Annotated in this window: 44 protein-coding genes (1 of these 44 only partly in view); 27 read left to right on the forward strand and 17 right to left on the reverse strand. The window is 68.9% G+C overall.

From position 1 onward, the window contains the following. Nucleotides 1-171: 171 nt before the first annotated feature. Nucleotides 172-1017: a ribosomal RNA small subunit methyltransferase A gene (locus IEY55_RS00630; RefSeq protein WP_229685814.1), complete on the reverse strand. Its 846-nt coding sequence runs from the start codon at nucleotides 1015-1017 to the stop codon at nucleotides 172-174. 381 nt (nucleotides 1018-1398) lie between these two features. Between IEY55_RS00630 and IEY55_RS00635 the strand changes: the two genes are divergently transcribed. Beyond that, on the forward strand, nucleotides 1399-2700 hold the full coding sequence (locus tag IEY55_RS00635; RefSeq protein WP_189052819.1) for a glycosyltransferase family 87 protein: 1302 nt from the start codon (nucleotides 1399-1401) through the stop codon (nucleotides 2698-2700). Nucleotides 2701-2891: 191 nt separating this feature from the next. Here IEY55_RS00635 and IEY55_RS00640 read toward each other — a convergent pair whose 3' ends face one another. Continuing rightward, nucleotides 2892-4127 carry a lipase family protein gene (locus IEY55_RS00640; RefSeq protein WP_229685816.1) on the reverse strand — a complete coding sequence of 412 codons (1236 nt, stop codon included), beginning with the start codon at nucleotides 4125-4127 and terminating at the stop codon, nucleotides 2892-2894. Between the two features lie 341 nt (nucleotides 4128-4468). Between IEY55_RS00640 and IEY55_RS00645 the strand changes: the two genes are divergently transcribed. From IEY55_RS00645 to IEY55_RS00665, 5 genes are all read left to right on the forward strand, one after another. Further along, nucleotides 4469-5287 carry an SAM-dependent methyltransferase gene (locus IEY55_RS00645; protein ID WP_189052820.1) on the forward strand — a complete coding sequence of 273 codons (819 nt, stop codon included), beginning with the start codon at nucleotides 4469-4471 and terminating at the stop codon, nucleotides 5285-5287. 218 nt (nucleotides 5288-5505) lie between these two features. Next, nucleotides 5506-7581 carry a putative bifunctional diguanylate cyclase/phosphodiesterase gene (locus IEY55_RS00650; protein WP_189052821.1) on the forward strand — a complete coding sequence of 692 codons (2076 nt, stop codon included), beginning with the start codon at nucleotides 5506-5508 and terminating at the stop codon, nucleotides 7579-7581. A 147-nt stretch (nucleotides 7582-7728) separates the two neighbouring features. Then, nucleotides 7729-8055 carry a hypothetical protein gene (locus IEY55_RS00655; RefSeq protein ID WP_189052822.1) on the forward strand — a complete coding sequence of 109 codons (327 nt, stop codon included), beginning with the start codon at nucleotides 7729-7731 and terminating at the stop codon, nucleotides 8053-8055. Between the two features lie 328 nt (nucleotides 8056-8383). Next, on the forward strand, nucleotides 8384-9601 hold the full coding sequence (locus tag IEY55_RS00660) for a hypothetical protein (RefSeq protein ID WP_189052823.1): 1218 nt from the start codon (nucleotides 8384-8386) through the stop codon (nucleotides 9599-9601). A 421-nt stretch (nucleotides 9602-10022) separates the two neighbouring features. Further along, nucleotides 10023-12347 carry a penicillin acylase family protein gene (locus IEY55_RS00665; RefSeq protein WP_229685817.1) on the forward strand — a complete coding sequence of 775 codons (2325 nt, stop codon included), beginning with the start codon at nucleotides 10023-10025 and terminating at the stop codon, nucleotides 12345-12347. Nucleotides 12348-12521: 174 nt separating this feature from the next. Here IEY55_RS00665 and IEY55_RS00670 read toward each other — a convergent pair whose 3' ends face one another. Both IEY55_RS00670 and IEY55_RS00675 read right to left on the reverse strand, forming a co-directional pair. Further along, nucleotides 12522-14015 carry a CoA-acylating methylmalonate-semialdehyde dehydrogenase gene (locus tag IEY55_RS00670; RefSeq protein ID WP_189052825.1) on the reverse strand — a complete coding sequence of 498 codons (1494 nt, stop codon included), beginning with the start codon at nucleotides 14013-14015 and terminating at the stop codon, nucleotides 12522-12524. Continuing rightward, nucleotides 14012-15313, reverse strand: coding sequence for an aspartate aminotransferase family protein (locus tag IEY55_RS00675; protein ID WP_189052826.1), 1302 nt, complete (start codon nucleotides 15311-15313; stop codon nucleotides 14012-14014). The genes IEY55_RS00670 and IEY55_RS00675 overlap by 4 nt, the downstream gene beginning before the upstream one ends. A gap of 125 nt (nucleotides 15314-15438) precedes the next feature. Here IEY55_RS00675 and IEY55_RS00680 point away from each other — a divergent pair, with 125 nt between their 5' ends. From IEY55_RS00680 to IEY55_RS00705, 6 genes are all read left to right on the forward strand, one after another. Beyond that, nucleotides 15439-17076 carry a PucR family transcriptional regulator gene (locus IEY55_RS00680; protein WP_189052827.1) on the forward strand — a complete coding sequence of 546 codons (1638 nt, stop codon included), beginning with the start codon at nucleotides 15439-15441 and terminating at the stop codon, nucleotides 17074-17076. A 277-nt stretch (nucleotides 17077-17353) separates the two neighbouring features. Then, a complete protein-coding gene (locus IEY55_RS00685; RefSeq protein ID WP_189052828.1) occupies nucleotides 17354-18316 on the forward strand; it encodes an ATP-binding cassette domain-containing protein in 963 nt (320 codons plus the stop codon). Beyond that, nucleotides 18313-19122 (forward strand): ABC transporter permease, encoded by an 810-nt coding sequence (locus tag IEY55_RS00690; protein ID WP_229685819.1) that lies wholly within the window; start codon nucleotides 18313-18315, stop codon nucleotides 19120-19122. Before IEY55_RS00685 ends, IEY55_RS00690 begins: the two co-directional genes overlap by 4 nt. Nucleotides 19123-19317: 195 nt before the next feature. Continuing rightward, a complete protein-coding gene (locus IEY55_RS00695; protein ID WP_189052829.1) occupies nucleotides 19318-20166 on the forward strand; it encodes a nitrilase-related carbon-nitrogen hydrolase in 849 nt (282 codons plus the stop codon). A gap of 17 nt (nucleotides 20167-20183) precedes the next feature. Next, a complete protein-coding gene (hydA, locus tag IEY55_RS00700) occupies nucleotides 20184-21587 on the forward strand; it encodes a dihydropyrimidinase (protein WP_189052830.1) in 1404 nt (467 codons plus the stop codon). A gap of 30 nt (nucleotides 21588-21617) precedes the next feature. Beyond that, entirely contained in the window at nucleotides 21618-22613 is a 996-nt protein-coding gene (locus IEY55_RS00705; RefSeq protein WP_189052831.1) for a TIGR03842 family LLM class F420-dependent oxidoreductase, read from the forward strand. Between the two features lie 81 nt (nucleotides 22614-22694). On the opposite strand, the gene IEY55_RS00710 is transcribed toward IEY55_RS00705, so the two are convergent. Continuing rightward, nucleotides 22695-22907, reverse strand: a complete 213-nt coding sequence (locus IEY55_RS00710; protein WP_189052832.1) for a DUF397 domain-containing protein — start codon at nucleotides 22905-22907, stop codon at nucleotides 22695-22697. Next, on the reverse strand, nucleotides 22858-23763 hold the full coding sequence (locus IEY55_RS00715) for a helix-turn-helix domain-containing protein (protein WP_189052833.1): 906 nt from the start codon (nucleotides 23761-23763) through the stop codon (nucleotides 22858-22860). Before IEY55_RS00715 ends, IEY55_RS00710 begins: the two co-directional genes overlap by 50 nt. 133 nt (nucleotides 23764-23896) lie before the next feature. Between IEY55_RS00715 and IEY55_RS00720 the strand changes: the two genes are divergently transcribed. The 3 genes from IEY55_RS00720 (at nucleotide 23897) to IEY55_RS00730 (ending at nucleotide 26923) form a co-directional block, all read left to right on the forward strand. Beyond that, complete coding sequence (locus tag IEY55_RS00720) at nucleotides 23897-24256, forward strand: hypothetical protein (protein ID WP_189052834.1); 360 nt, start codon at nucleotides 23897-23899, stop codon at nucleotides 24254-24256. A 19-nt stretch (nucleotides 24257-24275) separates the two neighbouring features. Continuing rightward, nucleotides 24276-24644 (forward strand): hypothetical protein, encoded by a 369-nt coding sequence (locus tag IEY55_RS00725; RefSeq protein ID WP_189052835.1) that lies wholly within the window; start codon nucleotides 24276-24278, stop codon nucleotides 24642-24644. Between the two features lie 167 nt (nucleotides 24645-24811). After that, nucleotides 24812-26923, forward strand: coding sequence for a HelD family protein (locus tag IEY55_RS00730; RefSeq protein WP_189052836.1), 2112 nt, complete (start codon nucleotides 24812-24814; stop codon nucleotides 26921-26923). A 160-nt stretch (nucleotides 26924-27083) separates the two neighbouring features. On the opposite strand, the gene IEY55_RS00735 is transcribed toward IEY55_RS00730, so the two are convergent. Together IEY55_RS00735 and IEY55_RS00740 are read right to left on the reverse strand one after the other, a co-directional pair. Next, entirely contained in the window at nucleotides 27084-28475 is a 1392-nt protein-coding gene (locus tag IEY55_RS00735) for an aldehyde dehydrogenase family protein (protein ID WP_189052837.1), read from the reverse strand. A gap of 1 nt (nucleotide 28476) precedes the next feature. Continuing rightward, nucleotides 28477-29571 (reverse strand): AMP-binding protein, encoded by a 1095-nt coding sequence (locus tag IEY55_RS00740; RefSeq protein WP_189052838.1) that lies wholly within the window; start codon nucleotides 29569-29571, stop codon nucleotides 28477-28479. Nucleotides 29572-30283: 712 nt separating this feature from the next. On the opposite strand from IEY55_RS00740, the gene IEY55_RS00745 reads away from it, so the two are divergent. Both IEY55_RS00745 and IEY55_RS00750 read left to right on the forward strand, forming a co-directional pair. Beyond that, complete coding sequence (locus tag IEY55_RS00745) at nucleotides 30284-30451, forward strand: hypothetical protein (RefSeq protein WP_189052839.1); 168 nt, start codon at nucleotides 30284-30286, stop codon at nucleotides 30449-30451. A 140-nt stretch (nucleotides 30452-30591) separates the two neighbouring features. After that, entirely contained in the window at nucleotides 30592-31395 is an 804-nt protein-coding gene (locus IEY55_RS00750) for a class I SAM-dependent DNA methyltransferase (RefSeq protein WP_189052840.1), read from the forward strand. Nucleotides 31396-31676: 281 nt separating this feature from the next. On the opposite strand, the gene IEY55_RS00755 is transcribed toward IEY55_RS00750, so the two are convergent. Both IEY55_RS00755 and IEY55_RS00760 read right to left on the reverse strand, forming a co-directional pair. Next, on the reverse strand, nucleotides 31677-33311 hold the full coding sequence (locus tag IEY55_RS00755) for an outer membrane protein assembly factor BamB family protein (RefSeq protein ID WP_189052841.1): 1635 nt from the start codon (nucleotides 33309-33311) through the stop codon (nucleotides 31677-31679). A gap of 573 nt (nucleotides 33312-33884) precedes the next feature. Continuing rightward, nucleotides 33885-34937, reverse strand: a complete 1053-nt coding sequence (locus IEY55_RS00760) for a PQQ-dependent sugar dehydrogenase (protein ID WP_189052842.1) — start codon at nucleotides 34935-34937, stop codon at nucleotides 33885-33887. 279 nt (nucleotides 34938-35216) lie between these two features. On the opposite strand from IEY55_RS00760, the gene pqqA reads away from it, so the two are divergent. From pqqA to pqqE, 4 genes are all read left to right on the forward strand, one after another. Then, the gene (pqqA, locus tag IEY55_RS00765) at nucleotides 35217-35303 is read left to right on the forward strand and encodes a pyrroloquinoline quinone precursor peptide PqqA (RefSeq protein WP_189053304.1); all 87 of its coding nucleotides are present in this window, start codon (nucleotides 35217-35219) and stop codon (nucleotides 35301-35303) included. Nucleotides 35304-35364: 61 nt separating this feature from the next. Next, nucleotides 35365-36078, forward strand: a complete 714-nt coding sequence (pqqC, locus tag IEY55_RS00770; protein ID WP_189052843.1) for a pyrroloquinoline-quinone synthase PqqC — start codon at nucleotides 35365-35367, stop codon at nucleotides 36076-36078. A gap of 3 nt (nucleotides 36079-36081) precedes the next feature. Further along, nucleotides 36082-36483, forward strand: coding sequence for a pyrroloquinoline quinone biosynthesis peptide chaperone PqqD (gene pqqD, locus IEY55_RS00775; RefSeq protein WP_373289941.1), 402 nt, complete (start codon nucleotides 36082-36084; stop codon nucleotides 36481-36483). Further along, a complete protein-coding gene (pqqE, locus tag IEY55_RS00780) occupies nucleotides 36476-37588 on the forward strand; it encodes a pyrroloquinoline quinone biosynthesis protein PqqE (RefSeq protein WP_189052844.1) in 1113 nt (370 codons plus the stop codon). The genes pqqD and pqqE overlap by 8 nt, the downstream gene beginning before the upstream one ends. A gap of 34 nt (nucleotides 37589-37622) precedes the next feature. On the opposite strand, the gene IEY55_RS00785 is transcribed toward pqqE, so the two are convergent. Further along, a complete protein-coding gene (locus tag IEY55_RS00785) occupies nucleotides 37623-39176 on the reverse strand; it encodes an alpha/beta hydrolase (protein WP_229685821.1) in 1554 nt (517 codons plus the stop codon). Between the two features lie 137 nt (nucleotides 39177-39313). On the opposite strand from IEY55_RS00785, the gene IEY55_RS00790 reads away from it, so the two are divergent. Next, nucleotides 39314-40225, forward strand: coding sequence for a glutaminase (locus tag IEY55_RS00790; protein ID WP_189052845.1), 912 nt, complete (start codon nucleotides 39314-39316; stop codon nucleotides 40223-40225). 27 nt (nucleotides 40226-40252) lie between these two features. Here the strand turns inward: IEY55_RS00790 and IEY55_RS00795 are convergent, their stop codons facing one another. Together IEY55_RS00795 and IEY55_RS00800 are read right to left on the reverse strand one after the other, a co-directional pair. After that, on the reverse strand, nucleotides 40253-41197 hold the full coding sequence (locus tag IEY55_RS00795; protein ID WP_189052846.1) for a LysR family transcriptional regulator: 945 nt from the start codon (nucleotides 41195-41197) through the stop codon (nucleotides 40253-40255). 903 nt (nucleotides 41198-42100) lie between these two features. Then, nucleotides 42101-43843, reverse strand: a complete 1743-nt coding sequence (locus IEY55_RS00800; RefSeq protein WP_189052847.1) for an Hsp70 family protein — start codon at nucleotides 43841-43843, stop codon at nucleotides 42101-42103. Between the two features lie 406 nt (nucleotides 43844-44249). On the opposite strand from IEY55_RS00800, the gene IEY55_RS00805 reads away from it, so the two are divergent. The 3 genes from IEY55_RS00805 to IEY55_RS00815 all read left to right on the forward strand — a co-directional run bounded on the left by IEY55_RS00805 (nucleotide 44250) and on the right by IEY55_RS00815 (nucleotide 48860). Next, nucleotides 44250-45413 (forward strand): IniB N-terminal domain-containing protein, encoded by a 1164-nt coding sequence (locus IEY55_RS00805; protein WP_189052848.1) that lies wholly within the window; start codon nucleotides 44250-44252, stop codon nucleotides 45411-45413. Between the two features lie 148 nt (nucleotides 45414-45561). Beyond that, nucleotides 45562-47361: a dynamin family protein gene (locus IEY55_RS00810; protein WP_189052849.1), complete on the forward strand. Its 1800-nt coding sequence runs from the start codon at nucleotides 45562-45564 to the stop codon at nucleotides 47359-47361. Further along, on the forward strand, nucleotides 47358-48860 hold the full coding sequence (locus IEY55_RS00815) for a dynamin family protein (protein ID WP_189052850.1): 1503 nt from the start codon (nucleotides 47358-47360) through the stop codon (nucleotides 48858-48860). The genes IEY55_RS00810 and IEY55_RS00815 overlap by 4 nt, the downstream gene beginning before the upstream one ends. Here the strand turns inward: IEY55_RS00815 and IEY55_RS00820 are convergent. Beyond that, nucleotides 48851-51361, reverse strand: coding sequence for a helix-turn-helix transcriptional regulator (locus tag IEY55_RS00820; protein ID WP_229685823.1), 2511 nt, complete (start codon nucleotides 51359-51361; stop codon nucleotides 48851-48853). The genes IEY55_RS00815 and IEY55_RS00820 overlap by 10 nt on opposite strands. Nucleotides 51362-51593: 232 nt before the next feature. Between IEY55_RS00820 and IEY55_RS00825 the strand changes: the two genes are divergently transcribed. Both IEY55_RS00825 and recD2 read left to right on the forward strand, forming a co-directional pair. Then, a complete protein-coding gene (locus tag IEY55_RS00825) occupies nucleotides 51594-52418 on the forward strand; it encodes a thioesterase II family protein (protein ID WP_189052851.1) in 825 nt (274 codons plus the stop codon). 44 nt (nucleotides 52419-52462) lie between these two features. After that, a complete protein-coding gene (gene recD2, locus IEY55_RS00830) occupies nucleotides 52463-54673 on the forward strand; it encodes an SF1B family DNA helicase RecD2 (RefSeq protein WP_189052852.1) in 2211 nt (736 codons plus the stop codon). Nucleotides 54674-54678: 5 nt separating this feature from the next. Here recD2 and IEY55_RS00835 read toward each other — a convergent pair whose 3' ends face one another. From IEY55_RS00835 to IEY55_RS00845, 3 genes are all read right to left on the reverse strand, one after another. After that, nucleotides 54679-55533 carry a metallophosphoesterase family protein gene (locus IEY55_RS00835; RefSeq protein WP_189052853.1) on the reverse strand — a complete coding sequence of 285 codons (855 nt, stop codon included), beginning with the start codon at nucleotides 55531-55533 and terminating at the stop codon, nucleotides 54679-54681. 282 nt (nucleotides 55534-55815) lie between these two features. Further along, nucleotides 55816-56004: a hypothetical protein gene (locus IEY55_RS00840; protein ID WP_189052854.1), complete on the reverse strand. Its 189-nt coding sequence runs from the start codon at nucleotides 56002-56004 to the stop codon at nucleotides 55816-55818. A gap of 118 nt (nucleotides 56005-56122) precedes the next feature. Then, a protein-coding gene (locus IEY55_RS00845; RefSeq protein ID WP_189052855.1) for a putative bifunctional diguanylate cyclase/phosphodiesterase crosses the window boundary here: on the reverse strand, nucleotides 56123-57671 show its 3' portion. 608 nt of this gene lie beyond the right edge of the window; the window shows 1549 of its 2157 coding nt (coding positions 609-2157); its start codon lies beyond the right edge, outside the window; it ends in the stop codon at nucleotides 56123-56125.

The raw sequence follows: 57671 nt of genomic DNA on the forward strand, positions 1-57671 counted from the left end.
TCGGGCCACACACCCCCGCCATTTCTCATCACCCCTGGGGGTGAGGTGCGCCCGGTCCTCGTCGAGCGGGGAGACCGTTGTCTCCGGGACGCGGGCCAGGACGTCATAAGTGTGGACGACCTCAGTGTCGGCGACCCGGATCCAGTTCGGCCCGGCGGTGGTGCCAGGCTGTTAGCGCTCCTTACCGGGTCGGATGAGCTGGCTGGGAAGCGACGGTGCGTCGACCCACTCGCCGAGTGACCGGGCGAGATCGGCCCACTCCGTGACGGTGACGGCAAGAGCGGGCCGAGTCGCCTCGATCCCCACCTCGGAAAGCGCGCGGCCTGCCTGCCTCCTCACCAGGAGTCCGGTGACGACGGATCGAACTGGCAGGGATGGCGTCGAGTACGCCGTCTCCAGAAGCGACCACAGAGCCCGCTGTGTGGATCCACGGCGCATTCCGGTACGGGGCCGCACCAGGAGGTGGGCGGAGTCAACCGACGGAGCGGGCTGGAAGCAGTCCGCTCGAATTCTGCGAAGCAGGCGTAGCTCGAAACGCGCCGCCCACCACGCGGTCTGGAGGTCGCGGGGAGCCGCCTGCGTGAGGCGCTTGGCGAAGCCCCGTTCCACCACGAGATCGGCCGCGCGTAGCGGGGTCCGAGCTGGCTGGAGCAGCCGGCGAAGTATCGCTGTACTCAGCGAGTACGGCAGGGACGCCACAACCGCGTAGGGCCGCCAGGGAAGAGGGCAACGCCGGAGATCTCCGGTGACGATGCGGACATTGTCCCGCCCGGCGAGCCTGCGTTCGAGCTGACGCACGAACTTCGGGCTGCGTTCGATCGCGGCCACGTGCGCGCCGGTGGCTGCGAGAGGCGCGGTGAGGGTCCCCGGCCCGGCGCCGAGGTCCAGAACGAGGTCACCGGGACCGACGCCGGCCGAACGGACCAGCGACCGGACTACCGACGCGGCGCGAAGGATGTGAACTCCGGAAGGGCTTTTCGAGGTACGCGAACAGCGCGTTGCGGTGATCGTGGGCACGAGCCAGCTCCATGGGCGTTGTGCGGATGAGTGCACAGGCGCTCGCGGTCATGTCGCACGGCAAATCCCGGTACGGGGCCGGGATAAGGGGACACGACCGGGGCGGCAGCGGGCTGCCCACGAGGGCGCCAGACGCTGCCGCGCTCAGCGCCTCAGCCGCATGAGAGAGGTTCTACCCATCCATGTGCTCAACCATATGCCGCCCACTGGAGCGCGGCCAACGGGTTTTCGGCTTCTATCGGAGGTACGCACTTCGTCGCCTGGTCTAGTACTCAGGTATTACGTCGAGAACAAACCTGGGTACGACGATGGACGGCGAAGACCGCTACTAGCCTCGCCGAGGTTGCGGGGAGTGTTCGTGAGCAGGGGGAGCCCACGCGAATGACGAGCGGGACGATCGTCGGTAACAGGTCGGACGAGGGGGAGGACACACCGGAACCGGAGAGACGCCGGCTGGTAGTACCGGCAGCGGCTGTCATTGTTGCCGGGATAGCCGCGGTCGCGGGCGTTCTCTGGTCCGTTTTCGACCTACCGCTCGGCGTCGATCTGGCCGTTTATCGGTCGGGCGCCCTCGCCGTACTACACGGTGAAGCTCTTTATGAACCTTTGCGTGCGTTGCCCAACTCGGCGCAGGGCCTTCCCTTCACGTATCCACCAGTTGCGGCCCTTCTGTTCCTGCCGCTGGTCCTCGTCCCGTGGCAGGTCGCCACGGGCCTACTGGGCGCGGCGTCGATCCTCGCGCTCGGGCTCGCCATCCGACTCGCCCTCGACCACGAGGAACGCCAGCTCGGTGGCAGGGCGGTAACCGCCCTCGTCCTCGCGGCGCTGGTGCTCGCCCCGGTGCGGGACACCCTCGGACTCGGCCAGATCAACCTGGTGTTGATGGGCCTGGTGATGGTCGACGTGTTGACGTTGCGCGGATCCCGTTGGTCCGGAGTGCTGACCGGCGTGGCCGCCGCCATCAAGCTCACCCCGTTGATCTTTGTGCCGCACCTGTTCCTGGTGGGGCGCCGTGCCGACGCCGCCCGTGCGATCGCGACGTTCCTTGGGCTCAACGTGGCTGCGACACTTCTGCTCCCCGGGGACACCTGGAAGTTCTGGGCGAGCGCGATGCTCGGCGGAAACAAGGCGACCGCCAACGGATGGCCCGGGAACCAGTCGGTCAACGGCCTGGTGCACCGTCTCGTGGGCGACGGGCCCCGGGTTCTGGCTGCGGTCGCCGTGGTGAGCATCGGGTGCCTCATCGTTGCGGCCATGCTGGTGCGCCGTCCACACCGGGAAGGTCGACCGCTCGACGCCCTGTTGGGGATGGCGATGTGTGGGCTGGTCATCAGCCCGATCTCGTGGCCCCATCACTGGGTGTGGGTGGTCCCGCTACTCGTGGTCCTGTTGTGTCGCATGGGAACTCTCGGTGGTTGGTTGCTGCTGTCAGCTCTCGCAGTCGTGTTCACCGTCGTGAGCCTCTACTTCTTCACGGTGTGGGATGTTCACCTGCATCACCACCAGGGCCCGGCATGGGTACTTCCGCACACCATCGCCAGCAATGCTTACCTTGTGGCCGCGGCAATCTCGGTCCTCGCTGTGGTTCGAACCACGCGCACGGTCAGTTCCCCCGGCTGGCGCAGGAGAGACCCGCGATTCGGCGAACGCACGACGAGTGCAATGCCAGGCAACACGAAATGATCTCATGTCTTGCAGTTGGGAGCGACACTCCAGTGTGAAACTGGGATTTCGCGTGGCCGCACCCGTATGCCACGGCTAGTTTCGGTTTCGTGCGACACATGCTTCATCGCGAAGGGTAGGCCCGCCACGGGGTAACGGGCCGGGGGAGGGCGGGGAGCGGGCCGATTGGCCCGCTCCCCGGTTCGCCGTGATCAGCAGGATGTCGGCGGTGCCGCTCCTGCGAAACGGTCGCCCAGCCAGGAGACGGCGAGTGGCGCTCCGACGATCGAGGCGTACATGTGGTTCATCAGGGGAAGCGGACGCCAGGACACCGTGGCGCCGTGGTGGCAGTAGTCGTCGGCGAGCTGTTTCCCCACCTGGAACGGGATCAGCTCGTCGAACGTGCCGTGGTAGACGAGAATCGGCGCGCCCGGCGCCCGTTGCCCGGCATGGTTTTCGTTGATCCGGGCGGCCCACTGCGGTTCGGAGAGCAGGTCCCGAACGGTGGTGAACTCGTTCAGGTACCGGAACGAGTAGCGTGTCGTGAACTCCGCGAGGCAGGAGGTCGCGACGTCGGGTACGGCCTTCTTCCCGGCTGTACTGAGCACGCTCTCGAACGGGAGTTCCGGGTAGGCCGTGGCCTGGCCGATGGCGCCCGCGAGAAGGAGGCCGGAACCTGCCCTGCCGTCCGTGGCGTGGGCGAGCGCGGTGAGATCGGCCGGCACCCCACCGGCGGCGACACCTCGCACGGCCAGTTCCGGCGCGTACGACGGTTGCAGCTCGCCGGCGAAGGAAGCGGCCTGGCCACCCTGGGAGTAGCCCCAGATCGCGATCGGCGAGTCGGCCAGCCCGACGCCGGGGAACCGTTGTGCGGCGCGGGCTGCGTCGAGCACGGCGTGCCCCTCGGCGGGACCGGCGGTGTAGGTGTGCACGCCCGGGGTGCCCAGACCCTCGTAGTCGGTGACGACCACCGCCCAGCCGCGCTGTAGAGCCTCGCCGATCCTCTGGAGCTCGTCCTCGCGGCCGGTGCGCATCAGGTATGAGGGCGCGCACTGGTCGCCGAGCCCGTGCGTGCCGACGGCGTAGGTGACCAGTGGTCGGGGGCCGTCGTTCCACGGGGACGTGGGCACCAGGAGGGTGCCCGAGACCGCGTTCGGGTGGCCGAGCGCGGAGCTGGACTCGTAAAGGAGCTGCCAGGTGCGCACCGGTACCGGTAACGCCGGGTCGGCGGTGAGCTCGACCGGCCGGGACCGGATGATCGTCCCGGGTGGGCCGTCGGGCAGAGGGTACGGCGGCTGGTAGAAGGAATCTTCGTTCGGTGTGGTCACCAGGCCGAGGGCCGTGTCCCGGGCGAGTGCGGACGGCGTACCGACCGCGACCAGCCCACTGAGGAACAGGATGGCGACCAAACCCGCCCGGAAAAGCCGGACATGCACCACTGCCTCCACCCTTCAAGATCGTGTGGTCCAGCGGATGGCGGCGCGTCGCGGATTATTCTGCCATGGCCGGAGTACTCGAATAAACGTTCGAACTCATTCCGCTTGGTGGATGATCCGACTTGCTGACGGCCCGTAAAGTACTCTCGTAAAAATGTCAACCAGGTAACCGGGCGGACAAACTTCGGAAATTTTCCGAACGTATCGGCGTCCGCGCATGCATAGTAACAAACTATCACCGGCGGATCGGCTCGGGTGCCCGGTGGAACCCGGATGGCCCGTGAACTCCGCGGCTGGAAAGCGCTACGTTGTGTAGTGCGTCAGCTGCGCTGGGAGTCAGTGAGGGGTAGATCGTGGCCAAACAGTTGAGCTGGGTGCCGGAGGATGTCGAGATGGGACGGCCGAGCGCGGCTCGTGTGTACGATTACCTGCTGGGCGGGGGACACAACTTCGCCGCCGACCGCGAGCTGGCCGAGCGGTTCGCGCGTGCGCTTCCCGGGTCACGGGACATCGCCCGGCTCAACCGCGCCTTCCTGCGGCGTGGCGTGTTGTTTCTGATCGAGAATGGGATCCGGCAGTTCCTCGACATCGGTTCCGGTATCCCCACCGTCGGAAACGTGCACGAGATCGCGCAGGCTGTCGACCCGACCATTCGGGTCGTGTACGTGGACAACGAGCCGGTTGCCGTCGCCCACAGCCAGCTGCTGCTGGAGCACAACGACCGGGCCGCGGCGGTGGAGGCCGATCTCGTCCACCCCGACGGAGTCCTGGACCACCCCGCCGTGCACGGTCTGCTCGACCTCGACCAGCCGCTCGGCCTGCTCATGGTGGGTGTCTTCCACTTCGTCCCGCCGGAACGGGCGCCGCTGGAGCTGTTGGCCCGCTACCGCGAGCGGCTGGCGCCGGGCAGCTACCTGGCGCTCTCCCACTTCACCGCGGACACCCGGCCGGCGGAGATGGCGGCCATGGTCGAGGTGATGAGCAACAGCCGCGATCCCATCCACCCGCGGACCCGGGCCGAGATCGCCGAGCTGTTCACCGGCTTCGAGCTGGTGAACCCCGGTGTCGTTCCCACGGCCGACTGGCACCCGGTGGCACCAGCGGACGACGTGGCCGGCCCGGAACGTGAACAGATCTACGCCGGAGTGGGCCGCAAGACCGCAACCGGATGAAATTCCTCGCTGGACCGGATGAGCCCAAACCTTTCACCAACCGCGGTTGTGTGAGGGAGAGTGCCGTGGACGTGCTTCCGCTCGAGATCGCCGGCAGCGCTTCGCTGCGTCCGGCTCGGCCGCAGGAGGGCTGAACACTGCGAAACCTGGCCCACGGTTGGCAGCCACCGTGCTGGCAGCGATCGTGCTCGTCGCCGAACGGCGCGCCGAGGAGCGCGGTGCCCGGCGTCCCGGTGCGCGGTCCGTGGAGCCGATCCGGGCTGGCCCGCGAGTGGGCGGTGGCGATGGCCACCAGCGGCTACGTGCCGTTGGGCCACGAGACCATCGAGCGGGAGCTGGAGGAGCTCGTCGACGTCCTGTTCGACGTCCTGCTGGCGGAGCCGTTCGCCCCGGCCCCGGCCGAGGAGGTCGGCACTGGGCTGGCCGATCTCGGGTTCACCACGCCGACCGGGCTGAGCCGCACGGTGGAGCTGCTCGTCCGGCGTCTGCCCGCCCATCCCGAGCTGCTGGACGTCCACCGCCTGCCGGACAAGGTCGCAAGCGTCGTGGGCGCGCTGACCGACAGCTATGCGTTCGCGGTCCGCAACTTTGTCTTCGACCAGCAGGAGGAGCTCAAGCGTGCGTTGTTGCGTGCCAAGGAACGCGCCGAGCGGCAGCTGTGGTTGAGCGAGGCGCGGTTCCGGGAGGTGTTCAGCGGGTCTCCGGTCGGCATCGCGATCACCGACGTGGACGGCGCGCTCGTCGAGACCAACTGGGCAATCCGGGAGATGCTTGGTTACAGCGGTGCGGAGCTGGCCGGCCGGGACCTGGTGGACCTGGTCCATCCCGACCACGCGGCCGCGGTGCGGGAGGCGTACCGCTCGCTCAACGAAGGCGTGAGTGGACGCCTGCGGGAGCGCGGCCAACTGCTGCACAAGGACGGCGACCCGGTGTGGGCTTATCTCGCCGCGTCCGTGTTGCGCGATGCGAACGGTGCGCCGAGATACCACGTGACGATGGTGGAGGACATCACCGAGCTGCGGTTGCTCCAACACCAGCTGACACGGCAGAACCTGCACGACCCGTTGACCGGGCTGCCGAACCGGCAGTTCCTGGTGTCCCGCCTGACAGACCTGTTCGCTCGCCCCGAGCCCGTCGACCTCACGTTGTTCCTGCTGGAGGTGGACGGGCTCGCCGTCGTGAACGAGGGTCTCGGCCACGATGCTGGCGACGCGTTGCTGCGCATGGTGGCACACCGACTGCACGGACTGGTGGGGGAGGATCCCCGCGCCATGCTCGTCCGGACGGGCGGGGACGAGTTCGCGGTCGCGATCGAGGGTGAGCCGCCCGAACTCGCCAGGTGGGCCGCCGACATCAACGCGGAGCTGGCTGAGCCGATTTACGTGGGGGAGCAGGGGATTGCTGCCTCCGTCAGCATCGGCATCGTAAGACAGGTAGCCGGGGAACTGGTGTTCGCCAGCGCCGCGGAGTTGTTGCGTGCCGCGGAAGTAGCGCTGCGCCGGGTGACCGTCCGTGGAAAGCGGCAGTGGGGCTTGTTCGACCCGAACCTGGATTCCCGGGAGCGGGCACGAGCTGGTTTGGCGGCGGCCATGCCGGGCGCGTGGGAGAATGGGGAGCTCGAGATCCGATTCGAGCCCGCTGTCGCCGCGGACGGACGGCAGCCGCTCGGTGCCTTGGCGACACTGGCGTGGAACCACCCGAAACGGGGCTTGGTGCGGCACGGCGAGTGCATCGCGTTGGCCGAGCAGACCGGGTTGAGCGTGCCGATTGCGCAGTGGGTTCTGCGGACCGCGCTCGAACGTGCGCGGCAGGCCGACAGCGACGTTCCGGTGGCTGTGCCGTTGACCGCGGATCAGGCGCACGACCCCGACCTCGTGGGAACGGTTGGCGATCTCCTTGCCGGGCTGGATTTTGGGGCGTCGCGGCTGTGGATCGGGATGCCTGTTTCGGCACTGCGTGACGAGCAGGGTGAGGCCCGTGACAACCTCCAGGTGCTCGCGGCAACCGGGGTGAACACCTATCTGCACGGATTCGGGCTCGGCTACGAGGACCTGGCGTGCATGGAGGATCTTCCCGCGCGTGCGGTGGAGATCGCGCCGGATCTGGTGCAGCGGCTGGCCCGGAATCCGGGCACCGTGGTGGAGCGTGCGGTACGGGACTTGGTGCCGTTGGTGCGCGAGCACGGTGCGGGAGTGTTGGTCGACGGGATCGAGACCGAGCAGCAGGCGGAGTGGTGGACGCGGCTGGGCGTGGATGCCCTTCGTGGCCCGCTGTTTGCCGACACGTCTTGGTAATGGTCCAGGACTGGCGGACCCGTCTCACGACCGTACCGGAGGAGAGCACTGGTTTGCCGTGGCGATGAATAGTTGTTTCAGCTAATTCTAACGACGAAATTCACGAGGAAAACAACCGTCGAGTACGTCCCGCCAGACACCAACGAGGTGCTCGACGTCGGCACCACCGATGACAGCGGGCTGGTCCGCCTCGTGGTCGACAGGCGTACTGCGGGTGGCCGGGTGACGACAACTGTAATTAAGGAACGCGTAGACGACCGTCAGGCAGAGCCGGAGGTGAACACCTTCGTACGTCCGGTGATCGAGGAGCGGCCGGATGTCTTCTTCCGTGTGACCCTGCCCAACGGGGACGTGGTTGACTCGCGGAGCACGGGGACGTTCTTCGTGCCCAACTTCAACGACCGGCGGCTAGGGTCGCCCGCGGCGCCGCACCGACTCATCGTGATCCGACCGGGTGTCGTCCAGCCGTTCTGAGGCATCAGTGTGTGCGGGTGAAGCCGGGGTGGACGCCGCCGTGGAGGGTGGGGCCAGCGGCCGGTGACGACTTTGGTGCGGGTGAAGAAGTGGCTTCCGTCGGGCGTGTGGGCATGCGCGTCCCTGGAAGGATGACGATTCAGCTGTTGGAACTCCGCGGATTCTGCTCCTGTCGACATCATGATGAAGTGAAACGTTTCATAAGATGTTGGTATGAGTGGCCGAGACGCTTGTGTCACCAGCCCTCCCCTGATTAACGTCGCCGTTCGGCTGCCCGCGCGGGGGCAGCCGTTTCGTGTTCAGTGTCTTGAGGGGAATAGGGGGACTCGTGGAGTCCAGCACGCGACATCGTTCGCGAGTCGTCCTGCTCCTGCTGTCGTTCCTCGTCGCCGTCGCGGCGTCGTTGGTCGGCACGCAGGTGGCTTCGGCCACGCCGGGGCAGGACTGGGTGTGGCGGGTTGACACCCGACACCCGTACGAGGATCAGATCTTCACCAGCGGCTTCTCGCCACGGGGCAACAACAACGACCTGACCCAGCACGTGTCTGGGGCTTCCATCCGTGACCGCAACAGTGGCTTCGTGGCGACGACCGCGAACCGCGCTGCGGCCGAGCGCATCGCTTACCTGTTGTTGCGGTCGAGGGAGAACGGATCGCAGCCCAACTCGGTGTGGATCTACCAGATCCGGCCGAGCGAGCAGTTCCGGGACGTCAACCTGAGCCTGGACTACTCGATCCAGCGCATGGAGGGCTGGGCCAACGACGACAACGGGCAGCTGAACCAGCTGCGCAACCTGCGGACCGTCTTCGGCTGGCAGCAGGAGTTCGCCTCGCTCGGCTCGATTCCGGCCTCGCAGGTGCACTCGGCGCAGCAGCTCACCATGCGCTGGGGTGAGGTGACCGAAGGGAACCCCGAGCAGAACCGGCGGTACCAGGCGGGGCGTCCGGTGTGGAACAACGAGCCGTACCAGGCCAGGTCCCGTGACCGGGAGCCGATCTGGGCGGTCGCCGGTGCGGTCATCGGCCTGGGCTGGTGCCTGGGCAAGCAGAATCGTCAGCCGCGGTCGGTCGAGGCGCGCGCCACGGCCGACAGCTGTGGGAAGGTCGAGCAGGTTCAGTTCAAGGGCCGGGGCAAGGTGTGGGACCCACGGCTGAACCGGGAGGTCACCCGGGACACCCTGTTCGGGTGGACCGAGAAGTGCGGTGGCGCGGGTGGCAAGCACTGTGTGCGCGTACCCGACGTCTGCTCGGTTCGCGTCGTCCGCTCACCGTCCGGCAACTTCTACGACATGCTCACCGGAAGCTGCGGCAAGGGTCACCTCTTCGACAAGTACCGCGTGAAGCTGGGTGCGGGCGGTAGCTCGAACACCTACGTGGACCAGACGATCAACGGGTTCGACACCAGCCACGAGCACTCGATTCTGGCCAACAAGGTGTGGGACAAGTACCACGGCAAGCCGCTGTCGGAGAACTACCGGCTGGCCGACGTCTTCCAGGACGGCTCGTCCTGGTGGTCGAACTTCACGATCGTTCCCGAGATGCGGTGATCCGCACGCTCTCATCGAGAGCGTCGCGACGTAGATAGCGTCGTATTCCGATTTGTAGAAGCGGGCACGGCTCCACTGGGTCGTGCCCGCTTCCGCATGAGACGCTGCCACGTGACTCGTAGCGGTGGCCTGCTTCGATCACGATGCGGTACAGGTCATCACAGCAGCCCAATCGCTGCGAGGGGCTCCCTGTTGACCCTGATGCCTCGATGGACGTCGGAGCGTCCTTTCGTGGACAATCGTGTGTGGGAATCGAGAATTTCAGTGTGATACTTATCACTATCCGGAACGGTGGATGTGAGAAGCGGGTATGCGAAGGGCCACGTTCTCGGGTCGACGGCTCACAGCCCTTGTCGTCGCCGTCGCAACGGTACTGACCACGGTTTCGGATGTCGCCACAGATGATCAGATTGCCGGCACGATGGACTTGCGGGACGCGTCGAGGGGCGGTCTCGCGGCGGACATCCGCTATACCGAGTACGGTGTCCCGCACATCAAGGCGGCCAATTTCGCCGGGCTCGGCTATGGGTACGGGTTCGCGGCGGCAAAGGACAACATCTGTGCGTTGGCGGACATCTACCTGACGGTGGGTGCCGAGCGGTCCCGCTATCTCGGCCCCGACGCGTCAGGCAACACCGCCTACGGCGCGGCTCAGAGCAACCTGAACAGCGACCTGTACTTCCGGCAGGTCAACGACTCCGGCGTGGTCGAGCGTGTGCTCGACGCTCCACCACCGGTCGGTCCACGGGCCGAGGTGCGCGAGCTGATCCGCGGCTACGTGGCCGGCTACAACCGATACCTGCGTGACACCGGGGTCGCGGGCATCTCGGACCCGGCCTGCCGAGGCGCAGCTTGGGTGCGTCCGATCACCGAGATCGACGTGTACCGGCATGTCCACGCGCTGTCCACGCTGGTCGCACAGGGACAGGTGATCGACGGTATCGCCCAGGCCGCACCGCCGGGTCCGGTCAGGAGCAGCGCGGCGACCGAGCCGGTCCCGGCCGACGCCCTCGACCGGGTACGCCGGGCCCTGGGCCACGGTGGTATGGGCAGCAACGCGATCGCCATCGGTTCGGACGGGACAGCGAACCGGAGGGGATTGTTGCTGGGCAACCCACACTACTTCTGGCATGGCGGCATGCGATTCTGGCAGTCCCAGCTGACGGTGCCGGGGCGGCTCGACGTCAGCGGTGGCGGCCTGCTGGGGGTACCGCTGGTGCAGATCGGTTTCAATCGCGATGTCGCGTGGAGCCACACCGTCGCCAGACCGACCACGTTCGGCTTGTATCAGCTCCAGCTCGTGCCCGGGGCACCAACGACGTATCTGGTCGACGGCTCGCCGGAGCAGATGACCAGCCGTCAGGTGGCCGTCGAGGTTCGCAACCAGGACGGTTCCCTCAGCACGGTCGAACGCACCCTCTACTCGACGCGATATGGACCTGTGCTGTCGTCGGGCTTCAACCTCCCGTTGTCCTGGACCGGCACCAGCGCCTACGCGATTCGGGATGCCAACCAGGGCAACTTACGCGGCCTGAACACCTGGTTCGAGCTCGGCCAAGCGCACAACGCCCGCGACGTCGTGCGCGCACTGTCCCGGAGCCAGGGGGTACCGTGGCTGAACACCGTCGCCACCGACCGGTCAGGGCAGGCGCTCTACGCCGACATCCAGGTTGTCCCGCACGTGACGGACGAGCTCGCAGCCCGGTGCAACACGGGGCTCGGCGCGAAAACCTTCCCGAACACCGGGATGACCATATTCGACGGATCACGGGGCGACTGCGCGTGGGGCAACGACCCGGACGCGCCGGTGCCCGGTATCTTCGGCCCGCGCCGGATGCCGGTTCAGGCCCGCACCGACTACGTGGGGAACTTCAACGACAGCGCATGGCTGTCGAACCCGCACCAGCCGATCACCGGCTACCCACGGATCATGGGCGCTATCGCCACCGAGCGCAATCCTCGGACCCGCATGGGGTTCACCGTGGTCGAGGAACAGCTCGCGCGTGGCGGGTTTTCCCGTCAGGCCATGCAGGATCTGCTGTTCGATGATCGCAGCTGGGTCGGCGAACGGGCAGCCGCCGACACGGCCAAGATGTGCGCATCGTTCCCCGATGGCAGGGCGCCTACCTCGGGCGGCGGAACCGTCGAGGTCGGTCGAGCCTGTACCGCACTGTCCGAATGGGACCGACGGATGACCACGGGTAGCCGCGGTGGCCTTCTGTTCGAGCGATACTGGTTGAGGGTTGCCGAACTTGACGATCTGTGGCGGGTGCCGTTCAACCCGGCCGAGCCGGTTGCGACTCCGAACACGCTGAACACGGCGAACCCGTCGGTGCAGCGGGCACTCGGCGACGCCATTGCCGAGCTGCGGATCGCGGGCATCGAACCGGATGCCCCGCTCGGCGAGAACCACTATGTTGTGCGCGACGGCAGTCGGATCGTGATCCATGGCGGAACCGAGGCGCAGGGCGTGCTCAACGCGATCAATCCCATCTGGGACCCGGCTCAAGGCAACACCGAGGTGTGGGACGGATCGAGCTACATCCAGGTGGTCTCGTTCACCAACGATCGCTGCCCGGACGCGACCACCCTCCTCACCTACTCCGAGTCCAGTGATCCGAGCTCACCACACTTCGCCGACCAGACCCACCTGTTCTCCGCGAGCCGGTGGGTGCGGGCCAGGTTCTGCGAGCGGGACATCCGTTCCTCACCCGTGCTGCGGGTGGTGCGCCTGCGCGAGCGGTGACGTTTCCGCGTCGCCACACGCACCAACCGCCGGAACTGGCCGGGGCCATTACCCGTGAACGAGGACCCACTCGGACCGGGGCCTCGGTGATCACCGCACCACACCGTGATCACACCAACCCCCGGCCACCAGTCGCATGGCAGCATCCGGTGCTGGCGTCGGCCCGCTCCCCGGCTAGTGGTTGCGGGGGAAACCGAGGTTGACGCCGCCGTGGGAGGGGTCGAGCCAGCGACTGGTGATGACCTTGGTGCGGGTGAAGAAGTGGATTCCGTCCGGACCGTAGGCGTGTGTGTCGCCGAAGAGCGATGACTTCCAGCCACCGAAGGAGTAGTAGGAGACCGGGACCGGGATCGGCACGTTGACCCCAACCATGCCAACCTCGACCTCGTTCTGATACCGGCGCGCCGCTCCGCCGTCATTGGTGAAGATCGCCGTGCCGTTGCCGTACGGGTTGGCGTTGACGAGCTGCAACGCCTCGTCATACGACGAGGCACGCACAACCGAGAGCACCGGACCGAAAATCTCGTCCCGGTAGATCCGCATCTCCGGCGTCACGTGATCGAACAACGTCGGCCCGAGCCAGAACCCGTTGCCGTCACCGCCAACGGGGTGGTTCCGGCCATCCACGACCAGGGTGGCGCCCGACGCGACGCCGTCATCCAGATAGCCTGCGACGCGATCGCGGTGCGCGCGGGTAACCAGCGGGCCCATCTCGGCGCCCGGGTGCCGGCCGTCGCCGACCGAGACGCGACCGATGCGGTCGCGGATCCGGCTCACCAGGTCATCGCCGACCGGATCCACGGCCACCACAACGGACACCGCCATGCACCGCTCGCCGGCCGAGCCGAAACCGGCCGAGACCGCGGCATCCGCCGCCAGGTCCAGGTCGGCGTCGGGGAGCACGACCATGTGGTTCTTGGCGCCGCCCAGGGCCTGCACCCGCTTGCCGTGCCGGGTGCCGGTCTCGTAGACGTGGCGGGCCACCGGCGTCGACCCAACGAAGGAGACGGCCCGGACTTCCGGGTGCTCCAGCAGCCGGTCGACCGCAACCTTGTCCCCGTGCACGACGTTGAACACGCCCTCGGGTAGCCCGGCCTCGGCCCACCACTGGGCGAGGACGTTCGCCGCCGACGGGTCCTTCTCGCTCGGCTTGAGCACGACGGTGTCGCCGCACGCCACCGCAACCGGGGCGAACCACAACGGCACCATGGCGGGGAAGTTGAACGGCGAGATCACCCCGACCACGCCCAACGGCTGCCGTAGTGAGTAGACGTCCACCCGGGTCGAGGCGTTCTCGCTGAAACCGCCCTTGAGCAGGTGCGGCACCCCGCAGGCGAACTCGACGACCTCCAGCGCGCGCTGCACCTCGCCCGCGGCGTCGTCGAGGACCTTGCCGTGCTCGGCGGTGACCACCGCGGCCAGCTCGTCCCGCCGCGCCCGCAGGATCTCGCGGAACGCGAAGAGAACATTGGTTCTCCGGGCCAGTGAGGTGTCCCGCCAGCCGGGAAAGGCCCGCGCCGCCGCCGCGACCGCGCGGTCGACCTCCTCCAGCCCGGCGTAGTCGACGTGCGCACGCACCGCCCCGGTGGCCGGGTCGAACACCTCACCGGTGCGCTCGGCAACGCCCTCCCAGGGCTTGCCGTCGATCCAGTGTGAGATCCGGTTCACCGTCCCACCTCCTCCTGCGCTGCCGAGATCGCCTCGTCCAGTACGCCGAGCGCCTCCTCGACCTCCTCGTCGGTGATGGTCATCGGCGGCGCGATCCGGATGACGTTTCCGTACAGCCCGCCCTTACCGACGAGCACGCCACGCGCACGGGCCTCCTCCAGCACCCGCGTCGCCGCGTCCGGACGGGGCGTGCCGTCCGGGTGGACCAGCTCCACCGCGACCATCAGCCCCATCCCGCGCACGTCCCCGACGACCGGGTTGCGCTCGGCGACCGAACGCAGGCCCGCCAGCAGCCGCGTGCCCTGCTTGGCGGCGTTGGCCTGGAGGTCGTGCTCGAACAGGTAGTCCAGCGCGGCGTCCGCGGCGGTCGTCGCCACCGGGTTCCCGCCGAACGTCGAGATGGACTGCGCGTGCAAGCTGTCCATCACGTCGCCGCGTGCCACGACCCCGCCGATCGCCAACCCGTTGGCCAGCCCCTTGGCGAAGGTCATCACGTCCGGCACCACTCCGTGCGCGTCGATTCCCCAGAAGTACTCGCCGGTACGCCCCCAGCCCGTCTGCACCTCGTCGGAAACGAAGAGGATCCCGTACTCGTCCAGGATTTCCTTGAACGCCCGAAACATCCCCTTCGGCGGAACCGCGAACCCGCCGACGCCCTGGATGGGCTCGGCGATCAGGCAGGCGACGTCCCCGGCCGTGGTCGTCTCGATCACCTCGCGCAGGTCGTCCGCGCACGCACGGATGTAGTCGGCGTCGGAGAGATCGCGGAACGGGCTGCGGTAGCGGTAGCTGCCCTGCGCGTAGCTGACGTTCACCGGGGTCAACGAGGAGGCCGACCAGCCGCGGATCCCGGTCACGCCGACGGTCGCGAACGCCCGGCCGTGGTAGGAGTTGCGCATCGCCAGCACCTGGTTGCTCCGGCGGTACTGGCTGGCCAGCATGAGCGCGGTCTCGTTGGCCTCGGTGCCGGAGTTGGTGAAGAACACCTTGGCGTCCGGGATGTTCGACAGCTTCGCGATGCGCTCGGCCAACCTCACCTGCGCCTCGATGAGATAGAGCGTCGAGGTGTGCACCACACCGGTGTCGAGCTGGCGCCGAACCGCATCGCTGATCTCGGCGATGTCGTAGCCGATCGCGTTGGTCAGGATCCCGCCGAAGAGGTCCAGGTAGCTGCGGCCCTCGCCGTCGACCACCCGCCGGCCCGAGCCCCGCACGATCTCGATGGGCTGGTCGTAGTAGAGGGCGAGCCAGCCCGGCATGACCGCCCGGTGCCGCGCCAGCAGGTCCGCGTGTGACATGCGTCCTCCCCGGTCGATGCGCCCGTTGACAAGCCGAGTCTGCTGGCAGGCGGCGAGCCGGGGCTATGGACAACATGTACGCGATCGGGTGCATTGGGCTACGTTGTGTTCGGAGGTGAGTGTGGGTGTACCCGACGGTCTCGGAGGCCATCGCCCTGCCGGTGGTGCGGCGGGGCCGGCCCCGCGTGGTGGCGGGCTCGGCCGGCCTGGGCAACCGGGTGCGGTGGGCGCACGTCGCCGAGGTCGCCGACATCGCCCACCTGCTACGCGGCGGTGAGCTGGTGCTGACCACCGGGATCGCCCTCCCGGACGACCCCGCGGGTCTGGCCCGCTACGTGGACGACCTGGTCGGGGTGGGCGCGGCCGGACTGGTGGTCGAGCTGGTCCGGCGCTGGCCGGACCGGCTGCCCTCGGCGCTGGTCCAGGCCGCCGAGCGGCGCGGGCTGCCGCTGGTGACGTTGTCGGCGGAGACCCGGTTCGTCTCGGTCACCGAGGCGGTCATCGAGCTGGTGATGGACCGCCAGGTCGCCGAGCTCCGCGCGGCCGAGCAGGTCCACGAGATCTTCACCGCGCTCACCGTGTCCGGTGCCGAGCCGACCGACATCCTGCACGAGGTGGCGCGGCTGGCCGGGCTGCCGGTCGTCCTGGAGACCCTCACCCACCACGTCCTCGCCTATGACACCGCGGGGGTGGACCCGGCCGGGCTGCTGCTGGACTGGGAGGCACGCTCACGGTCCGTGACGCCGGACGGGCGCACCGCCTACGACCCCGGCGCCGGCTGGCTGGTCACCGTCGTGGGTGCGCGGGGCGATGACTGGGGCCGGCTGGTGTTGGTCTCGCCCGACGAACCACCGCACCGGCACGTGGTGGTCGCCGAGCGCGCGGCATCGGCGTTGGCGCTGCACCGGCTGGTCGCGCGTGACCGGGACACCCTGGAGCGTCAGACGCATCGCGCGCTGCTGTCGGAGCTGCTGGCTCCCGGAACCCCTTCCGGCGAGCTGCCCATGCGCGCCAACGCACTGGGAATCCCGTTGGAGGACAGGCAACTCGTCGGCGTTGCCATCCAGCCGTGCAGCACCGTACCGACGAGCGCGGCCGCGGCGCTGGCGACGCAGGAAGTTCTGCGCGATCTCGCCGAAGTCACGGCGTCAGCGGCGCGCCGGGCACGGATTCCGGCACTCGTCGGCGTGGTCGACGACAGCAGCGTGCGTGCCCTGTTGTCCTTGCCCCGCAGGATGAACGTGTCCCAGGTACTGGACCAGGTCGCGCAGGAAGTGCATCGGCTGGCGGCCGGCACCCCTCGCGCGTCACGTGTCGTCGTCGCCGTGGGAACGACAGCGGCCTCGCTCTCGGATGCCCGGCGGAGCCTCGGCGAGGCAGCTCATGTCGCCAACGCTGCCTTGCGCTCGCCCGGTTCGAAGACCTATCACCGTCTCGACGACGTGCGGCTGCGCGGCGTCCTCCATCTACTGCGGGACGACGAACGCCTGTCCGCCTTCGTGCATCGCGAGCTGGGACCGCTGCTCGCTCGTGAGGACAACCAAGCTACCCGACTGATCGAGGCGTTGCGGGCGTTCTGTGAGCACGGCGGTAACAAGTCCTCGGCAGCAGCGGCGGTCCATCTGTCCCGCACCGCCTACTACCAACAACTGGAGCGCATCGAACAGCTTCTCGGTGTCTCCCTTGACGACCCGGAGTCCACGCTGTCGCTCCATGTCGCCCTCCTCGCCTCGGACGTGATCACAACGAACCAGCACCGCTGAGATCCGACGGTCACGTCGTTTGTCGCCGCCGCAAGGGAAGTCTGTCGAAGACCTGTCGAGACCAGGCGGAGTCCCTGGTCAGAGCATGGATTTTCGGTGCCGTGGCGAGCTGGCGACAACGTCGTTTCCGCTGGTCAGAGCGAAATGTGAAGACGGTATTCGCGTTTGCCAGGGTGCGTTGTTCGGGCAAGGATGGATCGTCCTGGAGTCAAGCCCCTGAACAAGGGCGTCCTTGTCGTGCTCGCCTGTCGTACACCCTTGCCCACAAGGAGGGACAATGATCCATGCCCGCGGACTGACCAAGCGGTTCAAGGTCAAGAAGGAGAGCGTCGAGGCCGTGCGCGGCATCGATCTCGATGTCGAGGCCGGTCAACTGGTCGCGTTCCTGGGCCCGAACGGCGCCGGGAAGTCCACCACCCTGCGCATGCTGACCACCCTGTTACCCCCGACTTCGGGGACCGCGACCGTCGCGGGCCACGACGTCGTTACCGACCCCGCCGGAGTCCGCCGCCGGATCGGCTACGTGGGGCAGAACAACAGTGCCGGCGAGAACTTCCTCGTGCGGGACGAACTGGTGCACCAGGGCTGTAGCTACGGTCTGACCCGGTCCCAGGCGCGCCGGCGGGCCGATGAGGTGCTGGAGCTGTTGGACCTGCAGTTACTGGCGAAGCGCAAGCCGGGCACGCTCTCCGGTGGGCAGCGTCGGCGACTCGACATCGCGATGGGGCTCATCCATCTGCCCCCGCTGTTGTTCCTGGACGAGCCGTCGACCGGACTCGACCCGCAGAACCGCGCCAACATCTGGGAACACGTTCTGCGGCTCCGCGAGGAGTACGGAACAACGCTGTTCCTCACCACCCACTACCTGGAAGAGGCCGACAGCATGGCCGAGCGAGTGGTGATCATCGATCACGGAGAGATCATCGCGGACGGGACCGCGGAACAGCTCAAGAGCGAGCTGGCGGGCGATCACCTCGCCGTCACCACGCACGACGAGGCGGGCACGAGAAAGGCAGCCGAGATCGCCGCCCGGATCGCGGAGCAGGGCGAGGTCACCGTCGACGGGACGGTGGTCCGGCTGCGGGTCGCCCGGGCCAACGCGGCCCTGCCGGCGTACCTGCGGTCCGTGGAGGAATCCGGGGTGAAGGTCGCCACCGCCGAGGCCACCCGGCCGACGCTGGACGACGTCTTCCTGGCCCTGACCGGCCGGAGCCTTCGGGAGAGCGAGGAGACCGCATGACCGCCGAGGCAGTACGGCAGCACCGGATCGGAAGCGAGGGGCGCGGCATTGGCATGAAGTTCCTGAGTGACATCAGCAATGTCTTCGTTCGCGAGATGACCCCCGTGCTGCGCGAGCCGCTGGGGCTCGTCTTCTCCATGGTGCAGCCCCTGCTGTTCCTGTTCCTGTTCGGTCCGCTGCTCGGTGGCGCGGGGGAGTTCGGCGGTACCTCGGCGTGGCAGTGGTTCGTGCCCGGCGTGCTGATCCTGATGTGCTTGTTCGGCCCGATGATGGCCGGCTACAACCTGCTGGTCGAGCTGATGGGCGGGTCAATGGAGCGGATGCTGGTCACCCCGGTCAACCGTACGGCGATGTTGATTGGTCGCACCCTGAAGGAGTCGCTGGTCCTGCTCGTCCAGGCGGTGCTGATCATCGCCCTGGCGTTGCCGCTCGGCTTCCAGTTCTACCCGCTCGGGGTGCTCGTCGGGCTGGCGTTGCTGGTCGTTCTGGGCGTCGGGCTCGGAGGACTGTCGTTCGCCCTGGCCATCCTCGCCCACCCGAGTGGGCAGCTCTTCTACATCGTGACCCAGGTCGGATTGTTCCCGCTGATGCTGCTGTCGGGAGTGCTGCTCCCGATCGACTTCGGCCCGACCTGGCTCCAGGTGGCCGCGAAGATCAACCCGATCATGCACGTCGCGGACGCGGTGCGGGCACTGTTCGCCGGTACCTTCGCGGACATCTCGATCGTGTACGGGACCCTCGCGGCGTTCCTCGTGGCGCTGTTGGGGCTCGTTGTGGGGACGCGCACAATGCGGCGAGGCATCTGAAGTTCTTCATCCGGGCGTAACACGGAAGAATGAATCGGGTGGGGTGGTTTTCCCCCTTGGTAAGGCCGCCCCACCTGCACGCCCCCGCCTGGTGCCCTGATCGAGGGACGGGATGGGCAGGTTGTCCAGTTCGGAGGGGAAGCGTGGACAACCTGCCACTGCCTCGGGTGATGCACGACGCACAAGGATGCCGGAATGACGGGCGATGAGATCATCCGTGCCGGCCTCGTCCAGCAGCGGTGGACCGGTGACAAGGAGTCGATGGTCCGCAACGCGGTCGACGCCGTCGCGCGGGCCGCGTCCCAGGGCGCGGAGGTGGTGTGTCTCCAGGAGCTCTTCTACGGGCCGTATTTCTGCCAGGTGCAGGATGCCGACTACTACTCCTACACCGAACGTATCCCGGACGGCCCCACCACCGAGCTGATGCGGGAGGTCGCGGCGCAGCACGGGGTCGTACTGATCGCTCCGATGTACGAGGAGGAGCAGCCAGGCGTCTACTACAACACCGCGGCCGTGATCGATGCCGACGGCAGCTACCTCGGCAAGTACCGCAAGAACCACATCCCCCAGGTGAAGGGGTTCTGGGAGAAGTTCTACTTCCGGCCCGGAAACCTGGGTTACCCGGTGTTCGACACCGCGGTCGGCCGTATCGGCGTGTACATCTGCTACGAGCGGCACTTCCCGGAGGGCTGGCGGGCACTGGGCCTGGCCGGGGCACGGATCGTCTTCAACCCGTCGGCGACGAGCCGCAGCCTGTCGGAGTACCTGTGGCGGCTGGAGCAGCCAGCCGCGGCCGTCGCCAACGAGTACTTCGTCGGCGCCATCAACCGGGTGGGCGTGGAACCGTTGGGCGACAACGAGTTCTACGGGCAGACGTACTTCGTCGACCCGCGTGGCCAGCTGGTCGGCGACGCCGCCTCGGACACCGAGGAGGAGGTCGTGGTCCGCGACCTCGACATGGGCCTCCTCGGCGAGGTGCGCGACCTGTGGGCGTTCTACCGCGACCGCCGCCCGGACAGCTACGAGCCGCTCACCCGGCCCTGACCAACGAGGAGGACAGGATGCGTCTGGTCATCCGCAACGGCACGGTCCTCACCTCGACGGGCGCTCTCAGCGCTGATGTGGTGGTGGAGGGCGAACAGGTCACCGCGCTCGCCGCTCGGGACTCCGGGCTCACCGACGCCTGGCAGCAGAACGCCGACCGTGTCCTCGACGCCACCGGCAAGTACGTACTGCCCGGCGGCATCGACGTGCACACGCACATGGAGATGCCCTTCGGCGGAACGGAGTCGCACGATACCTTCGAGACCGGTACCCGGGCAGCCGCCTGGGGCGGCACGACGACGATCATCGACTTCGCCGTCCAGACCAAGGGGACGTCGCTGTTGTCCACGTTGGACAAGTGGCACGCGAAGGCGGACGGGAACTGCGCGATCGACTACGGCTTCCACATGATCGTGTCGGACGTCAACGACACGACGCTCAAGGAGATGGACGCCTGCGTCGAGGCCGGCGTGAACAGCTTCAAGATGTTCATGGCCTACCCCGGGGTGCTGTACTCGACAGATGGGGAGATCGTCCAGGCGATGTACCGCGCCGCCGGCAACGGCGCGATGATCATGATGCACGCGGAGAACGGCATCGCGATCGACCAGCTCGTCGCCCAGGCACTGGCGAATGGACGTACCGAGCCGCTGCAGCACGGGATCACCCGGCCGCCCGAGCTGGAGGGGGAGGCGACCCACCGGGCCATTCGGCTCGCCGGGGTGACCGGGGCGCCACTGTACATCGTGCACCTGTCCGCTTCTCAGGCCCTGGATGCGGTGACGGCGGCCCGGGACGAGGGACGGAACGTCTTCGCCGAGACCTGCCCGCAGTACCTGTACCTGTCCCTGGAGGACCTGGGGCGGCCAGGCTTCGAAGGCGCCAAGTACGTGTGCTCGCCACCGCTCCGACCTGCGGAACATCAGCGGGACCTGTGGCGCGGGCTGCGCACGAACGATCTGTCGATCGTCGCGACGGACCACTGCCCGTTCTGCTTCAAGGACCAGAAGGAGCTGGGCCGGGACGACTTCTCGAAGATCCCGAACGGCCTTCCCGGCGTGGAACACCGGATGGACCTGATCCATCAGGGCGTGGTGGCCGGGGAGCTGTCACTGGCTCGTTGGGTCGAGGTCACCTCGACGACACCGGCACGCATGTTCGGGCTCTACCCTCGGAAAGGGACGATCGCCCCGGGCTCGGATGCGGACATCGTGGTCTACGACCCCCAGGCCCGGCAGACGCTGTCCGCGGCGACCCACCATATGAATGTCGACTACTCGGTGTACGAGGGCATGGAGATCACCGGGCGGGTCGAGACGGTGCTGTCGCGCGGGCGGGTCGTGCTCGAAGGCGGGGAGTTCCACGGCAGCAGGGGGCATGGCCGGTTCCTCGAACGCGAGCTGTGCCAGTACCTGAGCTGACCGCGCCAGTACCAGAATGGAGAGGGGCGTATGGACTTCGGAGTTGTCCTGCAGACCGACCCGCCGGCGCGCGCGGTGATCGAGACGATGCGTGCCGCGGAGGACGGCGGGTTCCGCTACGGCTGGACGTTCGACTCGGTGGTGCTGTGGCAGGAGCCGTTCGTCATCTATTCGCAGATCCTGGAACACACGAAGTCGATGACGGTGGGGCCGATGGTGACCAACCCGAGCACTCGGGACTGGTCGGTCACGGCGTCGTTGTTCGCGACCCTCAACGACATGTTCGGCAACCGGACGGTGTGTGGGATTGGTCGAGGTGATTCGGCCCGCCGGGTGATCGGACGGAAGCCGGCGGGCCTTTCGACGCTCGCGGACGCCATGCGGGTCATCAAGGGGCTGGCGGAAGGGCGGGAGGTCGAGCATCACGGTGTTCCGGTGCGTATTCCCTGGGTGCGTGACGGGAAGCTGGAGATGTGGATGGCGGCCTACGGGCCGAAGGCACTGAAGCTGGTGGGGGAGCAGGCGGACGGGTTCATCCTGCAGACGGCGGACCCGGCGATCGCGCGGTGGACGATCGGATCGGTGCGCGAGGCCGCCCGGACCGTGGGGCGTGATCCGGAAGAGATCACGATGTGCGTCGCGGCGCCGGCCTATGTGGGGGATGACGTGGCGCACCAGCGGGAGCAGCTGCGGTGGTTCGGCGGGATGGTCGGGAACCACGTGGCGGACCTGGTGGCGCGGTACGGGGACTCGGGGCCGGTGCCGAAGGCGCTGACGGAGTACGTGAAGGGCCGGGAGGATTACGACTACTCGCATCACGGGCGAGCGGGAAACCCGTCGGCGGACTACGTGCCGGACGCGATCGTGGACAGGTTCTGCCTGATGGGGCCGGCGAGCGCGCACGTGGAGCGGCTGGAGGAGTTGCGGGAGATCGGAGTCGACCACTTCGCGGTGTACCTGATGCACGACGAGAAGGAGAAGACTCTCCAGAAGTACGGAGAGGTGATCAGGAAGCTGGGCGGCTGAGCCCGGAGGGGAGGAGAGTGGGTCCCCTCCCTCGGGCGGGGCCGGCGAGCTGGTGGTGACGGCCGGCCCCGCCACCCGGGGTCAGCGGAGGTCGAGACGGTGGGATTTCGCGCCCCGGACGAAGGAGGACCAGGAGGAGGGGGAGAAGGAGAGGGCGGGGCCGGAAGGGTTCTTGGAGTCCCGAACCGCGACGAAGGGTTGGCAGGAAGCCACCTCAACGCAGTTGGAGACGGGCTGGCTGCGGCTACTCTTCCGCCAGACTAAGCCGGATGCGGTTGTCGTTGGCTTTGTCATCACTCATCCTCTCGTGCTCGCGAGCGATCGACGAGACCATCTTCGCCGACTCCCGGACACCGAGCGCAAGTGCCCGTAGATCATCGAACACAGCGGACATGGTCAGCACGTCCCGGGGCTCATCGATGAGGCTGCCACCGACCGGGTACTCAACCCAGCCGACATCCGGGTAGCTCTCGTCTGCGAACGACAACAAGTAGATCCCGCCCGACATGGCTGGAAACGCGCCAACCTGGGTCGGCAAGACCTGAATCTTGATGTTTCGCTGTCGACCAGCCGCTGCCAGATGTTGAAGCTGGCCGGCCATCACGGTGTACCCGCCAACCGGACGCCGGAGCGCTTCCTCTCCAATAATGGCCCAGAAGTGCAGGGGCGCATCGTCGGACAGCCTACGCTGTCGCTCCAAGCGAACCGCTACCCGTCGATCCACGACCTCTGGCGATACAAGGTGGCCGGCAGCCTGGTGGAGCGCGAGCGCATACTCCTTCGTTTGGAGCATTCCAGGGATGAGCAGGGGCTCGAAGTTGCGGGCGGAGACCGCGTCGTTCTCGAAGCCAATGAAGGGCCTCGCCCACTCGGGGATACCGTAAGTTGACCACCAGCCGCGTTTGGTGCCGTCTTTGCGAAGCACCTCGAGGAAGTCTCGTAGCTCACTGTCATAGGCACCGTAGAAGTCGAGGAGCATCACGAGCTCGGCCTTCTTGACGCCCGAGCGACCCTTCTCGATGTTCACGATCTTCCCGACCGAGCATCCGAGCAGGTCAGCGGCCTCTTTCTGGTACTTTCCGGCTCGCTCACGCAGCTCGACCAACATCGCCCCGAGCCTGCGCCGCCGTGCAGTGGGACCAGTGCCCATGCCTCCTCCTTGGTTGCGGTGCGTAGCACCGTACTCACGCTCGGCTATGTCCGAATATCACCTGATCGATTAATTTCGGAAGTTGAGCTCAACTCGTAGGTTCGGTGCAGCCGATCAAGGAGGCGTTAGACGCATGATTGCTCGGACCCTGCACGGAGCCTGTCAAGACGGCCTCGTCGCCCTCGTGTTCACCGCGCTCGACCGGCTTCGCGACTCGCCCGCCGACTCCCTCCGCCGGTCGCGGGAGCTGTCCGCCTCGATCCACGCCTGGCGGGGGATCCTGCGGGCGCACACTCCACCACCCTCCGCCCGGCACTGCCCGAAATGCCGTAATTGGCTCCTTCGCCCGCGCCGCTGGCCCTGTCGCATCTGGCGGGAGGCGATCACCAGCCTCGGCGCGCTCAACTCCATCTACGCCTTCAGTCCGCCCGCCCCGATGCCGTCACCAACAACATGCCCCTCCACCCCGGCCGCCGACACCGGCATCCGTTAGACACCCGTCGGGAGCCCCTGTGTCCGACGCCATTCCGCACCTCATCGAACACCTCGTCGAACTCCGCCGCCGCCAGTGGACCTTCGTCCGCACCGACCCTGGTGACCCCGATTCCCCGATCCTCGGCCGCTACCTCTGGCCACCCCGCCTCAACGCGGTCGACACCCTGACCCTCCTCAGCCACCGCGAGTGCGTCGCCATGCGGCTGCGCGTGAGCGACGCCACGGACATCAACCCGGCTGCCTCCCCTCCTCTCCTCTGGGGCCGCGCCGGAACCCCCGCCGACGTCCTCGCCGCCCTCCTCGACCTCCCCGCACCGGACGCCCCCACCGCCCCTCGGCTCACCCTTCCACGTCCCGAGCTGTGGACGCCGTCCTCCGCCAGCTGATCGCCCTTTCCGCCCCGCGGTCCACTTTCGACTACAATCTTTTCCGCCCGTGCTGGGAGGCCCGAACCGCCTCATGCCGTCCGACTTCTTCGTTGCTGATTTCGGTTCTGGCGACAAGCACGTACTGTCAACCCTTCCACCGGGAAGACGCTGCGGGGGAGTGCTGCGTGCCGGAGTCCGTTCGACAGACCGAGATCGACGTCGAGCAGACACACGTCGACCGTGTCTACGCGCGCTTGGCCGAGCTGCGCGCCGAAGCCGAGCAGATGCGTGACAGGGGCCACGCCCTCGCCCACGGCGCCGGCTCCGAGGCCCGCATGGAACGCGCCAGCATGCTCTTCGAGCGTGACGCCCTGGTCGGCTACGCCACCCGCCTGCTGGCCGCCCTCGACAGCGAGCACGAGGGCCTGGTCTTCGGTCGCCTCGACCTCACCGACGGCCAGACTTTGCACATCGGCCGCCTCGGCGTCCGCGACACCGACCTCGGCAACCTGGTCACCGACTGGCGGGCTCCCGCCGCGGCCGCGTTCTACCAGGCCACCGCCCAGGACCCGGAGGAAGTCATCCGCCGCCGGGTCATCCACTGCACCGGCCAGCGGGTCGTCGACGTCGAGGACGAGCTGCTCCGCCCGGACGCCGCACCCGAGGACATGCAGGTCGTCGGCGAGGGTGCGCTGATCGCCGCCCTCGGCCGCGCCCGCGGCGACGCCATGCGCGACATCGTCGCCACCATCCAGCGCGAGCAGGACGAGGCCATCCGGGCCCCGGCCGGCGGTGTCACCGAGATCACCGGCGGCCCGGGCACCGGCAAGACCGCCGTCGCCCTGCACCGCGTCGCCTACCTCCTCTACCGGGAACGCCGGCGGCTGGGGGGTGCCGTCCTCGTCGTCGGCCCGTCGCCCACCTTCACCAACTACATCTCCCGCGTTCTTCCGTCCATGGGCGAGCACAGCGTCGAGCTGCGCTCCTTGGGTGACGTTCTCGACGGGGTGCGGGCCACCCACGTCGACCCCGCCCCGGTCGCCGCGATCAAGGGATCGCTGCGCATGCTCCGCGTGCTTCGTCGCGTCATGCGGCAAACTCCGCCAACCGCACCAACCGAGCTACGCATCACCTACGGCGGCCAGGTGCTCAAGCTCAACGAGTCCGAGCTGGCCGAGGTGCGCAAGGCGGTGCACCGGAAACCCACTCCGCCCAACAAGTCCCGCGTCCTGGCCGCCGAGGAACTCCTGGAAGCCCTGTGGCGCAAGGCCGAGGAATACGCGGGTGACGGTTTCCAGCCCGACCGCGAGGAACTGCTCACCGATCTGGGCGAGCGCATGGAGTTCCACCGTTTCCTCGTGCGCTGGTGGCCGCCCATGGCCCCCACCTGGGTGTTGAGCTGGCTGCGTGACCCCGAGCGACTCGCGCGGGCCGCCCGCCGCATCCTGTCCGCCCAGGAAGTCCAACTCCTCTCCGAGGAGTGGGCACGGCACGAGGGCTGGTCGGTCGCGGATGCTGCGTTGATCGACGAGCTTCGCGTCCAGTTGGGCCCGCCGCCCAAGCCCCGGCGTCGTCGCCCCGAGACCGACGTGGAGATCGTCCAGTCCCGGGAGCCGGAGCGGAAACCGTTGCGGCCCGAGCACTTCGACGAGTACCTGCACGTCGTCGTCGACGAGGCGCAGGACCTCTCGCCGATGCAGTGGCGGATGCTGGGCAGGCGCGGCGGATACGCGAGCTGGACCATCGTCGGTGATCCAGCGCAAACCTCCTGGCCCGACGCGGAAGAAGCCGCCAAGGGCCGCGCCGAGGCGGTGGGCGGCTCGGGGCGCGCCCACCGCCGCTACGAGCTACGCACGAACTACCGCAACGCCGCGGAGATCTTCGCCCTGGCCGCCGACACCATTCGCGACCTCGTCGCGGAAGAGGACCTGCCGCACGCCGTGCGAAAGACGGGCGTGGATCCGACGGTCCGCACCGTTTCCGCATCCGACCTGGCGGCAGCGGTGCGCGAGGCGGCCGATGAAGTGCTCGCCGATGTCGACGGCACGGTCGGTGTGATCACCGCGATGAATCGGGTCGGCGAGGTCGCCGGCTGGCTCGACGGGGTCGCACGTGACCGGCTGCGCGTGGTGGGCAGCCTGGAGTGCAAGGGCCTGGAGTACGACGCCACCGTGATCGTGGAGCCGGGTGATCTGCTCGCCGAGTCCCCGACCGGGCGCCGGACCCTCTACGTCGCCATGACCCGCGCCACCCAGCGCATGCACGTCGTGGGCACGGACGACGGCTGCCTCCCCTGACAGCAAGATCGGGGGAGGCAGCGGGGCCCTGGGATGTCTTAACGGGGATGGCTAAAAATCCCACCCCCTACTTCCCAGTCTAGTTGATCTTTCGGTGGGTGAGCAAGATCACGAAGGAATGATCTTGCCGCGAAGCCGGTCCGACCGGCCGCGGAGCCGGTCAGACGGTTCGGGCAACCGCCTTGGTGCGCATCAGGAACTCCCCGAGGTACGCGTCGTGCGGGATACCCGGCTCCAGGAAGACCGTTGGGGTGTCACCGAGGTAGACGTTCGTGATCGTCGGCTCCTGAAGGAGGCGGTCGACGAGGGCGGCGTCGTCGGTGACGGCGGTGAGGACGAGGGTGTTCCGCAGGGGAGCAATCCCGTCCTCGTACGACCAGGGAGCCACCCACACGCAGGGGAACGGCAGCTCGACGCCGATCTGCGGCGCGTCCGCCCGATCCACCTGGTGCACCGCCGGGCGAAGCACGGCGCTGCCGTCACCGAGCTCCTCGACGACGCCGTCGCCGCCCAGCCACGCCGTGGCCCCGTCAGCGCGGGCGAGAAGGAACTGCTCCAGTGCCCGGGCCGAGGCCACCGGGTGCACCGGCAACGCGGCCTTCTCGTCCTCCGGGGGCAGGCTGGGCATCGTCGCCAGGCGGTCCGCAAGGGCCTCGGCGAGCGGGGCGGGGTCGCCCTCGACCAGCACCGCGGTGGTGTTGACGCAGGCGGTGGCGCCCCGGGAGCTCACCGACTCGACGATCATGTCGAGGTGGTCCCGCCAGGCATCGCCCGTCACCAGGATCTTCGAGCGTCCCGGCCCCTGGGGGAGCACCCGGGCACTGTGCCCGTACTTGTTCACCACGGCGTCGCCGCCGTAGACCATGGCCAGGTCGGCGCCGTCGATGATGTCGTCGGCCACGTCGTGGTCGGTGGGCAGCAGGACGACCTGGTCCTCACCGAAGCCGGCCGCCCGCAGCGCCAGGATGAGCCGGTGCGGGGTCAGCGGTTCCCGCTGGGAGGGCCGCACGGCCACCCGGTAGCCGAGGGCGAGCGCTTCCAGCCACAGCGTGTGAACGCCGGGGTGGTTTCCTGCCGCGTGCACGGCGAACACGTCGCCACGCCGCGTCCACACGGCGGCACCTCGGTGCGTCCTCGGATCGCGCCAGTCCGTCACGGCGGCGGTGGGTCGCGCGCAGTACGCCGCGCGGTATGTCTCGACCGCGGCGCGGCCGATCCCCTGGGCCGCCTCGCGCACCACCGAGATCGGCATGCCCGAGATCCTGCTGACCAGGTACACGTACCGGTCGAACGGCAGCCCGTCCACCGCGTCGTCGACAAAGATCCGTCCCGCTCGGGCCAGCGCGGCCGCCCGCTCGTCAGCCGGCATGGTGCCGGCCGCGTGCAGCGCGGCCAGGGACCGCCGCACGAACAGGCGGGGCACCAGGCTCAGCTCGACGGTCGGGTCGCCCGCCACATCGTTCACGGTGATCCGGTTCCGGGCACGGAACGCCCCGTTCGGGCCGAGCGCGTCGACGTGGACCAGCTCGGGCGGGGCGGTCACGGTGGTCATGTCAGTACACCCCCTCGATGACGGCCCCGCCGTCGAACGTGGCGACCGGGGTGACGTCGGCGACGGAGTCGCCGAACCCGCCCTCCGGCGGCTCGATCCGGGTCGCCATGTCCCGCTCCAGGTTGTTGGGCAGGAGCATGCCGCGGCTGACGTGGTTCATCACGACCTGCCCGCGCTCGCCGTGGGGCACGGCCTCGCCCGTTTCGGGATCGACGACCACGAAGGTCACGAACGGCGACGGCGGGTCGAAGACACACGGGTCGTCGTCACCCAGGCCGGGCCGCTCGGGCGCGCCGGTCAGCACCATCGTGCTGCCGTAGCCGCCGAACAGCTGGCTGTTGGGCAGCACCTCGGTGCGGTAGAGGTGGCGGGTGTCGGCGTCCATGTGCGCCCCGCCCCAGTTGATGAAGGGCACCTTTGCCACGAGCGTGGCCAGCTCATCGTCCCGGGTGAGCCGCTCCAGCAGCGGCGGCGTGGTGACCAGAAACGTGATGTCCTGCGTCTCCAGCACGCTCCGGGCCTGGTCGACGAGGTGGTCGGCGTACCGGTTGGCCTCCTCCGGCCGACCCTCGGCGACGCAGCGCTTCACCCAGCGGGGGTCGAGGTCGACGGTGAACAGCACGCTGCCGTTCCGCCGGGCCATCTCCACCTGCATCGCACCGAACAAGTGCGGGCCGGTCGGTCCGACGAACAGCCAGTTGCCGCCGCGGGGGAGACCGCGCTCGGCGTGCCGGCTCTCGTAGTGGGCGATCATCTTGTCAACCCAGTCGGCGAGGAACACCACCCGCTTGGGGAGGCCGGTCGTGCCGCCCGACTCGTAGACGCCGTACACCTCCGGCTCGGGGCCGTACCCTTTCGGGACAAGGTCGGCGATGGGAACGGTACGCAGCTCGTTGACGATATTGGGGAACCTGCGAAGGTCCGCGAACGTGTGCACGTCGCGCCTGGGATCGAAGTCCAGCGACCTGGCTCGCTCGAGCCAGTAGGGCGATCCGGTCGCGGGGTCGAAGTGCCACCGCATGGCAGCCTCGATGAACTCGCGCTCGTCCACGGCCTGCCCGATCTCGGCGTCGAGCACGTCCGTGTCGTCAGCCATCCGAACACCTCCTTCGCCGCTGCCGGCCCCCCGGCACGGGCTCTCACCCGCTCGGCTCGGCGGTGCTTATTTAGATTGCCTACGAATCAAATGTAGGCTCGCCCTACTCCCGGGTCAATGGGTGGATGAGCGGGGGCCACCCGCGGGCTCCCGCCTGCCGGAATCGGGTTCCGGCAGGTTGACGGCAGGCCCCGAGCCTCAGGCGCACTGGTGACGAGCCCTCGGGGTCGGTGTCGCCGTCCTCCAAGGCCCCGAGCCTCAGGCGCACTGGTGACGAAAGTCACTGGCGACGGCTGGTGGTGAGCTGGGCAACGGATGTGCGGAAACGATGTTGCAAGGCAGGGGAAGCTCGGCCGATCGGACGCTCGCCCGCGTCCTTTCCTCACCGGCCCACATATCGCTGATCTTGTCGTTGTCTCCCGCGCCTCATCTACCACGGGTGACCGAAGTTCTCCCATCCTTCAGCCGGGCTTGACCTGTCCGCCCCTAACCTTTGCCGTCGGTCCGGCTCGTGACCGGAGGAACGCGCTGTGCGCCTGGCGTGAGGAGGTGGTTGGCATGAGTACCGAATGCAGTCGGAGTTGCCGCCGCCTCGACGTCCGCCGGTAGTCACCCCGCGCGTCCACGCCATCCGCAGCCACGGCCTGTCTGTCGGGTGAACTGTTTCCGCTTCGACGCGCGGTGACTCCTGCCTGCTCTCCGGGAGGTCACCGTGATGTTCATACCTGTCCTGTCCGTCTTCCGTCCCGTGCGGTGGCGCTGGCTGCGGGCCCGGCTCCGCTCCGTCGACCTGCCACGACACAACGATCTGCTGCGCGCCGGTACGTGGGAGGAGCGCCCGTGTCCGCGCCACATGACCATCCTTTCTGGCGGACGCTAGTCGCGGGGCGCAGGCATCCGGCCCGGCCCCGGGGCGGGTTCCCGCAACGTTGACGTCGCCCGGAATGGTCGGTACGTCTTTGCTCGGCCATTCCGGACGACGTGGCCCCGTCCACGGGCGGGAGCCGGGAAGCAGGTTCGATGGAGCGACAGGTCAACTGGAACGCGCGTTCGAACTCCTCACTGGCAAATGCAAGATTCCGCATCACTTTCCCGGATTCCTCCGTCGCGCGACCGCAGGATGCGGAGCGGTGTCTGGTCGAGATCGACGGCCGCTGGCGGGAGATCCGGTTCCACGACTACGCTCGGATCTACGCGATCAAGGGCCTTTACGAGCAGCTCTTCTACGACCGGTTGCGGTGCAGCTCGCCACGCGTGGTCGCGACGCTGCTGGGCGAGGCCCTCCCGCAGGCCGGTGCGACCCCGGCCGACCTGCGGGTGCTGGATCTCGGTGCGGGCAACGGGATCATGGGTGCGGAGCTGGTGCGACTCGGGGTGGACCGCGTCGTGGGGGTGGACATCCTGCCGGAAGCGGGCGAGGCGGCACACCGGGACCGGCCCGGGATCTACCACCACTACCTGGTGGGCGACGTGTCGATGTTGGGCAACGACGATCGGAACGTGTTGGAGAAGAACGAACCCAACGCCCTCACCTGCATCGCTGCGCTCGGCTTCGACGACATACCCCCACACGCATTTCGCGCGGCATTCAACTTCGTGTCCGGTGGAGGCTGGATCGCGTTCACGTTGAAGGAGGATTTCCTGTCCGATCGGGACAGCTCGGGGTTCTCCCGACTCATCCGGCGGTGCGTCGAGACCGGTGTGCTCGAGGTGCGGACGCAGCACCGCTACCAACATCGGCTCAGCGCGAGCGGCCACCCGCTGTACTACGTGGCCATCGTCGGCACCAAACGCCGCAACATCCCACCGGAACTCGTCGACTGAGCAAGTCGCACCGCAGCCGTCAGTAGGTCGGGTGCGCCCCGGCGGTGTTACCACCGCTCGTTGGTTCGGGCGAAGATCGGTGTCTCACCGCAGCAAGGAAGCTCGGAGAGCATTGCTCCCGGGGTAGGGGCATGGCAGGAGAGTGTGCCGAGGGCGTCGGCTTCCCCACCATGTCTGGCTCGACAGACCCCACGACCGCCGGGAAGGTGAACGCCTAGGACGACGAGCCGCTTGGCGCTCGTCGTCCTAGGCGTCGGAGGTTTCGCCCCGGTCACAAGACCTCAGTCACGAAGACCGAAGGCCAGCAGTAGGTTCCCCTTGTCGTTGGGGTACGGACTCCAGTACCCCGTCTTGATGTACAGCATGCCATTCGCAACGACGGCACCGCCCCCACCGGCAATGTCGTTCCCGCGACCCGGTACGCCGTTGACCGTGATGAAGTCACGGACCACGTCGTACTGCCACAAGACCTTGCCCGTGTCAGCTGCGTAGATCCGCATCTTGCCGTCGTAACTGCCTTCGTAGACGAGCCCCGGGGTCGTGGTGGGCGCGGGTGCGTGCCCCAACGCACATTTGTCCGGATGCTCTGCCGCGCCGCCCCAGGAGCAGCCATCGACCGGGTTCGGTGTCTGCCACAGGATCTCACCGGTAGCCGGGTCCAACGCGAACAACGTGCCGGGATCTGCGAACCAGGTGGCCGCGTAGATGCGCTCACCGTCGTAGCTGCTTCCCCACTCGATCCCGCTGAGCCCACCATTGGGCATCGGCGTGGAAAGCTGCCGCTGCCAGACGATGTCCCCGGTGGCAGCGTCCATCACGTGGTAGGTGCCCTTCTTCTGGCCGACGCCGACCAGCGTGCGACCGTCCACCCGGAACAGGTTGGGGCTTGCGCTGACGTCCCAGTCCAGGTTGGTGCCGTCCCTGCGGGACGGGCAGTAACCGGGATCCTCACTGAGGGCGCACTGCAACCGCCAGGTGTCGGCCGGTGTCATCTTCCGCTTCCAGCGAACCTCCCCGCTCCATGCGTCGAGCGCCAGAAGAGAGTCGAAGTCACCGCCACTACCGCTGTAGTTCTGGCCCGTGCCGACGTAGACCGTGGCGGTGGCCGGATCAACCACCGGGCTGCCCCACACCCCGGCGCCGGAGGGACCGTAGTGCGTTGCGCCGCTGGGCCAGGTGCCCACCGGCTGTGGCGTGGGCACGGTGTAGTAACGCCAGCGCAGCGAACCGGTCTCGGCGTCCAACGAGTTGACGTGCCCACGGAAGGTGCAGCACGGGTGGTTCCGGTCCGCCTCCGGGTCGAACAGCGCGTTCTCATGACTCGAGACGCCGACGAAGACACGGCCGCCGTATACCAGTGGCGAGCTGGTGACAAGGGTGTACGGGTTGCTCTCGATCCGCTGTGCCCAGACCAGCCTTCCGGTGTGCTGGCCAACAGCGTAGAGGTAGCCGCGGTTGTCACCGAAGTACACCTTGCCGCGTGCGACCGCCGGGCTGTTGGTGATCCAGCCCGGTTCGCCGTCAACCGTGCCCGTGTCGAAGGTCCACTTCGCGGCTCCGGTCTTGGCGTTCAGGGCGTGGAGCTTCCCGTTCGAGCCGCCCACGTACAGCATGTTGCCGACGACCGCGGGTTGGCCCCGATTGCGCTCCTTTCCCAGGAAGGCGAACGCCCACTTGAGTTCCAACTTGTCTAGTGTGGACTTTTTGATCTCTCGCTCCGCGGGGTTGTGCCGGGATCCTCGGAGATCCTTCTGCCAAGTGGGCCAATCACCCGGCCTACCACGAGATTCCGTTCCGGAAGACTGCGGTGCGGAAGCCGGTTGCGCTGTCGCACCGGTTCCGCTCAACAGGACGGCCACCAGTGCGGTGGCCAGCAGCGCGAACTGCCTGGACCGTCGTCTTTTCCCGACGAACATGCATTCCTCCCCCAGAGTTGCCTGTGGCACAAGCGAAGGCGGGGAATGGTCCCCGCACTCGCCACTCACTGTCACTGTGACAGCGCGAGGTGCGCCCGTCGAGAGATAACGACAGATGGGGTAATCCGGAAGAACCAATGCTGAGCTGCCAGCCGGAAGGAAGGCCCTGTCGGACTCGACGTCCGCCGTCACGCAGCCGGATCACGAGAGCCACGAAGCCGGAACGACCCGCTGCCGGACGCACCGACGGCGAAAACGGTCCACGGCGCCATGTATCTGAAGCGGGTTCGCCCACTCCTGTGTTCGGGGGCCACGGGGAGGGAACGGGCCCTGGCACGAAGGCGACGCGATGGGGGAGGGCGGGTCGCGTGCCATATTCGTGCCAGGGCCCGGGGCCTGGGCCCCGCAACGCCGGCTACCCACGCCGCTGCCCGCACGCCGGGCTTCGAACCCAGCCGACGCTCGCCGCGGCATTCGCCCGGCCTGTACCGAGATGGTTCAGTCGAGGACCGCTGGTGGACCATGGGCGAGCCAGCAGGCCGGCGTCGGACTGCGGCGCCGGGAGGCGGCAGGTCAGTTGCCGTCGGAGGAGTAGATGGCGGTCGGGGTGATCACCAGCAGTGAGCCGTCCGGCGCGGGCTCGACCGCACGGACCCGGGAGAGCTGGGTGTAGATCCGCTGCGGCGAACCACCGTCACCGGTCATCCGCCACACACCGCCCTTGAGCGCGGCCATGTAGAGCTTGCCCTGGTAGGCCGCCAGGCCACTCGGCGTCGCCACGGAGGTCCGCCAGCTTTGTACCGGGTCGACATACCGCGGGTTGTTGCAGGGACCTTCGCAGGCCGGCCAGCCGTAGTTCCTGCCGGCCTGGACCCGGTTCAGTTCATCGGCCTTGTTGGCGCCGATGTCGGTCACGTGCAGCGCCCCGTTCGACCAGGCCAGGCCCTGCACGTTGCGGTGCCCGTAGGAGTAGACCAGCGAGTTGAACGGGTTACCGGGTGCCGGCCTGCCGTCGGTGGTCATCCGCAGCACCTTGCCGCCCAGGGAGTTCAGGTCCTGCGCGGTCTGGGACCGCAGCCCGTCCCCGGTGCCCGCGTAGAGGTAGCCGTCCGGACCGAACTCGAGGCGACCACCGTGGTGGCAGCACGACCCGCGCGGGATGCCGGTGACGATGGGGCGCGGCCGCTCACCCAGCCGGAGCTTGGCGATGCGGTTGTCCCGGGCGGTGGTGTAGTAGATGAAGATCGTCCTGTCCTGGGCGTAGTTGGGGGACACGGCGAGTCCGAGCAGGCCGCCCTCCTTGCTCACGCTGATCCCGTTGATCCGCTGGACGTCAGTGACCCGGCCGTCCTCGAGCTGCCGGATCCGCCCGCTGTTGCGCTCGGTGAACAACGCCGTGCCGTCCGGCAACCAATCCAGCGCCCAGGCGTGTTCCAGGCCGGACACCAGCTGCTCGAGTGCCGTCGACGCCGCCTTCGGCGCCTGCGCCCGCGCCGCTGCCTGGGCTGCCTCCGGTGGCCCTGCCGCCGTGCCTGCCGGGGACACCGCACCGGCGGCCGGCGGCGCGGTCACGGTGGCCGCGGCCAGGGCGAGTGCCCCCAGGAGCACCTTGCGCCGAGCTTTCATGGTTTCTCCTCCAACGTCCGTCCTCCGGTGGAGAGCGCGCGGCGGCTGGTCCCACAGGCAAGCGAGGCACCTCGACCGCTGTCAAGGGCTGGAAAACCCGGGAATTTCCGTTGCGGTAACGGGGAAAATCCCACCAGCGATCGACGCTGGTCGGCGGGGAGGAGTGCCGGAGTCGTTCTCCTGCCGTAATCCGTCCGGACGCTGGTCCGGTTGGTGGTACCCCGCCTACGGTGAGGAGTCGCCGCCGTCGGTCGTCAACGGCGTCCAACGGAGGTCAGCATGGAGCGCCAGGACTGGGTCACTCCCGCGTTCACCGACTACGACACACCCATGGAGGTTACCGGCTACGTCGCCCGGCAGCAGTGAACCAGCCTCTCGGGGGCCGGGGCGGGAGAACCGGCCCCCGAGCCGGGCCGGGAGGTACCCCATGACCCCACCTGCGTCGCCACGCCCGGAAGAGGAGTTCGTCGCCGCGCTCCGCGCACTGTCCTCCCGCTACTGGGGAAGCCATCCGTTCCACCGCCGCATGCACGCCGGGCTGCTCGGCAAGCATGAGCTGCGCCTCTGGGCGACGAACCGCTGGTACTACCAGTGCATGCTGCCGCAGAAGGACGCGGCGATCATCAGCAACTGCCCGATTCCGGAGGTGCGACGGCAGTGGCTGCCGCGCATCGTCTACCACGATGGGGCGGCCGCTGGCGAGGGCGGGTCCGAGCGCTGGCTCCGATTGTGCGAGGCGGTCGGCCTGGCCCGGCAGGAGGTGCTCGACCAGCGGCATGTCGTGCCGGCGGTGCGGTTCGCCGTCGACGCCTACGTTTCCTTCGCCCGGACCAGGCCCTGGTGGGAGGCCGTCGCCTCCGGGCTCACCGAGATGTTCTCCGGCCACCTGATGCGCGCCAGGGTCACCGACCTGCTGGCGCACTACCCGTGGATCAGCCGGGAGGACCTCGCCTACTTCACCACCAGGGTGGACGCGGTGTCCGCCGGTGGCCGCGAGACGCTGGACCTCGTGGTGTGCCACTGCGTTACGCGGGAGCAGCAAGATCGCGCGATCGAGGCGTTGTCGTTCAAATGTGATGTCCTCTGGAGCATGCTGGACGCCATTGACCGAGCTTCCGCCGAATCCGCGGGGGGTGGGTGAAAGGTGACCGACAGCAGACCCGCCGACGGGGTCGAACGACAACATGCCGGGTCCGGGAAGGGAACCGAGCACCAACAGATCGGGCTGGTTGACGGGGTTGAGCAGGAGAGCGGTTCGTCGGAGGTCAGGCCGGAGTCCCGGCCCCGGCTGCGACCGGGTAGCAGATTGAGCTACGACCACGTACGGGACACGGACGTCCTGTTGTTCCCGGAAGGTGTGCTGGTACTGAACCACACCGCGGCCGCAGTGCTCTCCCACTGCGACGGGAGACGAACAGTCCTCGACATCGTGGCGCAACTGGGTGAACGGTTCCGAGGCGTGCGCCTTTCCGACGTGACCACGCTGCTCGCCCAGCTCCGGCAGCGGCACCTGATCGAGACCGCGGGGGAGGCGAGGGATGCCTGACCTCCACGCCCGCCCGCTCGGGCTGCTCGCGGAGCTGACGCACCGCTGCCCGCTGCACTGTCCCTACTGCTCGAACCCCCTCGAACTGGTGACCCGGGAACGCGAGCTCGACACCACGCGGTGGTGCTCGGTGCTCGACCAGGCTCGCGAGCTCGGCGTGCTGCAGGTGCACTTCTCGGGAGGCGAACCGCTGGCACGGCGCGACCTGCCCGCGCTGGTGTCACATGCCCACGGCCTGGGCTGCTACACCAACCTGGTCACGAGCGGGGTGGGACTGACCGGGGCGGTCATCGCCGACCTCGCCGAGCGGGGCGTCGACCATGTGCAGCTGTCCGTGCAGGACGCCAACGAGGTGAGCGCGAACCGGATCGGTGGTGCGCGGACACACGAGCACAAGCTGACGGCGGCGCGGGTGGTGAAGGAACGTGGTCTTCCGCTGTCGGTGAATGTCGTGTTGCACAGGCACAACCACGACAACCTCGCCTCGATCATCGCGCTGGCCGAGGAGATGGGCGCCGACCGCCTCGAACTGGCCAACACCCAGTACTACGGCTGGGCCCTGCGCAACCGGACGGCACTGATGCCCACCCAGGACCAGCTCGACGCCGCGCAACCCGTCGTTCGCGCGGCACAACAACGCCTGTCCGGACGAATGGAGATCATCTACGTAATCGCCGACTACCACGAGGCATACCCCAAACCCTGCATGCACGGCTGGGGAGCACGCCAGATCACCGTGGCACCGGACGGGACCGTCCTGCCCTGCCTCGCGGCAACCGTCATCCCCGACCTGCGGCTGTCCAACGTGACTGATCACGACCTGGCCTGGATCTGGTACGACTCCCCCTCGTTCAACGCCTTCCGCGGCGTGGAGTGGATGCGTGAGCCCTGCCGGAGCTGCTCACGGCGGTTCACCGACTTCGGTGGCTGCCGCTGCCAGGCGTTCCTGCTCACCGGCGACGCGGCCAACACCGACCCGGTGTGTTCGCTGTCCCCGCACCGAACCCTGGTCGACCAAGCGCTGTCCGACATCCCGGAACGGTCCCCGACCCCGGTGATGCGGGCGGTTGCCGGGCAGCGCGTCCGCGAGTGGGTCGAACCCTGAGGGGCCGGGTCCCGCGACCAGGGGTCAGCCCGCTTCAGTGGATCGGCTCGAAGGGCCGGCGGTCCACGGGACAGCTCGCTCCCGCCGCGGGCAACGCGCCGGAGACCAGGTAGCCGCGCTTGACCTTCTCCGCGCAGGTACTCCGCACCAGCATCGTGGTGTGGCCTGCGCCCTCCACCACCAGCAGCCGACCCCGTGACAGCTCACGGAGCCCGTCCCGGGCGCCATGCAGGGGAGTGGCGGGATCAAACCTGCTGTTGATCACCAGAACCGGCGGGATGCGCCGATGCCATGGCCCGAGGTAGGGGCGCACCGACTCCCGCGGCCAGTAGGCACAGCTCATCATCCCGAACACGGCGATGCGGCCGAAGTAGGGGACACGACGGTCCTCGGTGATGGCGAGCCTGCTGTACGTCGCCTCCTGCCTGGGCACCCAGCTGTCCGCGCACTGGATCGCATGGAACGCCTCCGGGCGGTTGTCGACGTAGGGCGCACCGGCAGCAGCGACCGACGGGACGCCGCTCGCCTCGTGGAGCCGCTGCAGGGTCCTGGCTACCGCCGGCCAGTCATCAGGATCGGCGAGACTGGCCGCCGCGTTCACCACCGCGGAGTAGGTGTAGGTCGCCGTGCTGCCGTCCGGCTCGGTGATCGTGATGGGGTGCCGGCGGGCACGTTCGGCAAGGATGCGCCACTTCTCGTGCGGATCCCCGGAGGAAAACGCGCACCGAGGCCCGGCTGCCGCACACTCGTCGAGGAAGGCCGTGAAGGTTTCCGCGATGCCCCGTGCCACGTCCTGCCGCACGTCAACCGGCTCGCGGAACCCGTTCCCGGTCCGCCCGGTCGCGTTGCCGGCGAAGTCCATCGAGCCGTCGAACGCCAGCGCCCGCACCCGGTGCGGGAACAGGTTGGCGTACACGGCACCGACATGGGTGCCGTAGGAGATCCCGTGATAGCTCAGCTTTCGGTCGCCCACCGCCATGCGGAGAAGGTCGAGGTCGCGGGCCGTGTTCACGGTCGACATGTGGGGAAGTAGCTCGCCCGCCCGATCGCGGCAGCGCTCCACCAACTCACGTGACCTGGCGAAGAAACCGGGCTCCCCGGCCCTGTCACCCGGCAGCTCCGGGAAGGTGGCGAAGAACTTCCGTTGCTCCGCCTTCGTCTCGAAGCACCGCACCGCGGTACTGCGCCCCACAGCACGGGTATCCCACGACACCAGGTCGAAGCGGGCACGAAGCTCCGGGGAGAACAACCACGGCCAGCGCGCACGCTCCCGTAGCCGGGACACCCCGGACGAGCCCGGTCCACCGAAGTTGACGAACAGGCTGCCGATGCGGAGCCCCTGATCGCTCGCCGGTAACCGGATCACCGCTAGGTCGATCAGCTTGCCGCGCGGATCGCGGTAGTCGAGCGGAACTTGTGCCGTGGCGCACTCGAATCCGTCTCCGCACGCCGACCAGTGGAGCCGTGGCTGCACGGGCCCATCCACGCCGGCGGCGTGCCGGCCGGCGGCCGAGGAGGGCACGAGCGCCAGCCCGCCCGTCAGGGCAGCGATCACCGCGGCGACACCGAACCTGCGTCGGAGGAACACGTCCCCACCTCCGGGGTCGGGACCCCTGCCTAACAGCCGTTCCGGTAACGACCACCCTTTTCCCCACCGAACCACCCGTTCGGCCGTCCCATCGGCCGGTCCCGGTGTGTCCGGCGTCACCAGGCAGACTGTCCATCGTGGACTACCACGCCATCCTGGAACACGTGCTGGCCGACATCGAACCGGAGATCGGGTGCGGTCGGGTCGCCGACTACATCCCGGCCCTGCGCTCGGCCGACCCCGACCGCTTCGGCATGGCCGTGGCCGACGTCGACGGCCCGGTGACCGGGGTCGGTGACTGGGAGGCGCCCTTCTCGATGCAGAGCGTCTCCAAGGTGTTCGCCCTGGCGCTGGTCATCGCCGCGGACGGCGAACAGGTCTGGCAGCGGGTCGGCCGCGAGCCCTCGGGCAACCCGTTCAACTCGCTGGTGCAGCTCGAGCACGAGCGCGGCATCCCGCGCAACCCCTTCATCAACGCCGGCGCGCTCGTGGTCACCGACCGCCTGCTCAGCGTGACCGGCGATGCCCGTGGAGCGATGCTCGACTTCCTCCGTGCGGAGAGCGGCAACCCCGCGGTGGACTTCGACCCCGTGGTGGCCAACTCCGAGGCCGAGCACGGCGCCCGCAACGCCGCGCTCGGCTACTTCATGGCCAGTCACGACAACGTGGAGAACCCGGTTCCCCAGGTGCTGGAGCACTACTTCTGGCAGTGCGCCATCGCGATGAGCTGCCGCGACCTGGCGCTGGCCGGTTGCTTCCTGGCCCGGCACGGGGTCCGGGCCGACGGCTCCCGGCTGCTCACCCGCAGCGACGCCAAGCGCGTCAACGCGATCATGCTCACCTGCGGCACGTACGACGCGGCCGGCGAGTTCGCCTACCGCGTCGGGCTGCCCGGCAAGAGCGGGGTCGGCGGCGGCATCCTCGCCATCGTGCCCGGCCGGTGCGCGCTGGCGGTGTGGAGCCCGGGTCTGGATGCCAGGGGCAACTCGGTCGCCGGTGTCGCCGCCCTCGACCGGTTCACCACCCGCACCGGGTGGTCGGTCTTCTAGGCGGCGACACCCCCGGCGCGGCGGTGCTCAGCCGGCCAGTGCCTGCGCGGGCTCGCCCGTCAGCTCCCGGAACTGGTGTGGCTGCGACCTGATGAACGCGTGGTAGGCGGGATTGCCCGCGGCCAGCTCCCAGTACCGCTGCCGCAGCTCGCGCAGCAGGAGAGCGGCCACGTCACCCGGGCTGTCCACGTGCCAGGCGAAGAAGAGCCGCCGCCGGACGTCGACGTCGAGCGGACGCACCACGCAGCCCGCCGGCGGCCGGACCCGGGCCGCGATGAGCGACACCGCCCGGCCACCCCGCAGGTGCTCCACCAGCTGCATGGTCGAACCGTGGTAGCGGATGTCCGGCTGGAAGCCCGCGGCCGCACACAGCCGCGTCAGCTCGTCCCGGGCGCACGGGTGCTCGATCCACGCCTCGCCCGCCAGCTCGGACAGCGGGACGACCGGGCGCGCGGCCAGCCGGTGTGAGACCGGCAGCATGACCCAGACAGGCTCGTGAACGATTGTTTCGGTCCGCGCGTTCGGCGGCGTCGGCAGCGGGTGGAACAGGCGATCGTTGCCCTGCACGGCGTCGTGCTCGCCCAGCTCCAGGCTGGGCAGCGCGGCGTCGGCCGGCGCGAGCACGTGCTCCAGGGTCAGACCGGGGTACTCCCGGCTGGCCGCCTCGACCACCGAACCCAGCTCCGGCACCGCCGTCACCAGGACGAACCGCCGTTCCTTCTCGGTGACGTCGGCCAGGGCGTGGTGCCACATCCGGTCCAGCCGCAGGATGTGGTGCAGCAGCCGCTCACCCCGGTCCGACAGGGCCACCCGCCGGGTCGACCGGTGCAGCAACGGGACCCCGAGCCGGCGCTCGAGCCGGCGGATCCGCGCGCTCAGCGCCGGTTGGGTGATGTGCATGCGGCTCGCGGCCCGGGTGAAGCTCAGCTCCTCGGCGACGGCGCGGAACGCCTCCAGGTCACGCCAGTCCATGACAACGCCCCGCCCTCGACTCCACCGGGCTGCGTCCCCCAGGTGCCGTTGCTGGCTGGTAGAGCGCTCTAACAGCAGTGCCCACGGCAACCATCTCTCTTTGTCCTCCCCTCGGCGACCCGCGCTCGGGCTGCGCCACCCTGTGGCGAACCGTCTCCCCGGGCACGACACCCTTGGCGCGGTCGCCTCGACCGGAGGCTGACTTCTTGTTGAAGCATGAATTGCGCACCGGTCGACTGCGGGTCGTGGCCAGCTTACGGGAAACATCCGGCAATCGGGGCGTCCCGTCCCACTTGTCAGGACACTCGGGCGCCAAGAAGTAGGACGCAGAAGGAACCCATTGCCCGCCCGAAGGCATCGCTCGTCCTTGCTTTTCCGCTGGTAGGAGCGGCTGTCGTCATAGCTCGTGGCAGCCTGCTCCGGGCTGGAATATCGCGGTACTTCGATCCAGTCGGCAACATCGGCGCCTACGTCACAACGTGCCGCGACCGCCTGTGAACATTCTTTGCCGAGCAGATCCGGATTGTTGAACAACTCGACGGGCGCCGAGGGTTACTGGCCGGAACGGATCGGCCAGATGGCCAGAAAGATAATCCGTTGAGATGATCGAGGGAGACAGCGATCATGACCACACACGATTACTGGCCGGTTGGTCAGCGCCTGGTAGCGGATCAGCTACGCGCCTTTCGGGATCGAGGTTTCCAACGCCCAGGCTGACCGTTGCCGGGACACGACGATGTCGTGAGCGGCTCCCGAAGAAACCCTCTCACTCCGGCTGCGACCTTGTGCGGCCGACGTGAGCTGCAAGCCGTGACCGGTCCGACGCTGGTGTTGGTGAGCACGCCGAATGCGCTTGGAGCGGCAGTGACACCGTGGGGCGAGATGTCCGGCACGGACGGCCGGTCAGCCACTGGGGTTGGTCGGCAAGCTCGGAGCCGTGGGCGGCGGTGGCGGCGCGGGCGTACTGATGATCGAGGTGTCCACCGGCGCCGCCGGCAGGGGCGGCTTGGCTTCCTTGTTCGACGACGGCGGACTGGGTGGCGGTGGGACGCGGGAGCTGCGCTCACCCGAGCGTTCCTGCGGCGTCTGGCCGTCGCCGGCCACGCCCGGGTGATTCACCGGCACGACCTGGCCGTCCTCGGGGTGCGCGGACTCGGCGCTCGACGACTCGCCCGCCGACTCGCTGGGACGCGACGATCCGTCCACACCGGCGCGGCCGGTACCCGGCCGCCCCGACAGGTAGCCGGGCTCGTCCGTGGTGGCCGGGGCCGACCCCACGGGTTGGCCCGGCTTCGCCTCCTCGGCGCTGGAGTCCGACTTGCGGTGGAACGAGAACGCCATCGCCGCGGCCGCCACCACCGCCAACCCGCCCACGCCCAGCACCAGCTTCGGCAACACCCGGCGGCGCGGCGGTGCGGGCACCGGGAGCGGAACCTCGTCGACGGCCGGCCGGTCGGGTGGTACCTCGTCCATCGCCGACCGCGCCAGCGGCACCTGGGCGAGGGGTTCGGGCACCGACGGAACGGGCCGTTGTGCCCAGGGCGGCACGGTGACCGCCGGTGCCGGGCGATCCCCGCCCGCCGCCAGTGCCGCGCCCAGCGCCACCGCCGTGTTCGGGTCGGCGTCCACCGCGATCGGCCGGCCCAGTGCGGCCGAGACGAGCTGGGCCACCAGCGGGATCCGGGACGAGCCGCCGACCAGGAGCACGGCGGTCAGGTCCGCGGGGCAGACCCCGGCCGACCGCACGGTCCGCGACAACGCCGCCACGGTCTCCTCCAGCGCGGGCCGGATCATCGCCTCGAAGTCCACCCGGGCCAGCCGCGCCTGGGTGCGGACCTCGGGGAGCAACACCGGAATGGTGACCTCGGTGTCGGCGGACAACGCCTCCTTGGCCTCGGTGCACTCCCGCCGCAGGCGGGCGACCGCGTTGAGCGCCACCGGGTCGGTTGGGTCGAGGTGGTCGAAGGCGTCGGCGAGCTGGGCACGCAACTGGTCGAAGACGATCTCGTCGAAGTCGACCCCGCCCAGTCGCTCGATCCCGTCCGGGGTGCCCAGCAGCTCGAAGGTGTGCACGTCGGTCTTGCGGAGCACCGCCGCGTCGAAGGTGCCGCCACCCAGGTCGTAGACCGCGATCACGCTGCCCGGCTCCACGCGCTCGGCATGCGCGTAGCTCACCGCCGCGGCCTGCGGCTCGGTCAGGAACACCGCGTTGTCCACGCCGGCCGCGGTGACCGCCTCGGCCAACCGGCTGCGGCGGTGCGGCCCCCAGGCGGCCGGGTGCGACAGTGCGACGAGCTCCGGCGAGGCGCCCTCGCGTTCGGTGACCCGGTCGACGACCCACCGGACCATTCGCGCGGCCAGCTCGTGCGCGTGATGTGGCTCGCCGGCCACCAGCAGCGGGGTGTCGTCCCCGACCCGTCGTTTGAACTCGCGCACCACCCGCTCCGGGTCGGTGAGCGCGCGTCGCTCGGCCGCCTCGCCGACCAGGACCGAGCCGTCCGCGCCGAGGAACAACACCGACGGCACCATCGCCGCCCGGTTGCCCAGCGGCACGACCTCCGCGCCGCGGCGGCCGGCGTCCGCGGCGCGGCGGACGCCGGCGGCGGTGTACGTGGTGCCGAGGTCGATACCGAGCTGGTACGTCATGCGCGGGACCCAAACTCCTCACTGGACGAGCAGTGGCGGTCGGGCGTTGCCGGTGGCGCGGGACCGCCGGTGGGCACTGCCCTGGTATTTCGTTGGCGCGTAGCAGCATGCCAGAGACCGGGATGGGTGATGGATATCCCCGGGGGCAACGGGATTAGCGCTACCAAGCGTTTCGGTGTTAACTCCTCGAACGAGTGAATGTTGGCCGAGTTGGGGGAACCCCTAGTCCCCTACCAGGTGAGGACCGGTAATCCCCTAACGTCGTGCGCCGTGAACCCGGTCCGATCCCCGATGGATCCTGCCGCGCCCGGCCCTAGCTTTTTCGCCATGCCGGGTGCCGCACTCGCGAACGGCCCCCGGGTAACGCTCCCTTCGTGAAACCCTTTCCACAGGAGGACCGGACAACATGGGCTCGAGCCTGCTCGACTTCATCCTCAACCTGCTGTCGAACTCCTCCGCGCAGGACGAGTTCCGCGCGAACCCCGAAAAGATGTTGCAGGACAACGGGTTCGGTGACCTGTGCGCGGCCGACGTGCACGACGCCCTCCCGCTCGTCGCCGACCAGGTGCAGACGATGCACAACCCGGCCGGGATCATCGACGCGCCGACGCTGCCGACCCCGCCCTCCCCGCAGCCGGTGGGTGGGGAGAGCGAGCTCGCCGCGGCGATCAAGCAGATCCAGTACATCACCCAGCACTACTCCTACGACAGCCACGACACCAACATGGACAACTCGACGCACCAGAACATCTGGGCCGGCGGGGACGTGCACCAGACGTTCGACAACGACCCGGTGATCGCGTCCGGCCCCGGTGCGATCGCCGCGGGCGACGACGTCAACGCCAACTCGGTCAGCGGACACCACAACGTCGTGGGCGACGGCAACATGGTGCACAACGGTGACGGTCCGACGAACTTCGGTGACGGCCAGGCGAACCAGGTGTCGGGAATCAAGGCCGACGACGGAAGTGCGGTGGCCGTCGGCGGCAACGCGACCAGCTCCTCGACCGACAACTCGATCCACGTCCACGCCAAGGACTTCGGCCAGGGCAGCGTGGGTAACACCACGACCGGTTCGTACAACGCCACCGACTCGAACAACACGACCACGAGTGCCTCGTACAACACGACCACGACGTCGGACTCGCACGACACCAGCTCCTCGACCACGACCACCACGAGCGGCCCGGCCCCCGGCGGCACCACGAGCGACTCCACCTCCGAGACGACCACGAGTGTGACCGCGGACAACGACTCCCCCACGGTGAGCACCGGCGACGACTCGCCGGTGAGCAGCAGTGCCAACACGAACAGCCAGAACACCACCACGACGGGCGAGGACAACCACGTCCCCACCGTCGACTCGAACAACCAGGACAACTCGACGCGGACCGAGATCCAGGACAGCTACAACGACATCAAGCAGACCGGTCTGGTCAACGTGGGCGACGACGTGGTCGGCGTCGAGGACAACCTCAACGAGAACCAGCTGCTCAGTGACAACAACCTGTTGAGCGGCAGCAACATCCTCGACGACCCCCTGAACCAGAACGTGGTGGACGTGCTCTGACAGGCTCGGTCCCGGTCTCGCACCCCTGACCGGGACCGTCGGGCAGCCGGTTCCGTCGATCCTCCCCTCCGTCGACGGAACCGGCCCCCTCTTCTCTGGCCACCTTCTCCCGCCACCGAAACGCCAGGAACAGGAGACGTCACCGCGGATGTCGGCCGTGCTACAGCTCGTCGAAGTCGCCCTCGCCGCGACCCGCGCCTACGGGCGTGCCGATCTGACCGGACGGCTCCGCCGGACGCGGGAACGGCTCGCCGACCCCGCGGTGCGGGTTCTCGTTGCCGGAGAGTTCAAGCAGGGCAAGAGTTCTCTGGTCAACGCGCTGATCAATGCTCCGGTGTGCCCGGTCGACGCGGACGTGGCGACCGCGGTGCCCACGGTGGTCCGGCACGCCGAAGCGCCGGGCGCGGTGTTGGTGCGCCAGACCGAAGAGGGAGAGACCGTCGAGCGCATCCGGGTGGCGCTGGAAGCGCTTCCCGAGGTCATCAAGGAAACTCGGCCGGGTGCGGACCCCCAGCGCAACCACGTGGAAGTGGGTATCCCGCGGGAGCTGCTCGCCCAGGGACTGACCCTCGTCGACACCCCGGGTGTCGGCGGGCTGGGTTCGGTGCACGGGGCGAGCATGATGGCCGCGTTGCCCGGTGCGGACGCGGTGTTGTTCGTCTCCGACGCATCGCAGGAGTACACCGCCACCGAGCTGGAGTTCCTGCTCCAGGCCAGGAATGTCTGTCCCACGGTGGCATGCGTGCTCGCCAAGATCGATTTCTATCCGGAGTGGCGACGCATCGCGGAGCTGGATCGGAGGCATCTGGCCGCGGCGGGGGTGGATGCCGGGCTGCTACCGGTCTCGGCCACCTTGCGGCTGCACGCCGCCCGTACCGAGGACCAGGCCCTCAACGCGGAATCCGGTTTCCCTCGGCTGATCACGCACCTGCGCGACGAGGTGCTGGCCCGGGCCGAGGAACTCGACCGGTGCTCGGCGGTCCACGACGTGCTCGCGGTCGCCGACCAGCTCACCGCGACCATGTCGGCGGAGCTGGCGATCCTGCGCGACCCCGGGCGCGCCCAGGACCTGGTGGCCGAGCTGGAGCGGGCCGAGCGTCGGGCCGACGACCTGCGGCAGCGGTCGGCGCGGTGGCAGCAGACGCTCGGCGACGGAATCACCGACCTCACCGCCGATGTCGACTACGACCTGCGGGACCGGATGCGCCAGATCGTCCGGGACGCCGAGAAGGAGCTGGACGAGGTCGACCCGGCGACGGTCGCCGACCAGTTCGCGACCTGGCTGCACCAGCGCCTGTCCGCCGCGGCCACCGCGAACTTTTTGTGGGCCGGGCAACGGGCACGCTGGCTGGCCGGCCGGGTGGCCGAGCACTTCGCCGAGGACGGCCGGGCGATCCTGCCTGAGCTGCCCGGGGACGCGCGCATCTCGCTGGACGACACCCTCTTCGAGCTGCCCCGCAGCGAGCGGTTCGGGCTGGGGGAGAAGCTGATGCTGGGCATGCGCGGCGGGTACGGCGGCGCACTGATGTTCGGGATGCTCGGCACGCTGGCCGGAATGGCCCTGCTGAACCCGATCTCCATCGCGGCGGGCGTGCTCCTGGGTGGCAAGACGGTTCGTGACGAACGCAAGCGGCTGAGACTACGCCGCCAGATGGACGCCAAGAACGCCGTGCGCCGACACGTCGACGACGTGATCTTCCAGGTGGGTAAGGAATCCCGGGACATGCTGCGCCGCGTGCAACGCGAGCTGCGGGACCACTTCACCAGCCGAGCCGAGGAGCTACAACGTTCACTGACCGAGTCCCTGTCCGCCGCGCGCGACGCCTTCCGCCGCGAGGAATCCGACCGGAAACAGCGGATCCAGGATCTGCAGGCCGAGTTGGAACGGGTGGCCAAGCTCGCGGAGTCCGCCCGCCGGCTCGCCGAAGGGGAGGTGACACCAGGATGAACGGCACACCGAGCCTGGGGGTGTCCGTTCGAGGACTTCTGCGCAACGCGATCGAGGTGTATCGCGACACACCCGACGTCGCCACCACGCTGCGTCGCCACCTGGACCGGATGGACGAGCCGTTGCGGGTCGCCATCGCGGGCAAGGTCAAGAGCGGAAAATCGACACTGCTCAACGCGTTGGTCGGGGAGGAGGTGGCGGCGACCGACGCGGCCGAGTGCACCCGCGTTCTCACCTGGTACCGGGACGCGATGAGCCCGCGCGTCGCCCTGCACCCGGTCGACGGCGTCCCTCGTCAGGTCCCGATCCACCGGCGCAACGGCGCACTTCACATCGACCTCCAGGGCGCCTCTCCGGAACAGCTGGACCGGATCGTGGTCGACTGGCCCTCGCAGCACCTGCGCGCGCTGACGTTGATCGACACTCCCGGCATCGCATCGCTGTCCACCGAGGTGTCGGCCCGCACCACCGCGTTCCTCACTCCGGAAGACGAAGCCGCCACCGCGGACGCCGTCGTCTACCTGATGCGTCACCTCCACGGCTCGGACATCGGCTTCCTGGAGTCCTTCCACGACCGGGGGGTGGCCAAGGCGAACCCGGTCAACGCCATCGCCGTGCTGTGCCGGGTGGACGAGGTCGGCGGTGGCCGGGTGGACGCACTGCTGTCCGCCCGCAAGATCGCCCAGCGGTACCGGACCGACCCGAAGCTGCGCGGGCTGTGCCAGACCGTTGTGCCCGTGGCCGGCTTGCTGGCCTGCACGGGACGAACCCTGCGGCAGGCCGAGTTCATTGCGATCGGCCAGCTGGCCACCGCCCCGCGCGCGGACGTGGAGCGCATCCTGCTGTCGGTTGACAGGTTCGTCTGCTCCACCGAGGATCTGCCCGCCTCGCTCACCGACCTGACGGTGTCCCCCGTGGACGTTCGGGTCGGGCTGTTGGCGCGGCTGGGGCTGTTCGGGGTCCGGCTCGCGGTCACGCTGGTACGCCAGGGCCACCACCAGCCGGCCCGGTTGGCCGCGGAGCTGGTGCGGCGTAGCGGGCTGGACGACCTGCGCCAGGTACTCAGCGCCCAGTTCACCGAACGGGCCGACCTGCTCAAGGCACGGTCGGCACTGCTCGCCCTCGACGTCGTGTTGCAGCGTGACCCGCGCCCCCGGACCGGCCCGCTGGCCGCCGAGGTGGAGCGGATCCTCGCGGGCGCGCACGAATTCGCCGAGCTGCGCCTGCTCAGCTCGCTCCGCTCCGGTGTGTTGCCACTGCCGCCGGAGGCCGCGGCCGAGGCGGAGCGCCTGCTGGGCGGTTCCGGGCGTGCTCCCACCGCGCGGCTGGGTCTGGAACGGCATGATCCGGACGAGATCCGGCGCGCCGGCCTGGACGCGTTGGGACGGTGGCGCCGTCGCGCCGAGAACCCGTTGTCCAGCCGGGCGGTCACCGATGCCGCACGGATCGTGGTGCGCAGCTGCGAGGGGTTGCTCGCGGAGACGACCGCTCAGTCCTGATCTGGCGGCCGCCTGGCGGCCAGCAGGGCCCGCAGTTCCTCGATCAGCTCGCTCCGGGTCGTGCAGCCCAGACGTTGCCGAATGCGTGCGACGTGGTGCTCCACGGTCTTGGCCGAGATGAACAGTCGCTCACCGACCTGCTTGTAGGTCAGCCCCGCCACGACGAGCTCGGCGACCTCAAGCTCGCGGTCGCTCAGCGGACCGGCGGGCTCGGCGGCGGGCGGTGCCTGGGCCGGGGTGGCCGGCTCCGCCGTGGGCTGGCTGAGTGCCCGGGCACAGTTGAGCAACGTGCTCATGGCCTTGCGATCCGGGGTGCGGATGGCGGCCTGCCCGGCCAGTTGCGCGGCTTCCCACGGCAGGCCAACGGACTGCAGGCCGCGTGCCGCGGCGATCACCGAGTCCGGCTCCACGTCGCCGGCGAGCACGCGCAGCCAGCTGCGGGCCCCGGTCGCCAGTGCCACGGCGTAGGGGTTGGCCGACGCACGCACCAGTGCGGCGGTGTGGCGGTTCGCCTCCCGCGGTGACTCGGCGGCGATCGCGGCCTGCACTCCGAACCAGTGCAGGGAGGCCGCCCAGAAGGCCGGCCGTCCCAGCCGATCCAGTAACGCCTCGGCGTCGGCGAGATGCGTGGTCAGCCAGCCGCGCTCACCGAGCCTGGCCGCGGCGACGGCCAGCTCGCCCAACGGATGCAGCACGTAGAGGTCCACGGGGTAACGCAGGACGGCCTCCCGGGCGCGGGGCCACGTCGCGGCAAGCTCGGCGCGATCCCCGCGCCTGCGGGCGGATGCCACGTCGAGCGCGGCGGCGAACAGCTCGTCCCGCGGCTCCAGGGGGTCGCCCGACGACGGGAGATCGCGCGTCGCGACGCTGCCGCCGCGCGTCGTCGTCACCCACGCCAGGAGGAGCCGGTGCCGGGTCGCGGCCGCGGGGCCGCCCAGCTCCACGCTGATCGCCCGTTGCAGCACCGACTCGGCGACGTCCGGCGCACCACAGTGCAATGCCGCGAGCGCGGTGAGCGCGGCCGGGGTGTCGGGAAGGAGGACGGCCGGCCCGGACGGCTCCAGCAACGCCGACGCCCGGGTCAGGTGGGACAGCGCGCCCGCCGGAGCACCGGTGAGGGTCCCCAGGATCCCGGAGGCCATCAGCTCCGCCGCGGCCGAGCGCACCGTGGGCGGGTGGTTCCGGGCCGCCTCGGCGTCGAGCATCCCCTTGGCCTCCTCGAGCGCCCCCACCCCAACCAGCGCGGGCACCGCGACCGAGGCGTGCACGCCGAGGCCGGCGACGCCCAACCACCGGTACAGCTCGGCGCTGCGGGCCAGCGAGCCCCGCTGTGCGAGCACCGCCGCGGCGACCAGGACCGCGCGGTCCCGTTCGGGCGCCTGTTCGTCGGTGAGGACCTGATCGGCCAGTCGCAGCGCCGAGTCCAGGTCGCCGGTGAGCGCGGCGGCCTGCGCGCGCCGCGCCGCCAGGCGGGGCGCGGGCGCCCCGGCACGTGCCGCCGCGGCGTAGAACTCGGCGGCCTGGTGCGGTGACTCGGGCAACGCCTCGTCGGCGGCGGCTTCCAGCACGGCGGCCACCCGTGGCCCGCTGGCCCCGGTGTCGAGCAGGGACCGCGCTGTGGGGACCAGGGATCCGTTGCGAGACAGGTGGATCGCGGCGAGCCGCTGCTGCATGGCGTGCACCGCGAGCGTCGGGGTCATGTCCAGAATCGCCCGGCTGGCCAACGGAATGAGCTGCCCGTCCTCGGCGACCAGCCCGGTTGCCCGCGCCGCCTCCACCAGGTCGACGAGCTCGGTGGACCGCACGTCGAGGAGCGCCGCGAGCGCCTCGGTGTCGGGGGCGGAACCCAGCGCGGCCGCGAGCAGCAGTCCGCGTACCGCCGGGCTGAGCCGGTCGAGATCGTGCCGCAGCACCTCGACGAGGTTCGGCGGAACCGCCTGGATCGGGTTCCCGGAGCGAAGCAGTGGTGCAACGCTGTCGACGAAAAGGGGAAGGCCACCGGTGATCCGGTGGATTCCGGCGGACACCTCGTCGGTGGGGCAGCTGCCGAGCAGGAGGGTGAGGCGGTCGACAACGCCCGCCCGCGGGAGATGCCCGAGCACGACGGGTGGGTGCATCCGGCCGAGCACCGCGCCGAGTGTGGAGAGGGCCGGGGGCCGGGGCCACGGCCGGTAGGCGACCACCAGGCGCGCCGCACGCTCGGTGGCGACTTCCCGAAGGGCCTCGAGACTCGCGTCGTCCAGCTCCTGCGCGTCGTCCACCAGGATCACGGCGCCGTCGCGGTCCGGTTCCCGTGTTACCGGCAGGCCCGCATGCCGGTAGAGGGCGGCGAGAACGTCGAGCGTGGCGGTCTTACCGGACCCACCGGGACCGGTCACCGCGACGGCCAGTGGCGCCTCGGGATCGGCCGCGACCTTCAGGCACAGGTTCCTGGCGGGCGCACAACCCGCCAGGGCAGGATTGGTGTCGATGTCCCGCGCGCAGGGGCTTGTGCAGGTCAACGTCGTCCTTCGGGTAGGCGGATCGAGGCAGCCCCTCCGATATCGGCGCCACGCCCGCCTGATCTTGAGTCTTACCGGTCGGTAGCGCGGGTTCCCGCTCGATGCACCCGAAAACGCCGGCGTCCCGGCCCGCACTGTGACCTGCGTGGCAGCCGGTAGGGGGTTGTCGGCGGTGGCGATCGTCCTTCAGGATCACCCTGGGACGGGGCAACATGCTGGGGGAGGGGCGAGCGTGACCGATCTGGCGAACGACAATCCGTGGTTCCGGCGTTACGCACCATGCCCGGAGAACGGGCTCCGGTTGCTCTGCTTCCCGCACGCGGGCGGTTCGGCGTCGTCCTTCCTGTGGCTCTGCAAGAAACTTTCGCCAGCCCTCGACGCGGTGGCCGTGCAGTATCCGGGACGGCAGGACCGGTACCGGGAACCTCATTTCGGAACGATTCAGCAACTGGCCGGCCAGATCGTCGACAACCTCGGTGCGGTGGCGGACCGACCGCTGGCCCTGTTCGGCCACAGCATGGGCGCGGTCACCGCCTTCGAGGTCGCTCGGCGGCTCGAACACACCAACGGCACGTCGCCGGTCGTGCTGTTCGTGTCGGGCCGGCGCGCCCCGAGTGTTCGGCGTGAGGATCGGGTGCACCAACGGGACGACCGCGGCCTGATCGCCGAGATCAAGGCGCTGGGTGGCACCGACAGCCGGCTCCTCGCCGACGAGGAGATCCTGTCGATGGTCCTGCCCACGGTGCGCGCCGACTACCGCGCCATCGAGACCTACCGTTACGCGCCGGGACCGGCGGTGAGCTGCCCGATCGTCGCGCTCACCGGCGACGAGGACCCGAGGGCATCCATCGACGACGTGACGCTGTGGGCCGAGCACACCACCGGCGAGTTCGATCTCCACGTTCTCCGCGGCGGCCATTTCTTCCTCAACGAGCAGCCGCAACAGGTCACCCGGGTGGTGACGGAGCGGCTGGCCGGGCAGCTCGCGTCCTGTTCACCCTGCGAGAGGGGTCCGGACCCGGCGACGGGCCGGGTTCGGAGTGGGTGCGTGATGTGATATCCGTGTCCTCGCGGTCCCTGACGTTTCCGGAGTGCGAAGACATGGCCTCACCGACTCCATTCCGAGGCGCCGTGCTCGAGGCGGTGTTGGAACGGCTCACGTTCGTCAACGAGGAGACCGGCTACACCGTCGCGCGGGTCGATCCCGGCCGCGGCGGCGACCTGGTGACCGTGGTGGGCGCGCTCCTCGGTGCGCAGCCGGGCGAGTCGCTGCGGATGCGGGGCCGCTGGGGCTCGCACCCGCAGTACGGCCGGCAGTTCCTCGTCGAGGACTACACCACGGTCCTGCCCGCGACGATCCAAGGGATCCGGCGTTACCTGGGCTCCGGCCTGATCAAGGGGATCGGGCCGCGGCTGGCCGAGCGCATCGTCGAGCACTTCGGGACCACCGCGTTGGACGTCATCGAGCAGGAGCCGCAACGCCTGATCGAGGTTCCCAAGCTGGGGCCGAAGCGGACCAGGCTCATCGCCGCGGCATGGGAGGAACAGAAGGCCATCAAGGAGGTGATGGTCTTCCTGCAAGGTGTCGGTGTCTCCACGTCGCTGGCGGTTCGGATCTACAAGCAGTACGGGGACTCCTCGATCGACGTCGTGCGCAAGGAGCCGTACCGGCTCGCGACCGACGTGTGGGGCATCGGCTTCAAGACTGCCGACACCATCGCGAAATCTGTCGGCATTCCCCACGACAGCCCACAACGGATCAAGGCTGGCCTGCAATTCACCCTGTCCGAAGCGACCGCCGACGGCAACTGCTTCCTCCCCGAGCAGCGGTTGATCGCCGAGGCCATCAAGATCCTGCAGGTCGACGCGGGCGGGGTGATCGACTGCCTGGCCCAGTTGGTCGCCGAGGAAGGCGTAATACGCGAGGAGATCCCGGGCACCGACGGTGAGATCGAGACGGCGATCTACCTCGTTTCCTTTCACCGTGCGGAGCTCGCGCTGGCCCAGCAGCTCCGGCGACTGCTGGGCACCGATGCCGACCGGCTGCCGGCCTTTGCCAACGTCGACTGGGAGAAGGCACTGGCCTGGCTGCGCCAGCGCACCGGGGCGGAGCTGGCGCCGGCCCAGCGGGACGCGGTCACGCTGGCGTTGACCGAGAAGGTCGCCGTCCTGACCGGTGGGCCGGGCTGCGGCAAGAGCTTCACCGTGCGGTCGATCGTGACGCTCGCGCTGGCCAAGCGCGCGAAAGTGGTGCTGGCCGCCCCGACCGGGCGTGCCGCCAAGCGGCTGACCGAGCTGACCGGGCACGAGGCCGCGACGGTGCACCGGCTGCTGGAGTTGAAGCCCGGCGGCGACGCCGCCTACGACCGCGATCGGCCCCTGGACGCGGATCTCGTCGTTGTCGACGAGGCCTCGATGCTGGATCTGCTGCTGGCCAACAAGCTGGCCAAGGCGGTCGCCCCCGGAGCACACCTCCTTCTGGTCGGTGACGTCGACCAGCTTCCCTCCGTGGGACCAGGCGAGGTGCTACGGGACCTGCTCGCCGCCGAAACCCCCATCCCGCATGTGCGGCTCACCCACGTGTTCCGGCAGGCGCAGGAGTCCGGCGTGGTCACCAACGCCCACCGCATCAACGCCGGGGACTACCCGTTGTTGCAAGGACTGTCCGACTTCTTTCTTTTTCCTGTTGAGGAAACCGAGGACGCCGCCCGGATGACCGTGGACGTGGTGGCGCGACGCATCCCCGCGAGGTTCGGGCTCGATCCGCGGCGCGATGTGCAGGTGTTGGCGCCGATGCACCGCGGGCCGGCCGGCGCCGGATCCCTCAACTCCCTGCTGCAGGAGGCGTTGACGCCGGCGCGTCCGGATCGGCCGGAACGCAGGCTCGGCGGGCGGGTGTTCCGGGTGGGTGACAAGGTCACGCAGGTCCGGAACAACTACGACAAGGGACGCAACGGCGTCTTCAACGGAACCCTCGGCGTCGTCACCGATTTGGACCCCGTCGACCAGAAACTCACCGTGCGCACGGACGAGGACGAGGACATCGACTACGACTTCACCGAGCTCGACGAACTGGCCCACGCCTACGCGGTCACCATCCACCGCTCCCAGGGCAGCGAGTACCCCGTCGTGGTCATCCCCATCACCACCAGTGCGTGGATGATGTTGCGCCGAAATCTCCTCTACACGGCGGTCACGCGCGCCAAAAAGCTCGTCGTCCTCGTCGGCTCACGGAAGGCGATCGGGCAGGCCGTCCGCAGCGCGAGCAGCGGCAACCGGCACACTGCTCTCGCCCATCGGCTGCGCTCCTGACCACCCTACTCGGCCGGAAACGGAAGGATCTGTCGCAGCACACCCCGTGGGTGGCCCCGCCTCCGCCACTCCCGCGGGTAGCCCACGGAGACCTCTTCGAACCGCACCCCGTCGTGATAGGTGGTGCGCGGAATGTGCAGGTGGCCGTACACCACGGTCTTCGCGCGGAACCGGAGGTGCCAGTCGGCGGTCCTCTCGGTGCCGCACCACAGGGCGAACTCCGGGTAGTACAGCACCCGCGTCGGCTCCCGTACCAGCGGGTAGTGGTTCACCGGAATGGTCGGCATGTGCCGATCCAGTGCGGCGAGCCGGCGTTCGGTGATCTCGAGCCGGGCCCGACACCACGCGTCCCGGCTCTCGTACGGTTCCGGGTGGAGGAAGTACTCATCCGTGCAGACCACTCCCGCGCTGTGGGCCACCTCGAGAGCCGCTTCCTTGGTAACCACACCGTCGGGCCGGAACGTGTAGTCGTAGAGCAGGAAGAGCGGGGCGACGGTCACCGGACCGTCCACACCGTGCCAGACCGGGTACTCGTCCTCGGGTGTCACCACGCCCAGCCGCCGGCACAGGTCCACCAGGTAGTGGTACCGTTCCTCACCGCGCAGCTGGACCGGGTCCTCCTTGATCGTCCACAGCTCGTGGTTGCCGGGAACCCACACCACCCTGGCGAAGCGCTCGCTCAGCAGGCCCAGCGCCCACTCGATGTCGGCGACCCGCTCACCGACGTCGCCCGCGATCAGCAACCAGTCCTCGTGCGACGTCGGCTGCATCCGTTCCACGATCTCCCGGTTCTCGGCATGGGAGACGTGGAGGTCACTGGTGGCCAGCAGCTTCGCGGCTTCGCTCGGACGATCGCTCACCCGACCCACCCTAACGGCTCAGTGCGCCTCACGACCGTGAGTCACCACCTTCCTCCAGCCCACCGGGGCTCACCTGCACGGGCGGAGGCGGGCGGCGCGAGCAACACATCCTTTTCCACAGGAATGAGAGGGAATACGGGCCGTCACACGAGGATGCCTCGTCTCACGCCGCGCCTTTGTTGGACCTGTTGTCGTCAGGAAAACGTGGGCGTGGATTTTTCTTGTTTCACCGGCCGGATGCCGTCGGGGCCGCTCCCGACAGCGGTCACGAGCGGTATCGGGTCAGGATGATGTGGGGCCGAAGGTGATGCCGCCCTCGATCTTGCCGGCCTGCACGATGTTGCCGCCCACACTGCCGCTGACGTGGTTCATCACGCCCCCGGTCCGGGCGTGCAGCTCGGTCCTGGCCTGCTCCCACAGCACGCGAAGCTCGCGGTCGAAGTCCGGATCCTGCTGGGCGACGCGCCGCAATCGGCCACGTGTCCTCCCCGGTCCAGGACGCATCTGGAACATCCAACCTAACAGCCCGAGGCCGGCAGCGGAGGCGAAAGCGGTGAAGCGGCGGGAAGACCGCGACCTGGGCGTGCGCTCACTCGATGCCGAGGGCGGCGGCGACCTCGTCCGGCGAACCGGGTGGGTACCAGAAGTCACCACGGCCGATGTCGACGCCGAGCCGGTGCGCGTTCTCCGCGTGTTCCCTGGTCCGCAGACCATGCGCGATGACCGTGGTACCTCTCGTTCTCGCCAGCGCCACGAGTTCCCGCAACGCCCGTACGGCCAGGTCCTTGTCGGCCGGCGGCCGCTGCAGCCGTTCGGCCACCCAGGGAGCCAGGCGGACACCGTGCACCGGGAGATCGGCCAGGCAGGCCAGATCACCCGGTGCGCCACCGAAGTCGGTCACCACGACGTGCGTGCCCATGTCGGCCAACACCTCGAGGTTGTCCATGGCCTCGCCGCGCTTGGCGCGCAACGCCCACACCGGCATGCCCAGCCACAGCGACTCCGGACCGAGACCGGTGTCGGCCAGGCCCCGCCTGACCGCGGCCACGAGATCGGGGTCGGATGCCTGGTAGGGCGTGAGGGACACGTGCAGCGGCAGCGGGTCATCCAGCCGCTGCCGCCACCACGCCAACTGCTTGGCGGCCGACTGGATCAGCGCCTCGCCGACGGGCAGCAGGAGCCCGGTCTCCTCGGCGAGGTCGACGCACCTGTCGTGGTCGAGCATCCCGAGCACGGGGTGGTCCCAGCGCAACTGGGCCTCCAGGCCGGCTACCCGCTCCGCACCCTGCTCCGTGGCCAACGTGACCAGCGGCTGGTAGACGACATCGACCTCGCCGATCTCCCACGCGCCCGGCATGGTGACCGCCAGCGCGAACCGTTCCCGGTCCGCGCTGTTCTGCTGCGGGTCGAACAGCTCCCACTGCCGCGGCCCGGCGCTCTTGGCCCGACGCAACGTCATGTCCGCCGCACTGAGCAGCTCACCGATGGCCATGTCCCGCGGTGGCCGGTCGACCACGCCGATGCTCGCCGACACCGCGATGCCCCGGTCCCCGACGTAGATCGGCTCGCCCAGCTCCTCGTTGATCCGGGTGACCATGGTGACGACGTCCGGCGTGGTGGGTGAATTCTCGACCAGGATGGCGAACTCGTCCCCGCCCAGCCGCGCGACCATCGCGCGTTCCCCGGCCAGCACCGACTCGAGCCGGGCCGCCGCGACCGTCAGCAGCCGGTCGCCGACCTCCCGGCCCAGGCCGTCGGTCACCATTGAGAAGGCGTCCAGGTCGAGGTGGTAGAGGGTGCACCCGGTCTCCGGGTCGGCCCTGCGCAGAACGGTCTCCAGCTTGCTGGTGAAGTACTGCCTGTTGGGCAGCCCGGTCAACGCGTCGTGTAGGGACTGGTGGTGCAGCCGGTCCTGCAACAGGTGGAAGTCGGTGATGTCCTGGACCAGGGCGACGTACTGGTCCGGCTGCCCGTCCTGGTCGCGCAGCAACGCCACGGTGAGGGAGATCTCCACCACCTCGCCGTCCTTGCGCACCATCCGCCGCCGCTGCGTCGGCCGCCGCGTCCGGCCGGCCCGCAGGTCGGCGAAGAGCTCCCGGAGGAACGGCGCGTCGTCGGAGTGGAGCACCTCGAAGAGG

It is taken from the genome of Longimycelium tulufanense (genome assembly GCF_014645795.1).
GTDB lineage: Bacteria > Actinomycetota > Actinomycetes > Mycobacteriales > Pseudonocardiaceae > Longimycelium > Longimycelium tulufanense.

Bases quoted from the DNA above. Each gene is read 5' to 3' on its own strand.
- IEY55_RS00635 (WP_189052819.1), top strand. From the start codon at position 1,399: ATGACGAGCGGGACGATCGTCGGTAACAGGTCGGACGAGGGGGAGGAC.
- IEY55_RS00665 (WP_229685817.1), top strand. From the start codon at position 10,023: ATGGACTTGCGGGACGCGTCGAGGGGCGGTCTCGCGGCGGACATCCGC.
- IEY55_RS00675 (WP_189052826.1), bottom strand. From the start codon at position 15,313: ATGTCACACGCGGACCTGCTGGCGCGGCACCGGGCGGTCATGCCGGGC.
- IEY55_RS00685 (WP_189052828.1), top strand. From the start codon at position 17,354: ATGATCCATGCCCGCGGACTGACCAAGCGGTTCAAGGTCAAGAAGGAG.
- IEY55_RS00690 (WP_229685819.1), top strand. From the start codon at position 18,313: ATGACCGCCGAGGCAGTACGGCAGCACCGGATCGGAAGCGAGGGGCGC.
- IEY55_RS00695 (WP_189052829.1), top strand. From the start codon at position 19,318: ATGACGGGCGATGAGATCATCCGTGCCGGCCTCGTCCAGCAGCGGTGG.
- hydA (WP_189052830.1), top strand. From the start codon at position 20,184: ATGCGTCTGGTCATCCGCAACGGCACGGTCCTCACCTCGACGGGCGCT.
- IEY55_RS00705 (WP_189052831.1), top strand. From the start codon at position 21,618: ATGGACTTCGGAGTTGTCCTGCAGACCGACCCGCCGGCGCGCGCGGTG.
- IEY55_RS00710 (WP_189052832.1), bottom strand. From the start codon at position 22,907: ATGACAAAGCCAACGACAACCGCATCCGGCTTAGTCTGGCGGAAGAGT.
- IEY55_RS00715 (WP_189052833.1), bottom strand. From the start codon at position 23,763: ATGGGCACTGGTCCCACTGCACGGCGGCGCAGGCTCGGGGCGATGTTG.
- IEY55_RS00720 (WP_189052834.1), top strand. From the start codon at position 23,897: ATGATTGCTCGGACCCTGCACGGAGCCTGTCAAGACGGCCTCGTCGCC.
- IEY55_RS00735 (WP_189052837.1), bottom strand. From the start codon at position 28,475: ATGACCACCGTGACCGCCCCGCCCGAGCTGGTCCACGTCGACGCGCTC.
- IEY55_RS00740 (WP_189052838.1), bottom strand. From the start codon at position 29,571: ATGGCTGACGACACGGACGTGCTCGACGCCGAGATCGGGCAGGCCGTG.
- IEY55_RS00750 (WP_189052840.1), top strand. From the start codon at position 30,592: ATGGAGCGACAGGTCAACTGGAACGCGCGTTCGAACTCCTCACTGGCA.
- IEY55_RS00755 (WP_189052841.1), bottom strand. From the start codon at position 33,311: ATGTTCGTCGGGAAAAGACGACGGTCCAGGCAGTTCGCGCTGCTGGCC.
- IEY55_RS00760 (WP_189052842.1), bottom strand. From the start codon at position 34,937: ATGAAAGCTCGGCGCAAGGTGCTCCTGGGGGCACTCGCCCTGGCCGCG.
- pqqA (WP_189053304.1), top strand. From the start codon at position 35,217: ATGGAGCGCCAGGACTGGGTCACTCCCGCGTTCACCGACTACGACACA.
- pqqC (WP_189052843.1), top strand. From the start codon at position 35,365: ATGACCCCACCTGCGTCGCCACGCCCGGAAGAGGAGTTCGTCGCCGCG.
- pqqE (WP_189052844.1), top strand. From the start codon at position 36,476: ATGCCTGACCTCCACGCCCGCCCGCTCGGGCTGCTCGCGGAGCTGACG.
- IEY55_RS00795 (WP_189052846.1), bottom strand. From the start codon at position 41,197: ATGGACTGGCGTGACCTGGAGGCGTTCCGCGCCGTCGCCGAGGAGCTG.
- IEY55_RS00800 (WP_189052847.1), bottom strand. From the start codon at position 43,843: ATGACGTACCAGCTCGGTATCGACCTCGGCACCACGTACACCGCCGCC.
- IEY55_RS00805 (WP_189052848.1), top strand. From the start codon at position 44,250: ATGGGCTCGAGCCTGCTCGACTTCATCCTCAACCTGCTGTCGAACTCC.
- IEY55_RS00810 (WP_189052849.1), top strand. From the start codon at position 45,562: ATGTCGGCCGTGCTACAGCTCGTCGAAGTCGCCCTCGCCGCGACCCGC.
- IEY55_RS00815 (WP_189052850.1), top strand. From the start codon at position 47,358: ATGAACGGCACACCGAGCCTGGGGGTGTCCGTTCGAGGACTTCTGCGC.
- recD2 (WP_189052852.1), top strand. From the start codon at position 52,463: ATGGCCTCACCGACTCCATTCCGAGGCGCCGTGCTCGAGGCGGTGTTG.